The following is a 54,832-nucleotide window of genomic DNA, read 5'->3' as shown; positions in this document are numbered from 1 at the left end:
TCCTTGATCTGATGGAGGCCGGAGTGAAAGCGGGCAAGACCGTTGTGCGCCTGCAAACCGGTGATGTCTCGTTGTACGGTTCCGTACGCGAGCAGGGTGAGGAGCTGACCAAACGCGGGATTGACTGGCAGGTGGTGCCCGGCGTCAGCGCGTTCCTCGGCGCGGCGGCGGAGCTGGGCGTGGAGTACACCGTACCTGAAGTTTCACAGAGCCTGATTATTACGCGCCTGGAAGGCCGCACCCCGGTACCAGAGCGTGAACAGCTGGAGTCTTTTGCCAGCCACCAGACATCAATGGCTATTTATCTTTCCGTCCAGCGCATTCATCGGGTGGCTGAGCGTCTGATTGAAGGCGGCTATCCGGCGACCACGCCCGTGGCGGTGATCTATAAAGCGACCTGGCCGGAAAGCCAGACCGTGCGCGGGACCCTGGCGGATATTGGCGACAAGGTTCGCGATGCGGGCATCCGTAAAACGGCCCTTATTCTGGTCGGTAATTTCCTGGGCTCGGAGTATCACTACTCCAAACTCTATGCGGCGGACTTTAGCCATGAATACCGTAAAGCCTGAGTCAATTGCGCTTTTTTGCCTGACTCCTGGCGGCGTTGTGCTGGCGAAACGTCTGGCAGCCATGCTGCCGGTTACCTGTTTTACCAGTGAAAAGCTGCTGGAGGAGGGGTTTATTCCCTTTGAAAACGGCTTTGCGAATACCGCCCGCGAAGCTTTTACGAATTACTCGGCGCTGATTTTTATCGGTGCGACCGGTATTGCGGTGCGCGTACTGGCCCCGCTGGTCAACGACAAGTTTTGCGATCCGGCGGTGGTGGTCATTGATGAACGTGCCCAGCATGTCATCAGCCTGCTCTCCGGCCACGCGGGCGGTGCCAATGCGTTGGCGCGTTATCTGGCGGGCATGTTGGGCGCTGACCCGGTTATCACTACCGCGACGGATGTGAACGATATGGCGGCACTGGATACGCTGGCATTTCAACTGAATGCCCGGATGAGTGATTTCCGTTCGGCGGTGAAGATCGTGAATCAGATGCTGGTCAGCAATAAGCGGGTTGGTCTGTGGTGGGATGACGAACTGACGCAGGATGTCAGCCATTGCGACCGGCGCGGATTTATCACGGTTACCGATCTCAACCAGCTCCCTGAACTGGATGCGTTGGTGTGCATCACCTTACGTACCAATTTACCTGACCTGCCTGTTCCGCACTGGAAGTTGGTGCCACAGCGGGTTGTGGCCGGAATTGGCTGTCGCCGTGATACGCCGTTCCCTCTACTGGCTGCGCTGCTTGCCCGGCAACTTGAAGCTCAACAGCTTGATCCGTTGGCGCTAAAAGCGATTGGCAGCATCACGCTGAAAAAAGATGAACAGGGACTTATCCAACTGGCTTCGTGCTGCCGCGTTCCTTTCGAAACATTTACCGCTGACGCGCTGCGTGAGCATGAGCACCGTTTTCCGGCCTCATCGTTTGTTCGCAAAACGGTGGGTACAGGAAGCGTTTCCGGTCCTGCAGCCTGGCTGTTGAGCCACGGAAAACTGTTAGGCGAGACCCTGCGAGAACAGGGCGTCACTATCACTTTGGGAGTTTCACACTGATGTTAAGCGTAATTGGAATTGGACCTGGCTCGCAGGCAATGATGACCATGGAAGCCGTTGAAGCACTGCAGGCAGCGGAAATCATCGTTGGCTATAAAACCTACACCCATCTGGTAAAAGCGTTCACGGGTGACAAGCAGGTGATCAAAACCGGAATGTGCAAAGAGATTGAACGCTGCCAGGCGGCGATCGAACTGGCACAGGCGGGTCACAACGTGGCGCTGATCAGTAGCGGTGACGCGGGGATTTACGGTATGGCCGGGCTGGTGCTCGAACTGGTCAGCAAGCAAAAGCTGGATGTTGAGGTCAGGCTAATACCTGGCATGACCGCCAGCATTGCCGCCGCCTCTTTGCTGGGCGCGCCGTTGATGCACGATTTCTGCCACATCAGCTTAAGCGACTTGTTAACGCCGTGGCCGGTTATCGAAAAACGCATCATTGCCGCCGGTGAGGCAGACTTTGTTATCTGTTTCTACAACCCGCGCAGTCGGGGTCGCGAAGGTCATCTGGCGCGCGCATTTGAACTGCTTTCCGCCAGCAAAAGCGCACAAACGCCGGTGGGTATTGTGAAGTCTGCCGGACGTAAAAAGCAGGAAAAATGGTTAACCACGCTCGGTGAAATGGATTTCGAACCGGTTGATATGACCAGCCTTGTGATCGTGGGTAACAAAACAACCTATGTTCAGGACGGCCTGATGATCACGCCACGAGGTTATGTGCTGTGAATTACGGTGATGTGCTGGTCATGGGCGGTACGAGCGATGCGCGCATGCTGTGCCAGCAACTGGATGCGGCAAACGTGGCCTACACCCTGTCAGTTGCAACCCCAACAGGGAAACAACTGGCGGGAGACATCAAAGGCCAGGTGCGCTGCGGGCGTCTGGAGCGCGAACAAATGATTGCCTGGCTACAGGAAAACCGGACGCGCTGGGTGATCGATGCCTCGCATCCGTACGCCGAGGTGGTGAGCCGCAACATCATGAGCGCCTGCGAAGCGGCGGGCGTACTGCTGAGCCGCTACCAGCGCCCTGAGCAGTTGAGTGGTTTAACTCACCCGCACCTGTATACCGTACAAAGCATTCCGCAAGCCTGTGAGGTGGCGCGACGCTTCGGCGATCGTGTGCTGTTGACGACCGGCAGTAAAGATCTGGCCATCTGGCGCGAAGGGTTGCCTGAAAAAACGCTGCTGGCGCGCGTTCTGCCTGTTCCTGAGGTCATTCAGCAATGCGCGGATCTGGGATTTGGTGTCGGTGAAATCTTCGCACTGTGCGGGCCGTTTAGCGCCGAGTTCAACGCTGCGTTTTATCGCCAGTGCCAGGCTGATGTGGTGATCACCAAAGCATCTGGCGCTGAAGGGGGTTATCAGGAAAAGGTTCAACCCTGTCTGGATGCCGGAATCCCCTGCATTGTGATTACACGTCCGGCACCGTTGGTGACGGGAGAAGAGTTACTGGAAAGTCAGGCCGCCTTTGGGGCGCGTTTAACGCGCTGGCTGGCCACTGCTTAAGGAGTTTGAGATGAAAAAGGCGCTTCTGGTGGTCAGCTTTGGCACCAGCTATCACGACACCTGCGAGAAAAATATCGTGGCCTGTGAGCGCGATCTTGCAGCTAGCTGCCCTGACCGCGACCTGTTCCGGGCGTTTACCTCCGGGATGATAATCCGCAAGCTCAAGCAGCGCGACGGCATTGAAATCGACACGCCGCTGCAGGCGCTGCAAAAACTGGCGGAGCAGGGGTATCAGGATGTGGCTATTCAGTCACTGCACATTATCAATGGCGACGAATACGAAAAAATTGTCCGCGAAGTGCAAAGTATGCGTCCGCTGTTTTCACGCCTGACGCTGGGTGTACCGCTGCTGAGCAGCCATGAAGATTACGCACAGTTGATGCTGGCGTTGCAACAGCAGATGCCGGCGCTTGGCGAAAGTGAAAAAGTGGTCTTTATGGGACACGGTGCCAGCCACCATGCTTTTGCCGCCTATGCCTGTCTCGATCATATGATGACGGCGCAGCGCTTTCCCGCGCGGGTTGGGGCGGTGGAAAGCTATCCGGAAGTGGATGTGCTGATTGAAAGTTTATCTCAGGAAGGGGTGACGGCGGTGCATCTGATGCCGCTGATGTTAGTCGCTGGTGACCATGCCATCAACGATATGGCCTCCGACGAAGATGATTCCTGGAAAACGTTGTTCAATGTAGCAGGGATACCGGCTACGCCGTGGCTTAGTGGTCTGGGTGAGAACCCAGCGGTTCGCGCCATGTTCGTGGCACATTTACAGCAGGCGCTTAATGTGGCGCTGGAGGAAGCAGCATGAGCGGAAAACTGTATGCACTGAGCACCGGGCCAGGTGCTTCCGACTTGATTACCGTGCGTGCCGCACGCACGCTGGGTGCGCTGGATATTCTCTATGCGCCTGCCGGGCGTAAAGGCGGCGACAGTCTGGCATTGTCGATTGTACGTGAGTATATCGGTGAACAGACCGAAGTCCGCTGCTGTCATTTTCCTATGAGTGCCGATAGCGCTGAAAAAGAGGCCGTCTGGGATGAAGTTGCTGCCGCGCTGGTTCAGGAAGTCGAGGCCGGTAAGCAGGTGGGGTTTATCACTCTCGGCGATGCGATGCTGTTCAGCACCTGGGTCTTTTTACTTCAGCGTATTGGTTGTCCTGACTGGCTGGAAATCGTTCCTGGCGTCACGTCTTTCGCCGCGATTGCCGCGCGTTCCAAAACGCCGCTCGCTATGGAGCAACAGTCACTGGCGGTGGTCTCCTGTACCGCGCCGGAAGCGGAAATCCAGCAAGCGTTAAAACAGCATGACAGTCTGGTGTTGATGAAAGTGTACGGTCGTTTTGCACGTATCAAAGCGCTGCTACAACAAGAGGGTTTGTTGGACTGTGCATTAATGATGTCTGAAGCCACGCTGCCAGGTGAACAGTGCTGGCGTCATCTCGATGAGGTGAGCGACGATCAGCCGCTGCCTTATTTCTCGACCATTCTGGTCAATAAACAGTGGGAGTATGCACAATGAAGCTTGAACAACAGCTAAAACAGCTGTCTTTCAGCGGGTTGGCTGCGGCGCTATTACTGATGATTGTTCCTGAACAAGCGTTCGCCATGCACATTATGGAAGGTTTCTTGCCGCCGATGTGGGCGCTGGCCTGGTGGCTGCTGTTTTTACCCTGCCTGTGGTACGGGCTGGTACGTCTGCGTCAAATTGTGCAGGAGGATAACCACCAGAAGGTTTTGCTGGCCCTGTGTGGCGCTTTTATTTTTGTGCTGTCGGCGCTGAAAATTCCTTCCGTTACCGGAAGCTGCTCACATCCTACCGGTGTAGGCCTGGCGGTTATCCTGTTTGGACCGGGCGTGGTAGCCATCCTTGGGGCGATTGTCCTGCTGTTCCAGGCTCTGCTGCTGGCACACGGTGGTTTGACTACGCTCGGCGCGAACGGCATGTCGATGGCGGTAATTGGCCCGGTAGTGGGTTACATGGTGTGGAAAATGGCCTGCCGCGCCGGATTGCGTCGTGATGTCTGCGTCTTCCTGTGTGCAATGCTGGCGGATCTCGTCACCTATTTTGTGACTTCTGTACAGTTGGGCGTTGCGTTCCCGGATCCCTCTGCTGGCGCTACCGGCTCAATCATTAAGTTCATGGGGATTTTCTGCCTGACGCAGATCCCAATTGCGATTGCGGAAGGGTTACTTACCGTGCTGATTTACGATCAGCTAACCAAACGCCAGTTGATAACCGCACAAGGGCATTAACGATGAAAAAGACGCTGATTATATTGGGCATGGTAGTGGCGCTGGTGATCCTGCCGTTCTTTATCAACCACGGTGGGGAGTACGGCGGGTCAGATGGTGAGGCGGAAAGCCAGATTCAGGCTATTGCCCCGCATTACGAGCCCTGGTTCCAGCCGTTGTATGAACCCGCAAGCGGTGAAATTGAAAGTCTGCTGTTTACACTCCAGGGATCGCTGGGCGCAGCCGTGATTTTCTATATCCTGGGTTACACCAAGGGTAGGCAACGCCGTGATGACCGGGCTTGACAGGCTTAGCTATCAAAGCCGTTGGGTTCATGTCTCGCCGGTGCGGAAATTTCTGCTCTGGCTGGTGATGATGATTCTGGCGTTTACTCTGCCCCCATTGGGGCAGGGTATTGAGCTTTTACTTATTGCCGCGCTTAGCTGCTGGCTGCTGCGTATTTCCTTCTGGCGCTGGTGCCGTTGGATGGCATTGCCGTTTGGTTTTCTCACGGTTGGCGTGGTGACCATTTTGTTTAGCATCAGCCGCGATCCACAGACGCTGTTGGCCAGCATACCTGTGGGAAGTTACTGGTTGGGGATCAGTGCACCAGGTGTGGTAACCGCCAATGAAACCTTCTGGCGCAGCCTTGCCGCGCTGGCGGCAACTTTCTGGCTGGTGCTGAATCTGCCGTTTCCGCAATTAATTATCTTACTCAAACGCGCGCATGTTCCTCGCCTGCTAACTGAGCAGATCCTGCTGACCTGGCGGTTTATTTTTATCCTGTTAGACGAGGCGCTGGCTATTCATCGCGCACAAACGCTGCGTTTTGGTTATCGTAGCTTGCCGTTGGGCTACCGCTCTCTGGCAATGCTGGTGGGATTGCTGTTTACCCGCGTGTTGATCCGCTACCAGCAAATGACCACCACACTGGATATCAAACTGTATCAGGGTGATTTTCACCTGTAAGGAAAAGTATGCTTGCCACCTCAGCGCTTTGGTTTCGCTATCAGGATGACCCGATCCTCAAAGGGCTAACGCTGGATTTTTCGACGCATGCCGTCACCGGGCTGGTAGGGGCTAATGGCTGCGGGAAATCCACGCTGTTTATGAACCTGAGTGGCTTATTGCGCCCACAGCAAGGCGCGGTGATGTGGCAGGGCAAACCGCTGGATTACAGCAAGCGCGGCCTGCTGGCGCTGCGTCAACAGGTGGCAACGGTATTTCAGGACCCCGATCAGCAAATCTTTTATACCGATATCGACAGCGATATCGCCTTTAGCCTGCGCAATCTTGGGGTGGATGAAGCTGAAATCGCTCGGCGCGTGGAAGATGCGCTTACGCTGGTCGACGCCCAGCATTTTCGCCATCAGCCCATTCAATGTTTAAGCCACGGGCAAAAAAAACGCGTAGCGATTGCCGGGGCGTTGGTGTTGCAGGCGCAGTATCTGCTGCTGGATGAACCTACTGCGGGCCTTGACCCGTCAGGCCGCACGCAGATGATTGAGATAATCAAACGCATCGTTGCGCAAGGAAACCACGTCGTAATTTCCAGCCATGATATCGATCTTATCTATGAAGTCAGCGATGCGGTGTACGTTTTACGCCGGGGCGAAGTACTCACGCACGGCACGCCAGGCGACGTATTCGCCCGTACGGATCTTATTGAACAAGCGGGATTAACTCAGCCCTGGCTGGTGAAGCTGCATACAGAGTTGGGCTTCCCGCTGTGTAAAACAGAGGCTGAATTTTTTAGCTGTATGCGAGAGAACGCACTGAAGGAGGCGTCATGACGCAGGCAATAATGTTGCAGGGAACGGCATCTGATGTGGGTAAAAGCGTATTGGTCGCCGGGCTGTGTCGTATTTTTTATCAGGATGGACTGCATACCGCGCCGTTCAAATCGCAGAACATGGCGCTGAACTCTGGCATTACGCCAGAGGGAAAAGAAATGGGCCGCGCGCAAATTTTTCAGGCCGAAGCCGCAGGCATTACGCCAGATGTGCGTATGAACCCGGTGTTGCTTAAACCGACCAGCGATCGAAAAGCGCAGGTAGTGCTGATGGGTAAAGTGGCAACCGATATGGACGCGGTGAGTTACCACGAGTACAAGCCACGTCTGCGGGAACAGATCCTGTCAGTTTATAACAGCCTGGCGCAGGAGTTCGATGTGCTGGTGCTGGAGGGAGCGGGGAGCCCGGCAGAGATTAACCTGCGCGATCGCGATATCGTCAATATGGGTATGGCCGAGATGGCGCAGTGCCCTGTCGTTTTGGTGGCGGATATCGATCGTGGCGGGGTGTTCGCCTCCATTTACGGCACGCTGGCGCTGTTGCACGATCACGAACGCGCACGGGTAAAAGGGGTGATCATCAACAAGTTTCGCGGTGATGTGACGCTGCTGCACTCCGGTATCGAGCAAATTGAAGCGCTGACCGGCGTTCCTGTGCTGGGCGTGATGCCATGGCTGGATGTTGATCTGGAAGATGAAGATGGCGTTGCGCTGCAAAAGGGCAAGTATTTGCGCACTGACAAACGCGATATCGACATCGCCGTTGTTCAAATACCGCACATTTCTAACTTTACTGATTTCAATGCGCTTGCTGCGCAGCCGGATGTGCGCGTGCGCTATGTTCGCCAGCCTGAAGAGCTGGCGGGGGCCGATCTAGTGATTTTGCCGGGCAGCAAAAATACCCTTGGCGATCTGGTATGGCTGCGTGAAAGCGGGATGGCGAATGGCGTCGTGCAATTACATCGTAATAACGTACCTGTGGTTGGGATTTGTGGCGGCTATCAAATGCTCGGCGACACCATCATTGATGAAGTAGAGTCGGGCCTCGGTACGCTGCCGGGTCTGGGCTTACTCAATACAGTCACCCATTTTGCCCAGCACAAAACCACGACCCTGGTTGAGGGACAAATGTCTTCATCGCTGCCTGACTGGCTGGCGGGCACGGCGGGGTTATCCGTTCGCGGTTATGAAATTCATATGGGCGAAACAGCATTAACCGATGAATGCCAGTCGGTGATGACGTTGCACAAAGACGGCGGCAGCGTTGCTGACGGCGCGGTCACTCCGGATGGTCTGGCGTTCGGCACCTATCTTCACGGTCTTTTCGACAGCGATGATTTCACCCGAGCCTTGGTCAATGGCCTGCGAGAACGTAAAGGGTTAGCTCCGCTGGATTCCACCTTCCATTACGCGCAATATAAATCGCAGCAGTTTGATCTGCTGGCGGATGCGATGCGGCAACACATCGATATTGAAAAAATTTATACCATCATGCAGCAACACCGGGAGCCAGTATGATGATTCTGGTTACTGGCGGCGCGCGAAGCGGTAAGAGTCGGCATGCGGAAGCGCTGATCGCTGATTCCCCAAACGTTTTGTATATTGCGACTTCGCAGATTTTTGATGAGGAGATGGCTGCGCGAATTCAGCATCATCGCGATGGGCGTCCTGCGCACTGGCGGACAGCCGAACGTTGGCAACATCTTGATGAACTGATCACGACAGCGAACGATCCTCAGGAAGCTATTCTGCTGGAATGCATCACCACGATGGTGACCAACTTGCTGTTTGCGCTGGGCGGTGAAAGCGATCCGGACAGCTGGGATTACGCGGCGATGGAGCAGTCTATCGAAGGTGAAATCCGTTCGCTAATCGCAGCCTGTCAGCGCTGCCCGGCAAAGATCGTGTTGGTCACTAACGAAGTGGGAATGGGGATTGTGCCGGAGAACCGTCTGGCGCGGCATTTTCGTGATATTGCAGGACGCGTGAACCAGCGACTGGCGGCGGCAGCTGATGAGGTCTGGCTGGTGGTATCAGGAATTGGAGTCAAAATTAAATGAGTAAGTTGTTCTGGGCAATGCTCTCTTTTATCAGTCGCTTGCCCGTTCCTGCTCGCTGGTCGCAAGGACTGGATTTCGAGCACTATTCCCGCGGTATTGTAATGTTTCCCCTGATTGGCGTCGTGTTGGGAGGGCTGACGGGGCTGGTCTTTATGGCGCTCCAGCCCTGGTGCGGTATTCCGTTGGCGGCCCTTTTTGCGGTGCTGACACTGGCATTGCTGACCGGGGGATTTCATCTGGATGGTCTGGCGGATACCTGTGACGGCATTTTTTCGGCGCGCCGACGCGAGCGGATGCTGGAAATCATGCGCGACAGTCGTCTGGGCACCCACGGTGGACTGGCGTTAATTTTCGTTTTACTGGCGAAGGTACTGGTGGTGAGTGAACTGGCTTTGCGTGGCACGCCAATGCTGGCCGCGCTGGCAGCGGCATGTGTTGCCGGGCGAGGAACGGCGGTGTTGCTGATGTATCGGCATCGCTATGCCCGCGAAGAAGGGCTGGGCAACGTTTTTATTGGCAAAGTCACCGGGCGTCAAACCTGCGTTACGTTGGGATTAGCGGCGATCCTTGCCGCCGTGCTACTTCCTGGCATGCGCGGCGTGGCAGCGCTGGTTGTCACAATAGTGGCGATTTTTATTCTTGGGCAGTTATTAAAACGCACGTTGGGTGGGCAAACCGGCGATACGCTGGGCGCTGCCATTGAACTTGGCGAGTTGATTTTCTTGCTGGCTCTGCTCTGAGTCAGCCCACATACTGGAACCCTTATGCAGACTTTAACCTCTTTACTCCGCACGATCCCATCACCCGACAGTGCCGCGATGCTGCGTGCACAGCAGCATATTGACGGCTTGCTTAAGCCGCCGGGAAGTTTAGGGCGACTCGAATCTCTCGCCGTACAATTGGCCGGGATGCCTGGCCTGAAGGGTGTGCCGCATGTGAATGGCAAAGCGATGCTGGTGATGTGCGCCGATCACGGCGTGTGGGATGAAGGGGTTGCCGTTTCGCCTAAAGTTGTTACGGCTATTCAGGCTGCCAATATGACGCGTGGAACGACCGGCGTCTGCGTCCTGGCCGCTCAGGCGGGGGCGAAGGTTCATGTGATAGATGTTGGGATTGATGCTGAACCTATTCCCGGTGTGGTGAATATGCGTGTGGCACGCGGCTGCGGCAATATAGCCGAAGGTCCGGCAATGAGCCGTTCGCAGGCAGAAGAGCTGTTGCTGGAAGTCATCCGCTATACCCATGAACTGGCAAAAGACGGTGTAACGCTGTTTGGCGTCGGGGAGCTTGGTATGGCAAATACCACACCTGCGGCGGCCATTGTCAGCGTGCTGACCGGCAGTGATGCTGAGGAAGTCGTGGGTATTGGCGCTAACCTTCCTCTTTCCCGGGTGGGGAATAAGGTAGACGTTGTGCGCCGGGCAATTGCCGTCAATCAACCGGATCGCCATGACGGTGTCGATGTGCTGGCTAAGGTTGGCGGGTTTGATCTTGTCGGTATGGCGGGGGTGATGCTTGGGGCGGCCTCCTGTGGTCTGCCTGTGGTGCTGGACGGTTTTCTTTCGTATTCTGCTGCGTTGGCGGCCAGCCAGATTGCACCGCAGATTAAACCCTACTTAATTCCGTCACACTTCTCCGCTGAGAAGGGCGCACGCACCGCGCTGGCGCATCTTGAATTGGATCCTTATCTGAATATGGGGATGCGTTTAGGCGAAGGTAGCGGGGCCGCGTTGGCGATGCCGATTATTGAAGCTGCCTGTGCGATGTACAAAAATATGGGGCAGCTCGCCGCCAGTAACATCGTGCTTCCAGATGGTAAGGAAGCGTAGTTACCGCTCAACCTGAACCTCGCCTGATGGCGAGGTTTTTTTATGCGCAAATATGTCGTAAGCCACTAAAACAGATAATAAAAGCTATACTTTACGGATATCTGTTGCGACGAAGGAAAGGAAAAAGATGCGTCGTGTAAAACTGCTTTGTTCACTCATTATGCTGCTTGCGAGTCAGGGCGCGCAGGCGGTGAGTTATCCGCTGCCGCCAGAGGGGAGTCGCCTGGTGGGTAGCCCATTGACTATCACGGTTCCACCAGGAAACACCAAGCCGCTGGAGGCATTTGCCGCTCAGTACGGACAGGGGTTGAGCAATATGCTTGAAGCCAATCCGGGCGTCGATGTTTTTCTGCCTAAATCGGGTTCAACGCTGGTTGTGCCGCAGCAACTGATACTTCCGGATACCGTGCGCGAGGGGATTGTCATCAACGTCGCCGAGATGCGGCTTTACTATTATCCTGCTGGCAGCAATACGGTTGAGGTTTTACCCATTGGCATTGGTCAGGCGGGTAGAGAAACGCCGCGTAACTGGGTGACGGCGGTCGAACGTAAGCAGGAAGCACCAAGCTGGACGCCGACGCCAAATACCCGACGTGAATACGCCGCTCGCGGGGAAAGCTTGCCGGCTTTTGTTCCTGCCGGACCAGAAAATCCGATGGGCCTGTATGCAATTTATATTGGCAGGCTTTATGCCATTCACGGGACAAATGCCAATTTCGGTATTGGTCTGCGGGTAAGCCAGGGGTGCATCCGTTTGCGGAATGATGACATCAAGTACCTGTTTGATACGGTGCCTGTAGGGACGCGTGTACAATTAATTGACCGACCGGTGAAATACAGCGAAGAGCCGGACGGTAGTCGCTGGGTGGAAGTACATGAGCCGCTGTCACGAAACCGTTCGGAATACGAGTCTGACAGAAAGGTGCCTTTGCCAGTCACTCCCGCTTTGCGCACCTTTATCAGCGGGCATGACGTGGATGTGAGCCGCGGGAGCCAGGCGCTGGAAAGACGTTCCGGTATGCCGGTGAACATCAGCCTGGTACAGAAGCATTATTAATTTTCAGGGCGACCCTGTTTACCTTCAGGTCGGATGGGTCGCTTTTTTAATTTGATACTGCCCCATTTTTACCACGCCAATATGGTCAGCCATTAGCTGGGCTTCGTGTTCACTGTGGGTAACCAACAGCGCCGTTTGCCCGGCGGCGCGCAAAATATCCCGTACCTCGTTGCCAAGACGCTCACGCGTGCGCTTATCCAGGCTGGAGAAGGGTTCATCGAGCAACAGGATTTCCGGATGTGGCGCCAACGCGCGCGCAAGGGCGATACGCTGTTGTTGCCCGCCGGAAAGCTCATGCGGATAGCGGTTGGCATGGCTGTGTAACTCCACCATTTTCAACAACTCAGTCACTCTGGCCTGTTGTTCCTCACGCGGCATGCGACGCAATCCAAAGGCCACATTTTGCTGCGCGGTCAGATGGGGGAATAACGCATATTCCTGGAAGACCATGCCGACATGACGTTTTTCCGGTGGCAGATGAACGCCGGGACCGGCAACACGTCGCTGTGACACATAGATCTCTCCGTTTTGCAGGCGTTCAAATCCGGCAACTGCGCGTAGCACCGTGGTTTTTCCGCAGCCTGAAGCGCCCAGCAGACAGGCAATTTCACCTTTACGTACCGACATTGAAAATCCGCTCAGTACCGATTGCTGGCTGTTGCCATAAGCAACGTGTACATCCTGGAGTCGTAATGCAATTTCTGACATTGTTGCTCTCTTAACCACGGCGAGTCATTTGGTGACGCACCAACAAAATAACCGGTAGCGTGCCAGCTAAAACAATCATTAGCGCGGCGATAGCACCTTCTTCATAGGTTCCACGGGCGGCTTCCGCATACAGCAACGTTGCCAGCGTTTCAAAATTGACCGGGCGCAAAAGCAACGTTGTTGGCAGCTCTTTCATGGCATCAGCAAAAACCAGCAGGGCACTGCTGACTAACGCCGGGCGCAGCAGGGGAAAATGGACTCGTGCAAACGTCCCCGCACCATTCTCACCCAACAGACGAGACGCCTGTTCCAGCGAAGGTGGAATGCGGCCCAGACCAGAATCCAGTGCGCCAATGGCAATCGCCTGGAATCGCATGGCACAACAAATTACCAGCAGGATCCCGGCGGACATCAGCGGCAGGCCGCGAACATCCAGTAAATCTGCCAGCCAGCGGTCGACAGCCATGGCGGGGGGTAAAAAGCCAATCGCCAGAATTGTGCCGGGAACCGCATAGCCTAAAGAGGCCAGACGCATCACGCCGCGACGAAATCCCGGCATGGCGTTGTCTGCGGCGCTATGACGCGCGCTCCAGGCCACCAGCATACTGACGCAAACCACCACTAGCGTAGTTCCCGCTGCCAGCGATAGCGTATTTTGCAATGCTGACAGTAACGAAGAGGAAAGGGGGTTCTCATCACCTATACGTTTGGCGCTTTCCCACATTAAAAACAGTACCGGAGCCAGAAAACCCAGCACAACCGGCAGTGAAATAACGCCACCGAGCAGCCAACCACGCCAGCCCTGCACGCGCGTAGGTTGAATTTCCCGCAGGCTGCGGCTGCTGAATCCTTGTTTTCTGCGACCATAAAATTCCAGCGTCAGAATCAGGAATATAAACATCAGCATCATGCAGGCAATTTGTGCCGCGGCAGATAAATCAGAACGCGAGATCCATGTGGTGTATACGGTAACGGTTAACGTCTGTACCCCGAGAAACTCCGATGCGCCAATATCGTTGAGCGTTTCCAGCAGTGCCAGGCTGATCCCAACGGCCAGTGCCGGACGTGCCATGGGCAAAGCAACTCGAAAAAAGGTTCCGGTTGCGCTGCATCCCAGCGTGCGTGCGGCTTCCAGTAAATGAGCCGGTTGGCTAATAAACATGGCGCGGGTTGTCAGATACACGTATGGGTATAGCACTAATCCGAGCAGGATGATTGCGCCGGAAAGTGAGCGTAAATCAGGCAGTCGGAACTGTCTTGGGCTGTCAAAACCCAATAAAAAACGGATAAACGTTTGCAGAGGGCCAATCGGATGCAGCAGATCGAGCCACGCAAAGGCCACAATGTAGGTCGGCATCGCCAGCGGCAACAGTAACGCCCAGCTAAGAATTTTACGTCCAGGAAAATCCCATGCCGTTACCGCCCATGCGCTGCCTACGCCAATCACGCCGACCATCACCGCGACACCGGCTAATAACAGCACGGTATTTTTTAGTGCGGCAGGCAGTACATACGTCAGGAGATTATCCCAGTGAGATAAATCGGCCTGGGTAGCCTGCCAAATCAGCGCAATGATCGGTGTCAGAACGCCAAGCGCTACGCACAGCGCGCCAAGATGTAGCGGCGTTAATAATGACTGCGGCCCGGAAACCAGGCCGCGTAACGTCGGAAACTGCAGAGGTTTATTGATCGAATCCAACTTTATCTACCAGCAGACTAGCTTGTTTACGATATTTAACGATTTCGGTTAACGGCGTTTTATCGACGTCGATTTCACCAATGGTTGCGCTAATAACCGGATCAAGCGTCACGCCTTTCAGTACCGGGTATTCGAAGTTCGCTTTTGCATACTGCTGCTGGGCAGGTGCGGAAACCAGATATTCCATCAGCTTAACGGCATCGGCTTTATTTGGTGCATAGCGGGCTACAGCTGCGCCACTGATATTGACGTGTGTACCGCCATTTTCAAAGGTGGGTTTAACGACTTTAATCGCATCGCCCCACTGACGTGCATCACTGCCTTCTTTGGCGTTTTTCATATGGCCGACGTAATAGGAGTTGGCGAGACCAATATCGCAAATGCCACCGAGAATATCGCGAGCTACATCGCGGTCGCCACCGGTAGCTTTACGCGCCAGGTTAGCTTTCACACCGCGCAGCCATTCTTCGGTCTTTGCTTCACCGTGATGAGCAATCATTGCGGCGATCAGCGCTGTGTTATACGGGTGCTGTCCGGAACGAATACAAACTTTACCTTTGTACTCAGGGCTGGCGAGTTGTTCGTAATGCCAGTTATCGATTGGCAGTGACTTCTCGGCATACAGCACGCGGGCACGCATCGACAGCGCAAACCACTGATTATCTGCGCCGCGCAGATTAGCCGGAATAGCGGTTTTCAGTGCTTCTGACTCTACTGGCTGAGTTACACCCGCTTCCACTAAATCAATGAGGTTACCGGCATCGACGGTCATCAGCAGGTCGGCAGGTGAATTTTTACCTTCAGCTTTAACGCGCTCAAGCATACCGTCCTTGATATAGACCGTACTGACTTTGATGCCGCTGGTTTTGGTCCAGCTATCAAGCAAAGGCTGGATCAGACCCGGTTCACGGGTGGTATAGAGCGTTAACGTATCCTGAGCGAAAGCCGGTAGGCTAACAGAGAAGACCAGGGCAGAGGCAAGGGTGATACGGTGCAGTCCGGCGCGAGGCAGAGAATTCATCGTTTATATCCCAGAGTAATTGGAACGTACAGTGAACCGAGCGGGGGGCTCGTTCCTTTGGCTCGCGTACAATAAATGATAATCACTAGCACTTACAATAATTGCAAAGTTTAAACGATTTACATTTACATAACTTTAATCAACGTTGTGATGCGGCATGTAACAGCGGTGCAGAGCAGGCAGGGGGCTTATGAGAGGGATTTTATAGCGACCTGAAAAGCAAAAAGCCTGCTTAGTTTCCTAAGCAGGCTTCTTAAATATGGCTCCTCTGACTGGACTCGAACCAGTGACATACGGATTAACAGTCCGCCGTTCTACCGACTGAACTACAGAGGAATCGTGTGAACGAGGCGCATATTACTGACCTCACCATGAGGTGTCAACAGTAAAATTAGCGCGTCATTTCAATTGGTTAATTAATCTTCAAATTCAGCGTTAATGCACATTTGGTGAGCGACAATGGCCACCTTAGCGGGTATCGCGTAACCGCTCCATGGGGTTCTGGCGGTAAAACTGAATGAAACGTTGCCATAATGCCGGAAAACGTGGTGCAAATAATTCAGGGGCACTGAAGAAATACTCCGATAGAACGGCAAAGCATTCGGCAGGATCGGTCGCTGCGTAGGCATCTATACTGCACGCGGTTTCACCGACCAGATCAATTTCATCCTGAATGTTATTCATTGCGGCATGCAGGTCGTGCTCCCAACTGGCAATATCTCGCAGAGGGATCGCCGGAATACCGCTGGCGCGGTCGCCATTACGCATATCAAGCTTATGTGCCACTTCATGGATGATCAGGTTGAAGCCGGAGGCATCAAAAGAATCCTGAATGTCGAGCCAGTTGAGGATTATCGGACCTTGCTGCCAGCTCTGCCCGGACTGTACAACACGTTGATTATGTACCAGCCCAATATCGTCTTCCCATTCATCGTCCACGACAAACGGGGCAGGGTAGATGAGAACTTCATGAAACCCGTCGAGCCACTCGATCCCCAATTCCAGAACAGGCAAACAGAAAAGCAGCGCAATGCGCGAACTTTTTAGTGGATCAAGTTCAAACCCCTGAAGCGCTACCAATCTTTTTTGCTGTAAAAAGCGCTCGGCCAGGGCGATAAGCCTGGCTTGTTCTTGCTCGGTGAGATTCACCAGAAGAGGAATAGCCAGGGCGTCGTCCCACGGCCAGTCGTCACTCCGGGTTGTTTCTTGCTCTTTCCAGGGCCACTTAATCATCGTTTTGCTCGCAAACTCGTCACTTGAACGAAATTGACGGAACGGGGTCTGTTAAAATGCCAAATTACCTGGCATCATGGCAACCGCCAAAACGGAGAGATGCCAGAGCGGCTGAATGGACCGGTCTCGAAAACCGGAGTAGGGGCAACTCTACCGGGGGTTCAAATCCCCCTCTCTCCGCCACTATTCAAACACTTAGCTCAATTCCTTTCAACGACTCATGTCACACTTGGTATAGTGTTGGTATATTCACTTGGTATAAAACTCGCCATCATCATCTTCTGATTTGCCCAAGACTGGAAGATCCAATGTGGGAGAAATTTTCACTTTTCTGTCATAAACCACAACCTGGCTTTCAGTTTTGTGACCTGAGAATAGTTGTTTGTCCTTACTCGAGCCTTCGTAATCAGATATTCCCTTGGCTTTGAGATCATGAAATGTACACGGCAGTTTTCTATCTAGTTTTTTTCCTGCTGCTTCTCTTGCGGTTTCCCACAGATCGTTAAACCCACTTTTCAAGTATTTAGTTTTTTTGCTGCTACAGATAACCGTTTCCCGCCCACCCAGAGTTTTTGCAAGTTCGATGGCGTTATGAAGCCGTTCAGTCCAGACTTTTATTTGTTTAGTCCCGGTCTTTCCCTGTTGGATAAAAATGCCTTCCTCGCTTACTTGCGACCATTTGAGAGAAAGAACATCCGAAACGCGAGCCGCACATAAGTAAGATATCTCCATGCCAACACGGAGAGCTGGTGCCGCCTCTTCATAAATTGCCTGATATTCTTCGTCTGTCACGTACACGTCACGGGCTTTTAAAGAGAACTTGCGTACTCCTTTGCACGGATTTCCTTTCACATACCCTCGTTCATATCCCCATGATAAAACACGCGACATCCCGCCGAGTTCTTGGTTTGCCTGGTTAATACTGCGTTGGCCACGTTTATCCATATAGATCCTGACCATCTCAATTTTTATGTCATCTGCTCGCATATTCCCGAACACTGGAACCAGGTTTTTTTCATACGACCTGTAATCAGTCTGCGTTCGTGGAGCCAGTTCAGCAAAAGCTGGGCTGCTGGTGAATAACTTCCATAATTTAGAAAATGTCATTACGTCTGAGCGCTTGGCTTTTTCTTCCTCATAACGCGCCCATAGCCGGGACATACTCGTCCCGGTAATAGGTGCAAGAGTTACGCTTTGTTTTGTTCCTTTTGGCTTCCACACATAGCTATAACGGTTTTTAGTTACGCGTGGCGGGAGGTGCTTGTCTTTAGGATCTTTTCTTGGTCTGCCCATTGATTGCGTCGTAATTTGGCTCAAGTGCAACATATTCATCGACCTTAGGTAATTCAGAAACTCCGGGATCAATACTTCTGCGCAATACAATTGGGCGGTTCCGCCCATCAGTGGTGAACGGTATGCCGTGACACCGCAGCTGTCGCTGCTGGTGGGTGTAGCGCTGATAGCCAGTAATTTCTGCAATTTCCTGAGGAGACAGTGTAAGTTCGTGCATAGCTCATCTCTCTGATGGCCTGCCTGTAGAAACATACCAGGCAGGATCCGTAAATTGTGAAATTAGAAAATCAGTTTGCAGTCAGGCGTTGCCAGATTGCAGAGACGTATTTGACCTGATGCCGTGCGTCAGAAAGCGCATTGTGCATTTCGCCTTCAAACGGGATGTCGAAGCGTGGATTGATACCGACAGATTTACCCAGCTCGACCATGGTCCTTACGTCCCTGTCATTCCAGAACGGAACAGTGAAGGGGGTATCTGTTAACGCGTATGCGCGGCGAAGAATGACGTTATCAAACGAGCAACCATTACCCCATAACTGAACTGTGTGGCTTCCGTTAGCAGCGTTTTCAGCAATAAAGTCAGCCAGAAGTTCGAGAGTCTCAAGCAGCCCCATGGCTTCATCAACAAGAATGGCAGAGCGGGCTTCAGATGATTGTTTCAACCACCACTGAATCGTCGACGCATCCGGTTTCATGCCAAACGACATCGATGACTCCAGACTGACAACTTGGTAAAACTCGGCACCAGTGTTACCAGTTGAAGGATCAAAAAATACAGCGCCAATAGAGACTATTGGGGCATCAGGACTGTTGCCCATAGTTTCCATATCAACCATCAGGTGAGTATAGAAAGCGTTCAGGGGATTCGTTTCAATATGGTGAACGGGTTCATTATTCAGGGGTGCTGACGCGTCACCAGTTGCATCAGAGCTTTTAACTGGCAAAACTGCTGTTTCGCTCTGAGGCACTTCAGCATTAGCTTGGATTTCGCTGTTGTCAGTTTTTTCCATCTGCACATCGCTGGTGGTTTCCTCGGTATTGGCTTGTTGTAATTTTTCTTCGACGGCGCGCTGGCGTACCTGGTCTACGACAGAAAGCGCGGCTGCCGGCTGGTTACCCATCAGGCCGTCGATGGAGAACACGCCGTTGCCCATGTTGGCGATTTCTGGTTGTTCGACTCCTGCCTTCTGTTCAGCTGTGACTTTCTCGTTAATCTCGTTTTCCCAGCTTTTTTCTGGCACGTGACCGGCTGCCGCCAGGGTTTCTTCAGTTGGGTGCTGGTGGTCGGTTTCAGTCAGGTTCTTATTGATGTAACGGCTCAGCAGTTCCGGGAAATGGTGAGCGTTTTCTTCTGCACTGCGAATAAGCGCGAAAATAGCGGCACGGGAATAATCCAGGATGCCAGCGCGTTTGCGCAGGGCGACGGACCACTCTTTGAACGGGCTTTCGTTTTTAGCAATGATCTCTTTTGCACGACGGAAAACGCCACCCGGAATATCGTAGATGTTGAAATCCATTGGAAGTGTGGCCAGCGCAATATCAATGTCCAGAGTTTCCAGCGTGTGGACAAGTTCCGGGTTACGATCGGTCTTATTGCCACCACCAGCGTTGGTTCCTGCATCAGAGCGCTGAATCTGTGACACACGATTGCCCTTACACCACTCTTTAACCAGCAACCCGCGGTCAATGTGTTCAGTACTGAACCAGGCCTTAAAGAACTGAATTACGGTAGACAGATCCACTCGTTTACCATCAACCGGGAAAATAGTTTTTAGCGCGCTGACAATTTTCCAGATATCGATCTCTGGCGCTTTCTTGAATGGTTCTACATTCTCGGCGGCAAGCAGCAGATTTTGCACGTAGCTGTTATCCACATCCAGCTCAAGTTCCTGAATGGTTTTCTTCTGTTCAGTATCAATATGGTAAGCATATTCATCAGAAATAAACTGAGCTAAAAGGCGCTGGCGTAGCGGGAGAGTCGCAACGGTAATGAGTTCTGGCGTTACAGGTGGAACGGTGGGCTCATCACCCACAATTCGTGCTTTCTTATCGTTAACCCACTCCTGCACGGTTTGAGTCCGCGCTTTCGGTTCCGCAATCCATTCGGTAATAAATTCCTCAAATGAAGCAATGGTATAGACCTGCTCACGGTCGAAGACTTCTTTTATTGCGTTTGCCAGGTTCCACTCGACATGAGCAGAAAGCTCTTTCGCCGCTGGCACATTTGCAACGGCTAGTAATAGGTTTTGTATATAGAGATCATTTTCGTCCAGTTCCATTTGTCCGATCTGGACGTGCCGCGCTTCACTGATTTCCTTCTCTTCACCGTCATTTAACAGGTGCGCAATCAGCCGCTGAGACAGGCGCAGGCGAGATATGGGGCGGAGCAATGCTGGCGCATCGCTGGTGGGTACATTGGCACTGGAGGTTTCAGGTTTTTGCTGGCTGGAAGCCTCCAGATTTTCATTATCCGGCATCTGTTTCAGTTGCCACGTCAGCTGGTCTTCTGCCAGCTCGTAACGATCGCACCATGTGTCATCAAGTGTGCTTTCCTCAGGCAGATCGTCAACAACAAACCAGTTGGTGCGGACAGGTGATTGATAGTCGGCGCCACGACCGACGGCAATATCGTTGTCTTCGAGAATATTGAGGATTTCGCGTTCTGCACGGGAATCTGATTTCGCAGAGAACCAGCAAAACAGGTTTTTTGCCTCAGTTGCTTTCGCTTTGGCTTTAATAAGATACGCATACGTTAACATTGCGTTCGGGCTCCATTGGATTGTAAGATACCCGGCAGCTGATGATCGCCGCCTAAGGTAGTGGTTATTGGTCAAAACTCGTTCCGGAAAGCTTTGGTCGGCTGACCGGGTACTTAACCCGCCTTGCGCGGGTTTTGTGCTTTATGGGGTAGGGGATTTTCCCTGCGCCAACTGTGCGACGGGGACCCACTCCAGAGCATTCAGCACGGGTTCAAATGAATCAGGCGTGTGAGTAACGGCGCGAACGACGTCAGCCACAGTGGGATTTGCTTTGCTAAGATGGTATCCGCCACCAGCGCCACGCTGGCTGGTGACGATTTCACTACTGCGCAGCTTCGAGAAAATCTGCTCGAGGTAAGACACAGACAGCTTTGATTCCTTACTGATTGATGCGATGGAAACAGGGCTGCCGTTGTAAATCCTGTTGAGGATGGCAACTACCTGAACAGAAGCCACCACACGTTTCATTCCAAACTCCATAGTCACTTCCTTACTGATGCTGGCAACAGCCATTGGTCAAACTCGTTATGAACGAACTGCAGTCTGTTGGTCGGCAGACGGGTCGCCCGTTTGGGCGAGCATGTAGCAAATCAGTCGAATGATTACTTCAATGCGATTTAGATGTACGGCCTGACACCGCACTGGTTTTCGTGCGAAATCGATCATGGATTTATCCTTTTGCGTTGCCCTTGTCGCCAGGCTGGCGGAACGTTAAACCTGCTGCGTGTTAATACTTGCCATCTCACCCGGTGATTCATATGCCGCCGGTAGCTACTTCGTGGGCGTCCTGCCTCGATGACGTTTTCGATAAATGAATTAAAGCATTGGTTTATTAATAATGTCAATCATCAATTGATGTCAAGGATAAACATTTGCTTTATCGGTCGTGGAAAATTAAAGGGAAGGATGTTCTGACTAAAGGGCGAAAAAAAACCGGCAAACGCCGGTTTCAATGGATGGGAAAAAACTCTTAGTTCACATCGTTAGCCTTAAAACGGCCACGAAGATATTTTTCAACGTAATCATCAATTTCCTTTAACCGCAGTGCAAAGGTATCAATCATTCGCTCTTGTTCTGCCTCTGGTAGCTGCCTAAACAAGTTAAGCATTTTGCTCTCGTTAGGCTTGAGGCCTGAATCTTCTGATACTTTCTCACCTAACAACCAAGTAACGGACACGTTGGCGGCTTCCGCAATCGCTATGGCGGACTTCTTACTGATAACTCCCTTCTTAAACCACCCATTCACAGCTTGAGGTGTAACTCCTGCAATGCGAGCCATATCAGCTTTGCTGATCCCTCTTTGAGTAATTTCTTCTAAGCGGGCTACCAGTTGGTTATTGAGATCTTCAGTGTTTTTCATACACCCATTGTAAATGTTTGGTTTATAGTCACAATAAATTTAAAGTTTGCATTTAATGTAAACCTATGCTTTATTACTCCCAACTTAAAAAGGAGATAGTCATGACAGCCCTTGATAACGCAATTCGAATAGCTGGCTCAGCCAATAAATTAGCTTGCACGATTGGTGTAAGCGGAATGGCAGTAAGTCAGTGGAAAGCAAAAGGTACTGTTCCTTCGTCACGGGTACTTCAAGTCTTTAGCGCTACAGGGGTTACCCCTCACGAACTTAGACCCGATTTATATCCAAATCCAACGGATGGATTACCTAAGGAGTGACCATGCAAACCATCTCTTTTAAAAATCATACCCCGACGATGGTGGGATTTCAGAAATCAAAAAATCAGTTTTCTCATAGTCGCCGGGATTGGATGAAGTGTAAAAAAATCTGGGCTGCTGTTCGTGAATGGGAATCGACAGTACCTGGACAGGCGCAGGAACGGATCGCTCAGTTGGTGGCTGAAGAGTGGGCCAGAGCAGATGGCCGGGGAATTGCGGTTAATAAGCAGAATTTATTCCGGTATCTGAAAAATGAGGGAGGTTCAGAAAAGTACACGACTTACGTTATGCAACTGTCAGGTTCAATAATTGCCGCTATGCCTGTTCAGATTGCCAGAAAGCACGGGTTAAGTAATGCGAGCACAGAAGCGGAGCTGGTGGCGAGCGCTATCAAGGAGTGCAGTGAGGCACACCAGGCGAAATTAGTTGGCGCGCCGTTACAGAAGCTCGAGAAGGAGATTCGCGAAGCGGCAATCGCATTGTTCAACATGTTACCTGCTGACGCGGCGGGACCACTACTGGCGAGCATAAGCGCCGTAGCGCCGCAATTGTTTTAATCGAGTTTTGACCAATGACCATTTTTACTGCAACTCGCGGGGTGAAGTATGCCTAATCCTTTGGCTAAGGCCATGCCTAAGAGTAAGGCTAATAACGAGCCTTACCGTAAGGTAAAGATCACCATGTGGGATGATCCGAAGTTTCGAGCCTTATCACCACTCCCGCCAAGTGGGCAGAGTCTGTTTATTTACCTGCTTACAGGTCCATTCACGGGGATTATTCCCGGGCTGTATAAGGCGGGAAGGGCGGCTATGGCCGAAGAATTAAACTGGGATGTCGAAGCCTTCGACTTAGCCTTAGGCGAAGCCATAGCGTTAGGTATGGTGGAAGCCGACCTTAAAGCCAGAGTTTTTTGGTTGCCTAATGCGGTGAAACATAACCCGCCAGCATCAGTGAACGTGATCAAATCCTGGGCAAGATCGTTTGAATTACTGCCTGAATGTTCACTGAAAGATAAAGCATACGAAGCTCTCAAAGCAGCCTGTTACGGGGTTTCTGGCGCTATGGGGATGGCTTTTGATAAGGCTTTCTCCTTGCCTAAGGATAAGGCTAAGTCTTTGGCTAAACCTTTGCCATCAGGTATCCAGAAAGCAGTTAGCAGTAAACAGATCTTAACCCCCTCTCTTAACGCGGGCGCGATAAAAAATCCGAATGGGGATCAGGAGCTACCGCCCCCGGCCATGCCCCGATACCTGGACGGTGTTGATGAACCGATCGGGAAGTTCAGCATGGCAGATAGCTGGCTTCCCTCCAGAGATTTCCGACAGCGTGCCGCATCGTGGGGTATCCCCCTGCCTGAACCAGATTACCTTCTGACTGAACTCGCGGAATTCACCGCGTACTGGGGGTCGGAAGGGAAAGTTTTTACGCAAATTCAGTGGGAACAAAAACTTGCCCGACATGTAGCCCGGGTGAGAACGCAGGTAAAACCAGAAACCGGAGGTAACAGTCATGTGGGAGCAGGATCAGAACCAACAGCATCCCGGGCAGTTCAGCAAATTCAGTCAGCCCACGCAGAGTGGCGCCGCAGGAATGGACTTGATGGCGACGGAAACAGCCTGGCGTCTGTGGCAGGTCATGGGGGAGGTGTATTCGAACCGATGGACCCAGAAGAACGGGGCGGAGCCTTCGCCTATCTGGATAGCCCAGATAGGTTCGATGACTGAACAGCAAATTAGACTGGTCTGTCAGCAGTGCATGGAGCGCTGCGCGATGGGAAATACATGGCCGCCTGACCTGGCTGAGTTTGTTTCTCTGGTTTCAGAGAGTGGTGCAAATCCATTTGGGTTGACGTCGGAGCAGGTTATGACGGAGTACCGGTGCTGGCGCAATGAGTCATATCGGTATTCAGGTAGCGATAAATATCCATGGCCTCAACCTGTGCTGTATCACATCTGCATCGAAATGCGCAGAACGGGCGTTGAACGTCAAATGACAGAGGGGGAACTGAAACGACTGGCGGAAAAGTTACTTACGAAGTGGTCGAAGCATGTTGGTAATGGACTAAGTGTCCCACCAATTCGACGTCAACTGGCGGCGCCGCACCATCCGGCGGGGCCAACGCCAGCGCAACTACTGATGGATGAATACAGGCGTCGAAAAGCGGCAGGGTTAACGAATTGAAGAATAAACAAATTGTAAACACGAAATGAAATTCACGTAACTATCATATTTGAATTTTCGAATATGATAGTTGACGGCACTCAACTATTGCAGGAAACTACGGAGAGAATTCAGGAGATTAAAATGGTTGAACTAACTTCTCTACAACTTTTCAAAAATCTCTCAGATGAAACCCGGTTGGGTATCGTGTTATTGCTTAGAGAGATGGGAGAGCTGTGCGTGTGCGATCTCTGCACTGCGCTGGAACAATCTCAGCCCAAGATCTCCCGCCATCTGGCGATGCTTCGGGAAAGTGGATTATTGCTGGATCGCAAGCAGGGGAAATGGGTTCATTACCGCTTATCCCCGCATATTCCTTCCTGGGCTGCTCAGATTATTGAGCAGGCCTGGTTAAGCCAACAGGACGACGTTCAGGCCATCGCCCGTAAGCTGGCTTCAGCCAACTGCTCTGGTAGCGGGAAGGCTGTCTGCATCTAAAAAATTTGCCTGAACATATATGTTTTTTCAAATGTGAGGTATTGAAATGAAAACGTTAACGGTATTTGACCCAGCGATGTGTTGCAGCACCGGAGTCTGCGGTACAGATGTTGATCAGGCTCTGGTCGATTTTTCTGCGGATGTACAATGGCTCAAACAACGTGGTGTACAAATTGAGCGTTTCAATCTCGCACAACAACCGATGAGCTTTGTACAGAACGAGAAGGTCAAAGCGTTTATTGAGGCTTCCGGGGCAGAAGGTTTGCCATTGTTGTTACTGGATGGCGAAACAGTGATGGCTGGGCGTTATCCGAAACGCGCTGAGCTGGCTCGCTGGTTTGGTATTCCACTGGAGAAAGTGGGATTAGCGCCAACAATCTGCTGTGGTGGTAATACTTCTTGTTGTTAAGTATGTCAGGAGGACATATGAACTTCTTACAGAATATCCCCCCTTATCTGTTTTTTACTGGTAAAGGAGGCGTTGGTAAAACCTCTATTTCATGCGCCACGGCGATCCGTCTGGCAGAACAGGGGAAACGGGTGCTGCTGGTCAGTACCGATCCGGCCTCAAACGTAGGTCAGGTGTTTGGACAGACGATTGGCAATACCATTCAGCCAGTAGCTTCTGTTCCAGGATTATCGGCTCTTGAGATTGATCCTCAGGCCGCTGCACAACAGTACCGGGCCAGAATCGTTGACCCTATTAAAGGCATCCTGCCTGATGACGTCGTTTCCAGCATCAACGAACAACTGTCGGGGGCATGCACAACAGAGATTGCGGCTTTTGATGAATTTACCGGATTACTGACAGATGCTTCTCTACTGACCCGGTTTGACCATATCATTTTTGATACCGCACCGACGGGTCATACCATTCGCCTTCTCCAGTTGCCAGGTGCCTGGAGTAGCTTTATTGATAGCAACCCCGAGGGTGCGTCCTGCCTCGGCCCGATGGCCGGTCTGGAAAAACAGCGTGAACAGTATGCCCAGGCTGTTGAAGCATTATCTGATCCAGCACGTACCCGACTGGTTCTGGTTGCTCGTCTGCAAAAATCCACGTTGCAGGAAGTTGCCCGGACTCATCTGGAGCTTGCCGCCATCGGTCTTAAAAATCAGTACCTGGTCATCAACGGCGTTCTGCCCAAAACTGAAGCAGCAAACGATACACTGGCTGCGGCAATATGGGACCGTGAACAGGAGGCGCTGTCCAATCTTCCCTCTGATCTTTCCGGTCTGCCAACTGACACGTTATTCCTCCAGCCGGTCAATATGGTCGGCGTGTCTGCACTCAGCGGACTTCTCTCCACTCAGCCTATAGAGGCGTCATCCTCTGAAGAATACATTCAACAGCGCCCTGACATTCCGTCACTTTCTGCGTTGGTCGATGATATTGCCCGTAATGAGCATGGCCTGATCATGCTGATGGGTAAAGGTGGTGTAGGGAAAACCACGATGGCGGCTACCATTGCTGTCAGACTGGCCGAAATGGGATTTGATGTCCATCTGACAACATCTGATCCTGCAGCGCATCTCAGCACAACCCTCAACGGAAGCCTCAACAATCTGCAGGTCAGCAGGATCGATCCTCTCGAGGAAACTGAACGCTATCGTCAGCATGTTCTTGAGACGAAGGGAAAAGAACTGGACGATGCGGGAAAACGCCTGCTGGAAGAGGACTTACGCTCACCCTGCACCGAGGAAATTGCGGTATTCCAGGCCTTTTCACGGGTGATTCGTGAGGCGGGTAAGCGCTTCGTGGTGATGGATACGGCACCGACCGGACACACGCTCTTGCTGCTTGATGCCACCGGGGCATATCACCGCGAGATTGCCAGAAAAATGGGGGAAAAAGGCCATTTCACCACACCGATGATGCAACTGCAGGACCCGGAGCGAACCAAAGTGTTACTGGTCACGCTACCGGAAACCACGCCGGTACTTGAGGCGGCAAATTTACAGGCCGACCTTGAACGTGCAGGAATTCACCCTTGGGGCTGGATTATCAATAACAGCCTTTCCATCGCGGATACCCGTTCACCGCTGCTCCGCTTGCGAGCGCAGCAGGAACGTCCGCAGATCGAGAGCGTTAAAAATCTACATGCCAGCCGTGTAGCACTTGTACCCGTACTGGCGTCAGAACCAACCGGCATCGATAAACTCAAACAACTCGCGGGTTAGTTATTACCATCATTCGGGGCAGCATTGCTGCCCTTTCAGGAGGTTATATGTTACTGGCAGGAGCCATTTTTATCCTGACCATCATATTGGTTATCTGGCAGCCAAAGGGATTAGGGATTGGCTGGAGCGCCACGCTGGGGGCCGTACTGGCTCTGGCATCGGGTGTGATTCACATTGCTGATATTCCGGTGGTGTGGAATATCGTCTGGAACGCGACGGCAACATTTATCGCCGTTATTATCATCAGTCTGTTGCTTGATGAGTCAGGCTTTTTCGAATGGGCAGCGCTGCACGTTTCTCGCTGGGGGAACGGTCGTGGCCGCCTTCTGTTTACGTATATCGTTCTGCTCGGCGCGGCAGTCGCGGCACTGTTTGCCAACGATGGCGCGGCACTTATTCTGACGCCGATTGTTATCGCTATGCTCCTGGCGCTTGGCTTCAGTAAAAGCACCACACTGGCTTTCGTGATGGCCGCAGGGTTTATTGCCGATACCGCCAGCTTGCCGCTTATCGTATCGAACCTGGTCAATATCGTTTCGGCTGATTTCTTCAAACTGGGATTCACGGAATATGCCTCGGTAATGGTGCCGGTGGATATCGCCGCCATCGTCGCCACTCTGGTGATGCTGCATCTATTTTTCCGCAAAGATATCCCGCCCACTTATGATCTTGCACGACTGAAAGAGCCCGCAAAAGCCATCAAAGATCTGGCAACATTCAGAACAGGTTGGATTGTATTAATTCTTTTGTTAGTGGGCTTTTTTGTACTCGAACCACTGGGTATTCCGGTCAGTGCCATTGCAGCAGTAGGGGCAGCAATCCTGTTTGCTGTGGCAAAAAAAGGTCACGGCATTAACACCGGTAAAGTGCTGCGTGGGGCACCATGGCAGATCGTGATCTTCTCGCTGGGAATGTATCTGGTGGTCTATGGGCTGCGTAACGCAGGGCTGACAGAATATTTGTCTGACGTGCTGAACTTACTCGCAGATAAAGGCCTGTGGGCAGCCACGCTGGGAACGGGATTCCTGACCGCATTCCTCTCTTCTATCATGAATAACATGCCTACCGTATTGATTGGCGCATTGTCGATTGATGGCAGTACCGCGTCGGGCGTTATCAAAGAAGCAATGATTTATGCCAACGTCATTGGCTGCGATCTGGGGCCGAAAATTACCCCTATTGGTAGCCTGGCAACGCTGCTCTGGCTACACGTACTTTCACAGAAGAATATGACCATCACCTGGGGATACTATTTCCGCACCGGGATCGTCATGACTCTGCCTGTGCTGTTTGTAACGCTGGCCGCGCTGGCGCTACGTCTCTCTTTCACTTTGTAATGAGATACTGATATGAGCAACATCACCATTTATCACAACCCAGCCTGCGGCACATCGCGTAACACGCTGGAGATGATCCGCAACAGCGGTAATGAGCCGACCGTTATTCTTTACCTTGAGACTCCACCTTCACGCGATGAGCTGGTCAAACTCATTGCTGATATGGGCATTTCCGTCCGGGCGTTACTACGTAAGAACGTCGAGCCATATGAGGAACTGGGTCTTGCCGAAGATAAATTTACTGACGACCAGTTAATTAACTTTATGTTGCAGCATCCAATCCTGATTAATCGCCCCATCGTTGTAACACCGCTGGGAACCAAACTGTGCCGTCCTTCTGAAGTTGTTCTGGATATCCTTCCTGATGCTCAGAAAGGGGCTTTCGCCAAGGAAGATGGCGAGAAAGTCGTTGATGATGCAGGCAAAAAATTGAAATAAGCGACAGGAGAGCCGCCTGTTATTTAGGCGGCTCCTTTATCAAATAAAAACAATGGATTGCCTCGATTTAAATCTTTGGACTGTTGATGCAACATTCTTCGCGTAGAAAATCAATAATCGACTCTAACTTGTCATATTGAGAAACGCAGATTAAGGATCGGCTTTCGCGATTTTGTTTGACCAGACCAACGGAAACAAGAGCGGATATATGATGACTCAGTGTTGAAGATGGAATCGCAAGTTGTTTTTGTAGATCACCTACAGGTAAACCTTGTTCACCGGCTTTAACAAGGTGTTTGAAAATAAACAAACGTGTCGGATGTCCTAATTCTTTCATAGCTTTAGCTACTTCTTCTAGTTGCATGGTGCCTTCCTCGTCTAGTGATATTTCGATAATACCAGAAATATGTTGATCTAACCTCAATAATTCGATTATTCTAGAAATATAGTTTATAGGAGGTTTCATGAATAGCTGGATTTCTATGTTTACTAACGCGGCAGAGATGTTCTTGTTTCTTGCTGTCGAGTTGTCTGCGCTTTTTTTTCTGATTAGTGCGGGTGTTAGCCTTATCAGGCAAAAAATTCCGGACCAAAAGATTCAAAGAATGTTAGGGGCGAGAAAGGGGAGAGGTTACATACTTGCATCGCTGTTAGGAGCTGTAACACCGTTTTGCAGCTGCTCTACAATTCCCATGTTACGCGGACTGTTATCAGCAAAAGCAGGCTTCGGTCCAACACTTACATTTTTGTTTGTTTCACCTCTGCTTAACCCGATAATCATTGGTCTGATGTGGGTTACTTTTGGTTGGAAAGTTACCCTGCTATACGCTGTTATAGCTGCAACAGTTTCCGTACTGGCAAGTATTTTGTTAGATGTGCTTGGTTTTGACCGACATATTGTCGAAACATCAAAACCGCTGGCTAGCTGTTGTGGTGTTAGCAGTGGAAAAACTCTTGAAACTAAACTACGGAGTGTTTCAGCTTGCTGTTCTGTATCAAATCAACAGGACATAGGGGCTAATAGTTGTTCTAAACCACAAGAAACGTTTAAGAGTTTCTCAGCATTTCGGGGCACAAATTGTGAATTGAGCTGCGAGACAGGTCAAACAAATAAACAATTCTTCCCGAAAAGTGTAGTAAGAGATCCTGGTGCGATACGTCTGGCATTTCAGGATGCCTGGACTCAATTTAAAGATGTATTACCTTATCTGATGTTAGGTATTGTTATAGGGTCGTTTATCTACGGTTTTATACCTGCAGAGTGGATTGCTGCTCATGCCGGGCATGATAATCCGTTTGCGATTCCATTAAGTGCAGTTATTGGAATACCTTTGTATATACGTGCTGAGGCAGTAATTCCGTTGGCATCAGTCTTGATGGATAAAGGCATGGGAACGGGAGCAGTAATGGCTCTGATTATTGGTAGCGCTGGAGCTAGTCTGACGGAAGTAATACTGCTTAAATCAATGTTCAAAACACCCTTGATTGCTGCATTCCTGACCGTTATTTTGGGCATGGCGATTATTATGGGATACCTGACACAGTTGTTATTTTGATTGGGTATGTTAGACAGAACCAGAAAAAGTTGCAGGGGGGGCGAGCGTATGAAAGTTGTGCAATCAATCCCCATCAATACAGTTATCCAAATTTAAGGACGTTGATATCTCCATACTTACTATGGTGTTCAAACAACAAGTCCGCATTGGATTGAACCCGCTTCGGCGGGTTTTTTTGCATCTAATTGATAGGCTAAGGTTAGCAATTTGTGCTCTTAAGTCATTGATCATTTCAATGTATCGGTGTACTGTACAAATATACAGTATTGCAGTGGAGGCTAATATGAAAGTTGAACTCACCATTGATCGTACTAAAGAACTTCCAAAGGGAGCAGTTCCGGCGCTGGAGAAAGAGTTACTTAAAAGGTTGGGTAATCAGTATGAGAACTGCAGCCTGAGCATACGTCGTGCAGGTTCTGATGGCTTAAGTGTTCTTGGTGGTAACAAGGAAGATAAAAAGAAAATTGAGACGATTCTCCAGGATACCTGGGAAAGTGCTGGCGACTGGTTTTATTAATTATTTTGGGTGTTGCTTTTATCCCGTTTGCATGGGGGAGTTTAAGTGAAAGAAAAATTAGAATTGCCCCAAAAAGGCTACGCAGTCATCAGATGTCACGATGGGGTTATCGTTGCCAGACTGCAATCATTTCCCGAGTGTGAGCGCGCACTGATGTACCGTCGCGGTAGCATGGTGTCATTTATGCCTCTTCAGGATGATGAAATTATCGGCACACCTACGTTGTTTACTCAGATGCTGGAAAGGGCTGGTTATCGCGTAACCCAGAATTCTGTTACACTCCCGTCATAGGCCTGAACAACCTATACCTGCTGCGCCACAGGAGAAAAGCCCATGGCGCAAGATCAATTCAAGCAATTCCACATACTGACGTTAACCAACGCCAGCGATTTTCTTTTTGCCGCATCCAGAGGTGCGTTATGAAGAAAAGCTGGTTTCAACATACCCAACTCACCACTGAGCAGGCTGACGAACTGGAAGCCCGCTATCACGCAAAGCAGATTAAGACCGAGCGTAGTCTGGATAATGACTTCATTCACTGGACGATCAGCGCGCTCTTGCCAGAAGTCTCTGATCCTCCGCGTCAGGACAGAACCTGGCAACAACGGATCTGGAGGTGAATGTGAAAGTCTACGATATCACCCCAATGGGCAAGCCCAGAATGACGCGCGCTGACAAATGGAAAAAACGCCCCGAGGTTCTGCGTTACCGGGCTTTCTGTGATGAAGTTCGTCTGCGGGGTGTTGAGCTGCCGGAAAGCGGTTCACATGTCACCTTCATTCTGCCGATGCCAGCGAGCTGGAGCAAAAAGAAACGGGCTGAGTTCAACGGTAAACCACACCAGGCTAAACCTGATTTCGACAACATGATGAAAGCCCTGATGGATGCCATTTACGAAGATGACGCTCACATCTGGGATTCACGCGTCACAAAATTATGGGGAGAGAAGGGACAAATAATTATCGGGGAGATTGCAGAATGAGGGCGCTGCTGAAGCCGGTGGTTGCGCGTGAGCTTGGAATTGTGCTGCTCAAGCCGGGCAGTGAGCTGATGTCATTATTCAGTTGTGAACGTGTGCTGGTGGAAAGCCAGCCAGCAGGTATGGAGCATTTGCCTGCAGGCCGTGTTCCTGACGTTCGCCAGCCGCTTGCGTGTGACGAGTCCCTGCGACCGTTCTTCCTGGATGAAAAAGTTATTAAGGCTGCTGGTGGTTTGAGTGGCCTTGATTACTGGCTTCTGCGTTATGGCGGTAGCTGCTGCCAGTGGCCACACAGCGATTACCATTATCACGAGTTAACCACTCTGCGTCATGAACCCGGATCGGTTCTTCTGTGTGGACATTGTGATAACCATTTGCGTGACCATTACAGCGAACAACTTGCAGAGCTGGCGAGATGTAATGTTATTAGCTGGATTATCAACAGCATCATGGTGGCGCTGAATCAGGTTCCTTCCAGAGAACTGTCGCTGGCGGAGCTATGCTGGTGGGCGGTGCGTATGGGTGTTACTGACGCAATTCCCGAATCAGTAGCCAGTCGGGCGCTTCGTATTCCTTCGAAAAATCATCAGTCAGTCATGCATGAATGCGACATCGAGCCGGGTCTAACCCCCACCAGCATCATTACAGCCAGAGCCAGCACAGTAACCGTGAACATGCCACCAGCGCAGGTGCCTGCGGTTAAGCCCGTAGTTGGTGTTCTGGTCGATCCTGAGTCCCCGCAAACCTATATGAAACGTCCAAAGCGTATCCGTTGGACGGCCCCCCGATATCTGGAATGGATTAAAACACAGCCCTGCGAATGCTGCGGCAAACCATCCGACGACCCACACCATTTAATTGGCTGGGGGCAGGGAGGTATGGCAACGAAGGCACATGATATTTTCGCGATCCCCCTGTGTCGTCAGTGCCATACAGAACTACATAACGACCCGGTGAAGTTTGAGCGAAAGCATGTACCTCAGCCGGTAATGATTATCAGAGTGCTGGATCGGGCTTACGGGCTCGGTGTTCTGGCGTAAGGAGATGAACAGGATGACACCACGTCAACGACGTAATCATTTTGAAGCACTTGGTAAAGCAGCATCTGCGCCGCGTAAAAGCTGGCTGGGGAAATGCATCCTCCTGACGGGGATCCAGTCCGGATGGATTAAATCCCTGCTTACTACATGGGGTGATGGTGTGGGTGGAAAAACAGCACCACGTATGCCGCGAGGACACGCGTGCTGGAATGTACTTAAGGGACGGAACTGGTCAGATAAGGCGTTAGAGCGCTTCACCGCGGCGTTGAACCAGGCTCGAGAAGAGGGATTCCGTGGGCAGCAGGCAATGAACAGGGCGCACAGCATTCTCTGGCCCCAGTCACCTGCCAATGTGATTGATGAAGCCCTGCATAATGATGATGTCGATTTTGTTGAGCAATGCGTACTGCAGGCGCTGGATATTAACGATCCGGTTTATGTTGTTGGTCTTCAGTATTACACCACACGAAAAAAAATCTCAGATATAACCCGGGAACTGCAGGCGATTGCGCCCTGGCTGACACAAGAAAAGGCCAGAGAGCGAGTTAAGTGGTGTTTACAGATTTTCAGAGCAAAGGTGTACCTGTCAGCGAAAACACTATTGGAAAGCGAGGAATAATGCTTTTGCTTTTTTGTGCTGTTTTTTGTATCTGGTATTGAAAACTACCCAGAAAGTTAGATAATCCATTCATGCTTGGCAGAGCTGCGCCACGATGGCAGCGACGAAAAGCGAACAATTTGAATATAACGAGAACCCCGCCAGTGCGGGGTTTTTGCTTTTCGGCGATACGACAGGGGTATTCGCGAGGTGCATTGCACCAGTACCCCTGTCATATCGCCGAGCTGAAATTGTTAACCTGAAAACAAGTTCTCACAATGCTCCAATGCTTTTTCGTTTCTAGCTCAGAGGAAAAATGAGAGGGGGGCAACTGCTAAACGTAGACATCAATATTTTTAGTATTATTCCCTGCAACGTTCGAACTTGATTTGTCACTTACCGTAGGTAATGCACCCGATGCCATTTGGTTTTTTTCTGCTTCTTGTTTTTGTAATTGAGCAATTTTTGCGTACATAGACTCGATTTGCCTTTGAATCATCTCCATCTGCTGTTTAAGCAGTTTTGCCTCATCTTCGGAGGTTACTTCATTTATTTTTGAACCCATGGCGCTGAGTTCTTTTGTCAACTCACCAATTTGTTTTTTCAGGTTTTGAATTTGTTGTGAAACAGAGTTGCCAGTACTTGAAGGTGCTTGTTTTACTGTGCTTTGCAGTATGTCCTGACCCAAAGTGCTAACTGTCATGCTCATGGTGGTTCCTCCGGCCTTACATTTATTACCCATTATCGTCATCTTTCGAAATTACTTTATTAGCAAAGGTTAAGTTGTGGCTTCCTGCACCACAGCATTATTTGTGCTGCTCTATACTATCTGCTGAGTATCGCGGAGGAGTTTATGAAAGAAGGGTATTACTGGATTCAGCATGTCGGAGTTGTACAGGTAGCGTACTACACGAATGACACTGTTGATGATCTGGAATCGGGTAAAACAATCACAGGTGTCTGGCATCTGACCAGAGGCGATGACATTTGCCATAACGGTGAAGCAGAGGTGTTAGAAGGTCCTCTCTCTCCACCATTGTAAACAACCGTACTTACTTCGAGGCTGCCGCATGGCGGCCTTTTTCATTTCAGGCTCACGGGAATCATCCGCTACGTGCTTTGTTGATAAATCCAGCCCGTGAAGCCTGACCCTTTAATCACACACAGCGCCATCCGAAAAATCGGAGGTGAGGCTATGACCAGAATGAGCACCATTTACAGCAGACTTTCATATGGAACAGGAACCACGCTGACCGGCTGCGGTGTATCAGCGAAGGCATATGCCGAAACAGCTAAAACAGCAAAAGAGGTGTCCTGGATGTTGGCCGACAGAATTGCAGGGTTAAGCCTGAGCGACTGGGCAATTATTGTCGGTATCGCATGCACTGTTATCACTTGTGCAGTGAACTGGTATTACAGGAAAAAGGAAAGGGAGGACCGGCTTAATGGCAATGTCACCAAAGCTGAAGAATAAACTGAGCGCAGCGGTCGTTGGGTTAATTCTTGCCGGGGCTTCCGCACCCGTGATTCTCGATCAGTTTCTGGATGAGAAAGAGGGTAACAGCCTGACGGCGTATCGTGACGGCGGCGGAATCTGGACCATTTGCCGTGGCGCCACGATGGTTGATGGTAAGCCAGTAGTTCAGGGCATGAGGCTTTCTGCTGAGAAATGTGCCCAGGTAAACGCCATAGAACGCGACAAGGCGCTGGCGTGGGTTGAGCAAAATATCAAGGTACCACTGACCGAACCACAGAAAGCCGGGATCGCGTCTTTCTGCCCATATAACATCGGCCCCGGAAAATGTTTCCCGTCTACGTTTTATAAGCGAATAAATGCTGGCGACCGTAAAGGTGCCTGTGAAGCCATTCGCTGGTGGATTAAAGACGGTGGCCGCGATTGTCGTCTGACCAAAGGCCAGAAAAATGGCTGCTATGGGCAGGTAGAGCGACGAGATCAGGAAAGCGCGCTGACGTGCTGGGGGATAGACCAGTGAGCCTGCGCTATCAGTTCATTGTTATTTCGTTGCTGGTGGCCGTTGCATTCATCGCGGGTAGTGTATGGAGCAGCCGCGGTTGGGAAAAGAAGTGGGCGGAACGTGACAGCGCAGAATCATCGCAAACAGCGAACGCGCAGACCGCCGCCCGCATGATTGAACAAGGGCGCATTATTGCCCGTGATGAGGCTATAAAAGATGCACAAGCACAAGCCGCTAAATCTGATGCCACTGTTGCTGGCCTGTCTGCCACTGTTAACCAGTTGCGCACCGAAGCAACAAAGCTTGCCGCCCACCTGGGTGCCGCAAAGCACACCGCAGATCTTGCCGCTGCCGTCAGAAGCAAAACAGCCGGAGCCGACGCCGCAGTGCTCGCCGACATGCTCGGACGCCTTGCAGAAGACGCTCGATATTATGCTGCGCGATCTGACGAACGGTACACCGCCGGGATAACGTGCGAACGTATTTACGAGTCGGTGAGGCAGTCAAATAAAGCTGGTATTAAAAGATGAAATCAGGACAGTCATTATGGCAGTCGTTTATTGTACAACTGCCATGATGTACGATATTAAAGCCTCTGGTTATTTCTTTTCGTTACAATCAGGGAGCATCCTCAAAAGAGTATTGTCTTTCTGGATGTAGTGATGAAATAACGCTGCACCAGCATGTGCTGCGATTAAAAAATACCCGATGTTTGCCAGTGTTTCGTGTATATCTTTGATAAGTGACTTTATTTCTCCGTCAGGAGTAACGAAAGGAGCAATGTTAAAACCTAAGAAACTCCAATCCTTTCCACCGTAAGCCATAATTGCAATACCTAGTAATGGTAGAGCCACAAAAGAAATGTAGAGCAGGATATGCATTATTTTAGCAGCCATCATCTGCCATGCTGGCGGGGGCGGAGTGATAGCTGGGTCATGATACTTATGTTTAATAATTAACCGTATTATCATTAAAAACCAGACAAATACCCCGGCATTGTAATGTGTTTCTTTCATAAGAAGGTAGGTATTGCTGCCTTTGGGAAACCATCCGCGCAGCTCCATAGCCGCATAGGTTATCGCTATTAACATCAGGGTTAACCAGTGTAAGCGAATCTGAAGTTTTGAGAATCTGACCATTATTCTTGCCTTAAACGGTGTGTTACATCAACCATATAGGATGAAGCTTAACAAATCCTTATCTTCTCTAAGAGATTAAGAATCTGTTATTTGAGTGATCTCGACTGTCAGGTCTCTTCGTAATGGACTGGCTGATGTTAATTATCAAAAGGTACTCCTGGCGATTTTGAACACCGAGGGGGCGAGGACACGCGGAAAACGGCTGGTTTTTTGCATTTTATCGGCATCATCATCATTCCCTTAACTTGTTGATATTTCAGTCGTGAAATTATTCACGATGTCGAAATGGTTAATTATTGTTCATCATCATGGATAACGAACTGAAAAACCTTCGCCTCAATATCAATCAGCTGGCAGCGGTGACCGATCTTCATCGTCAGACGATTTCCAGCAGACTGAATAACGTTGAGCCTGCTCCGGGCAGTAATTCTCGTCTCAAGCTTTATTCTGTTGTCGATATTCTCCGGGAACTGCTGGGCCGAACCACGGCACCCGAGCTGGTGGATATCGATAAGATGTTACCGCCGGATCGTAAGGCGTGGTTTCAGTCCGAACGCGAGAGGCTTAAATTCCAGCAGGAAACAGGTGAGTTAATCCCGGCATCGACAGTGACCCGAGAATTTTCATCGCTGGCAAAAGCCGTCGTTCAGGTGCTGGAAACGCTGCCGGATATTCTTGAACGTGATTGTGCGATGACGCCTGCAGCTGTCGTTCGGGTGCAAAAAGTCATCGATGACCTGCGGGATCAGATAGCCCTGAAGGTTGAGCAGGCAGATACGCCGGAACAGGAGGACAGTTCGCCAGAAGAGGAGTAAGCCATGCGACAGGCCACGGCGGCGGAGCTAAGAAAAAACACTGCCGGGATCATCAGAGCACCGCGTCGAATGCCTGTAGCCGAAGCCGTACATAAATATATGCGTGTTCCGGTCGGTGTGGGTAACTCCGTTGAGTGGGATCCTAATCTTGCCCCTTATGTTGTGGAGCCGATGAACTGCCTGGCATCACGCGAATATGATGCTGTCATTTTTGTTGGCCCTGCCCGAACGGGTAAAACTATTGGTCTGATTGATGGCTGGGTGGTGTACAACGTTGTCTGTGATCCGTCTGACATGCTCATCATTCAGATGACGGAAGAAAAAGCGCGCGAACACTCAAAAAAACGTCTGGCCCGAACATTTCGTGTCAGCCCGGAGGTGGCATGCCGGCTGAGTCCTTCACGCAATGACAACAACGTGCATGACCGGACTTTCCTTGCCGGGAACTACCTGAAGATAGGCTGGCCGTCTATCAACATCATGTCGTCCTCAGATTTTAAATGTGTGGCGCTGACGGATTACGATCGCTTCCCGGAAGATATCGACGGGGAAGGGGACGGATTTTCTCTTGCTTCAAAACGTACCACCACCTTTATGTCGGCGGGGATGACGCTGGTCGAGAGTTCACCGGGCAGGGAAATCACCAATACGAAGTGGCGGAGAAAGTCACCTCACGAAGCCCCTCCCACGACCGGGATTCTTTCTTTATATAACCGCGGCGATCGTCGTCGCTGGTACTGGCCATGCCCACATTGCGGGGAATACTTTCAACCGGCCATGGAGGCGATGACAGGCTACCGGGAAACGTCTGACCCGGTAAAGGCCAGTGAAGCGGCGCATATTGATTGTCCGCATTGTAGCGGCATGATTACCGCCGACAGGAAGCGGGAACTGAACGGAAAGGGTGTCTGGTTGAGAGAGGGACAGACTATCGACCGTGAAGGCAACATTAGCGGAGAAGCACGACGCTCGCGTATTGCCTCGTTCTGGATGGAAGGACCTGCGGCGGCATACCAGACATGGGCGCAACTGGTTTACAAATTACTGACGGCGGAACAGGACTATGAGGCCACCGGCAGCGAAGAAACGCTCAAGACGGTAATTAATACGGACTGGGGGCTTCCTTATCTTCCCCGTGCAGCCAGTGAGCAGCGACGTGCTGACGTGCTGATGCTGCGGGCAGAAGACTATGACAAACGGCTCGTGCCGCCGAAAGTCCGTTTTCTTCTGGCGTCGGTGGATGTGCAGGGTGGGAAGAAACGCCGTTTTGTCGTCCAGATTATCGGGTACGGTGAAAACGGCGAACGCTGGCTGGTGGACCGCTATAACATCCGCCAGTCCCTGCGTTGTGATGAAAATGGTGAGGCGCAGCAGGTGCATCCCGGATCCTATCCGGAAGACTGGCAACTGCTCATCACGGATGTCCTCGAAAAAACCTATGCGTTGCAGTCAGACCCTTCGCGACGGATGCCCATTCTTGCAATGGCTGTCGACAGCGGCGGGGAAGATGGGGTAACGGATAACGCCTATAAATTCTGGCGCCAGTGTCGTCGTGACGGACTGGGTAAACGGGTTTACCTGATAAAAGGTGACAGCACCCGACGCCAGAAAATCATTACCAAAACGCACCCTGACAACACAGGCCGAAGCGACCGCCGGGCGGATGCGCGTGGTGAGGTTCCGGTATATCTGTTGCAGACAGACCTGCTAAAAGATCAGCTCAGTAACAACCTTGAGCGTGAAACACCCGGTGCCGGGTATATCCATTTTCCTGACTGGCTGGGGGAGTGGTTCTACGAAGAACTGACCTACGAAGAACGCGGTACGGACGGAAAATGGCGCAAGCCCGGAAAAGGCAATAACGAAGCCTTTGACCTTTTCTGTTATGCCCACGCCGTCGCTGTCCTGCGTGGTTATGAAAAAATCCGGGACTGGGAACAGCCCCCGGCATGGGCAGCTGCTCAGGAGAGTAATTCAAACATCATTGACGGGGATCGCCCCAGGGAGATTGCTGTGAAAAAAGCGGTACCTGTACGTTCGTCTCCTGTTTCTGAAACTGAACAGCCCAGCCCACTTTCTGGCGGCTGGCTGGGTGTCAGTGACAACGGAGGCTGGCTGTGACGAAATCAGAAATTCAGCAGATGCTGGTAACTGTGCGCCAGGCTTACCGGGATTCTCTGGATGGTAAAAGCGTGTCATTCACGGGGGTTAATGGCCGGGCAATTACCAACCATGACCCCAAAGCCCTGCGTGACGAGCTTGAATACTGGGAAAGGCGCTGGCGCGCTGTCTCAAACCGCAACGGCTCGTTCAAACTCGCTAACTTTCTGTAAGGCAAATCATGGGATTTTTTGAAAAGGCACTGGGAGCAATATCGCCCGGGTGGGCGGCATCACGCGCACAAAACCGACTCAGACTCAGAGCCTATGAGGCAGCAAATCCGACTCGTCTGCATAAGGGGAAACGTGAATCCCGGTCAGCGGACACCGCTGTATTTGCAGCCGGTACTTCATTACGAGAGCAGGCCCGCTGGCTTGATGAAAACCATGATCTGGTGATTGGTCTTTTTGACAAGATGGAGGATCGGGTTATCGGTGCTCACGGGATCCACGTTGAACCGCAGCCGCTTGATCTTGAGGGTAATCTTCACTCTGAGTTTGCTGGTCAGTTATCCGCGCTCTGGGCGGAATGGTCGGTTCGTCCGGAAGTGACCGGGATGTTTACCCGTCCGGAAGCAGAGCGGCTTTTGTTACGTTCAGCACTGCGTGATGGTGAAGTGTTTACACAGATGGTGCGGGGAAATGTAGCCGGTTTGCAGCATTCAACCCAGGTACCGTTTTCTCTTGAACTGCTGGAGGCGGATTTTGTTCCGTTTAACCTGAACAGTACCTCCGGGCAGCAGATCCGCCAGGGGATTATTGTCAATGCCTGGGGGAGACCGACGGGCTACAGGGTTTATAAGAACCATCCTGCCAGTTTTGCCGGACTCAATGCTGATTTAAAAACTGTTTCGGCTGACAGCATGCTGCACCTGGCTATGCGTAAACGGCTTCACCAGTTAAGGGGGATCAGCCTCATTCATGGCGTGATCACCCGGCTCTCCGATATTAAGGATTATGAAGAGAGTGAGCGCGTGGCGGCACGTATTGCGGCGGCGCTGGGTTTCTATATCAAACGTGGGGATGCTCAGTCTCTTGATACAGAAACCGAGTTTTCAACACCAGGTGGACAGCGCCATTACGATATTGCGCCGGGGATGATTTATGACGAGCTAAAGCCAGGCGAGGATCTGGGGATGGTGGAGTCGAATCGCCCGAATGTTCATCTGTATGAGTTCAGGAACGGTCAGATGCGCGCTGTGGCGGCGGGGACACGTGGCAGTTATTCCAGCATCGCGCGGGATTACAACGGCACCTACAGTTCACAGCGGCAGGAGCTGGTAGAGAGTTTTGAAGGTTATAACGTGCTGCAGCAGTGGTTTGTTGGGCAGCAAAGCCGTCCTGTATACCGAAACTGGCTGGCAATGGCATTGCTCAGCGGCGTTACCATCCCCAATGATGTCGACAAAAAATCCCTTTACAACGCGCTCTATCTTGGGCCAGTCATGCCATGGATTGACCCGGGAAAAGAGGCTGCTGCCTGGAAGGCAATTGTCCGTGGAGGAGCAGGCACAGAAGCCGAATGGACGCGCGCACGTGGTCAGAATCCGCAAGAGGTGAAACGTCAGCGTCTCCGGGAAACCCAATTCAACCGAGAAAACGGGCTGGTGTTTGACTCAGACGCCGCCAACGATAAAGGAGTGCTCCCTGATGCAGCAAATGATAAGCCCGCCCCGTCGCGGGACGATGATTAATCCCCGTGCCAGTGTGGCTGGTATCGATGCCGCAAACGGTCAGTGCTGGTATGAGATTCGCGCACTGGCTGCAGGGCGTGTGGAAATATTTCTCTATGACGTGATCGGCGGCTGGGGGATTACTGCTCAGCAGTTCGTCTCCGACTGTAAGGAGGCCGGGGTGTTTGAGGCCAGCGCCGTCGATCTGCATATCCACAGCCCGGGCGGCGATGTGATGCAGGGATTTGCCATCTTTAACACCTTGTCCCGTCTGAAGGCGAAGCTGGATATCTGGGTGGACGGCGTGGCTGCCAGTATGGCTTCAATGATTGTCTGCCTGCCCGGTGCCACGGTGCATATGCCGGAAAACGCCTGGCTGATGGTACACAAGCCGTGGGGCGGGATCGCCGGGGATTCCGATGACATGCGTGATTACGCTGCCTGGCTTGATCGTAATGAAGCGCTGATGCTCAGTGCCTACATGAACAAGACCGGGCTGGGGCAGGAAGAACTGGAGGCGATGCTGAAAGCTGAAACCTGGCTTAATGGCGCGGAGGCGGTGGAAAAAGGTTTCGCTGACACGCTTGAACCAGAACTGCAGGCCGCGGCCTGTGTGAATCAAAATAAACTGAAGGATTACCAGAATATGCCAGAACAGATTAACAACCTTTTTGGGCCGCGTGCCGAAGCTCCAGTCAGTCAGCCGCAGCCCGCACAAAACCCGGCGCCGCAGGCCGCAAATAACCCACCGGCACAGCAACCCACCCAGCAACCGCTGGCAGGAAATATCGACATTACCGCGCTGGCCGCCCAGCTCCAGCAGCAGATGCAGGCGGCGAATACTGAACGAGTAAGCGCAGTTTCCGCTGTGTTTGATGCGTTTCCTGCTTTCGGCTCGCTGAAAGCAGAATGCATCACGGATATTTCCTGCTCAGCGGAACAGGCCCGCACCAAATTGCTCAATGCGCTGGCGGCAGGGACTACCCCGAGTGCCGGTCCGGGTGCAGTTCACATCCATGCGGGTAACGGGAATATTGTTGGTGATTCCATTCGTGCGGCGGTGATGAACCGTGCGGGTTATGCGCAGGCGGAAAAAGATAACGCCTACAACGGGTATACCCTGCGCGAACTGGCCCGCGCCTCGCTGGTGGATCGTGGTATCGGTATTTCTGGTGTCGGTACCGCACAGGCGATGGTTGGGCTGGCGTTCACCCATAGCAGCAGTGATTTCGGCAATATCCTGATGGATGTGGCGCATAAGGCGGCATTGCTTGGCTGGGATGAGGCCAGCGAAACATTCGAACAGTGGACCCGTAAAGGCACACTGACCGATTTCAAAACCGCACACCGCGTTGGCCTGGAGTCACTGGCATCGCTGCGTAAGGTTCGCGCCGGGGCGGAATATAAATATGTCACCATTAAAGATCGCGGTGAGCCGATTGCACTGGCCACCTATGGTGAGCTTTTCAGCATTGACCGCCAGACTATCATCAACGATGACCTGGATATGCTGACGCGTATCCCGCAGGCAATGGGGCTTGCTGCGCGAGCTACTGTAGGCGATCTGGTCTGGGCTGTACTGACCAGCAACCCGAAAATGTCGGACGGTAAGCCGTTGTTCCACGCCGATCATGGCAACCTTGTTGCAGCCGATCTGAGTATTGAAGGGCTGGATACTGCACGTAAGGCAATGCTGCTGCAAAAATCCGGCGATCGTCGTCTGAATATTCGTCCGGCCTACATGCTGACGCCAGTGGCAATTGAGTCACGGGCAAACCAGCTGATTAAGTCCGCCAGCGTACCTGGCGCAGACGCGAACAGCGGGATCGTTAACCCGATCCAGAACTTTGTGACAGTGGCTTCTGAGGCCCGCCTGGATGACAGCAGCCCGACGGATTTTTACCTGACTGCTGCGCAGGGGCGCGACACCATTGAAGTGGCCTATCTGGACGGTATCGACACGCCGTATCTGGAGCAGCAGCAGGGCTTTACTGTGGACGGTGCCGCATTCAAGGTGCGCATTGATGCGGGTGTGGCCCCGCTTGACTGGCGCGGGCTGGTTAAAGTCACCAAAAAATAACGACCGCCGCCTGGCGGTTTTTTTATCCCTGAAGGCGGCGCTGGTCGCCTTTTCCTTTTATGGAGAAAAAACATGGCGAATAACTATCAGCAGGACGGTACCACACTGGATTATCACAATGCGGGTGTTGATGCCGTTTCATCCGGTGCGCTGGTGGCGGTCGGCGGAATTGCCGGGGTGGCACACAGCGATATTCCTGCTGGCGAGTGGGGAACACTGCATATGGCCGGTGTTTTTGTGCTGCCTAAAGCGGCAGAAGAAATTGCGGCTGGCCAGAAACTGTATCTGGCTGGCGGCAAGCTGACGGTGGCAAAAGGCGATGATGCAACGCCAAACCCGGTTGTTGGTTCCGCCTGGGGAGCAGCTGAGGCGGATGATGCTGATGTTGCCGTCCGCCTGGGGTTCTGATGAGCCGGTTCCGGGAGCGTTTGGCTAAAGCAGATGCCCGGATTAACCGGGCGTTTGCCGAAGAAGTCCCTGCATGCCTGCAAACGGGTGAAGGCCCGCGTCTGGTGACCGTGATTTTTGAATCACCGGATGCGCTGTCGGGTGTACCGGGCGGCGGGGAAATTCAAAACCATTCCCCGGCGTTCAGTGCAATGACTGCGGATATTTCCGGTCTCGAAAAACATGACGGTGTGGTTATCAATACCATCCCTTACCGGGTGACACATATCGGCGCGGATGAAGAAGGGCGGACTCGCGTCACGCTGGCATATGGGGAACCCGGCAAAACACAGCCTCAGATCGATAAATGGAGCTGATATGGCGCGGGAGTCTCGACTGCGGCGGGATTTACCCGTCGATATTGATGTGGATGTTATCTGGCGAATTGCGGACAGTATCGGTGCGACGCAAAAACAGTTCCGTGCAGCATACTCGCGCGCGCTCAGACGTACTGCCGCCACGCTGCGAAAGAAAGCGATGGCGGATCTGAAAGACGGGCTGGCCCCACGCAGTATGGATCTGGTCCGGCGCCGTCTGCTGTCTTTTCGTCTGGACAGGGGATCACAACTGGATAATTTCCGGCTCTGGTTCGGGCTGAATGCCATTAAGGTGAAAGACCTTAAAGGACGAATCAACGGGCGGCTGCGACCGCACCATACCCGGCGTGACCGCAACACGGGGCGTTTTATAAAAGCGCGCCGCCAGGCAGAAAACGCCGGATTTTCCCCGAAAGGTAATCTGCTGAGCGAACGGTCGTTTGAAAACGGGGAGGTGTCCCGTTCAAAACGGGATAATCGCCGGACGGTGGTTATTCGCGATCCCCAGACCCGCCGGACACGCGAAGCAGAAATAGATATCTACGAACCGATGCTGAACTACATCGAGGACAACGCATTTGCGGAAGCGATGGAGATTTTTATGCATCACTTTGAAACCGACATTCGCGGGCGCGTAAAAGCCCGTATTTCTGTCTGAGGTAACGAACGATGGCCGAGCCACTGTTGCTGGGGCGGTATCACGATGCTGTGACTGACGCATTAAAAAAAATCGGATGGGTGCGTGATGCCGGTGCGTATCCGGAAAGAAATGTTCCCCGCTTTTCGGGCCTGACCACGCCCGCGGTGTATTTCTCGATTAACAGCTGGGAACAGGGTGGAGGTAATGAGGGGCAACTGAGCGTTAACTTAACCTGTGATCTCTTCGTGGTGGTGGATGCCGCCGGATCGGGTGTGAGTCAGCCTGAGATTTTTGTCAGAACCGCTGCGGCCGATATTACCCAGTGGATTGACGGGCAGCAGTTTGGTCTGGGCCATATTGAGCCTGCGGTATTCACCACGGCTGAACGTGATGAGTTTGATCCGCGAATGGATGATTATCTGGTCTGGCGTATTTCATTCACCCAGGCGGCTGCATTTGGTACTGACCCCTTTGCACACAATGGCATGCCCCTGCAGCAGGCCTGGCTGGGTGCTGCACCTGATACGGGCCGTAATCACGTGGATGACTATCAGCTTATCCAGGAGGCTCAGCCCGATGAGTGATATAGAAGGCGACCTGCAGCGCAGACTGGCGAACCTTGTCCGGCGCGGTGTTATTCATTCCGTCAGGCACGATCGCATCCCAAAATGCCGGGTGGATTTGGGGGATATCATTACGACCTGGCTGCCGTTGTGCCAGGGGTTTTCAGGAACTAACCGTGCTGATTCAAATCCTTATGCCGTGGGGGATGCGGTTACGGTCCTGTCCGAAGCCGGAGAACTCAACAACGGACGGGTGTTTCCCGGCTGGAACACAGGAAAGCTGCCGGTGCCGGAAGGAAGTGACAGCGAGCACATTACGCGTTACAGCGACGGGACCGAGATCCGTTATGACAGGAACGCGCATGCCCTGACGATTACGCTGGCTGATGGTGGAACTTACAAAATTGTCGGTAAAGGCACGCTGGATGGTCCGGTTGAAATTACCGATACCCTGACAGTTCATGGCAAAACCTGGATTAATGCTGACACGTCGGTTGCAGGGAATATCGGGGCGTCAAAGGAGATAACGGATAAATCCGGCAGCATGAGCAAGATACGTGAAGTCTTTAACAACCACGATCACCGCGGCGACAGCGGCGGGCTCACCGATAAACCTAATCAGAAAATGTGACCTGCTGCGGCAGGTTTTTTTATGCCTGGAGAAAAAACATGTCTCAGTTACATGGCGTTGAAACTATTGAACTCACCTCGGGTACGGTGGCGGTTACCACGATTCAGACCGCCATTATCGGCCTGGTGGGAACAGCACCTGATGCGTCGGGGGGAACAGCCGCATCGGGATCATCCGGTACACCCATTCTCGATAACGTTATCGAGTTCACTGCAACCATTAAGGGGCGGGAAGGCAATGTCATCAATGTCTCTGCGCTGGCCGGACAGCCGGCTGCCGAAAATCCTGCTGCGGTTGTGACGTCAGCAAGCTGGGATCCTGAATCGCTGACACTTAAAATCACGCTGGGTTGTGATGAGCATGGCGTTATCACGGCTAAACCCGGAGACGTTGCTGAGGCTGTCGGTGGTGTTGATGGCGCAAAAGTCAGTGCGAGCGGGCGCGGTGACGGGATTGTCCAGCCCTTCAGCCTGCAATTGGCGGGGGGTGAAGATGAACCCTTTCCACTCAATACGCCGGTGGCGGTCGTCGGCACCACGCTGTTATCCCGCCTGGGTGAAAAAGGTACGCTGAAACAGGCACTGACAGACATTAACGATCAGCGTAATGCGCTGACGGTGGTGGTGCGTGTGGCAGATGAAAACGATGTGGCAAAACGACGCGCTGCGGTACTGAAGGGGATCGGCACCCTGTCTTCAGCGAAATCTGTTACCACGTACCAGCCGCGTATTGTGATAGCGCCGGGATTCAGTGAGGACGATGCGGTTGGTAAGGGGCTGGAAACCGTGGCCGGGAAATTGCGCGCCGTTGCATATGTTGACTGCGCCTCCGGTGCGACGCTGCAGGAAGTGGTACAGCGTCGCCAGTCCTATGGCGCACGAACTGAACTGTTGCGCCCGCGGGTCCAGGCAAGCGATGCAGATGGCCAGCTGGTTTATCGGCCTTACTCTGCGTTTGCTGCCGGGTTACGCGCCCGCATCGACTTTGAAAAAGGCTGGTGGTGGAGCAAGTCGAACCAGGACATCAACAACATCCTCGGTGTTGAGCAGATCGATGAATTTATCCTCGGGGATGAGAACTGCGATGCAAACCTGCTCAACATGCAGAACGTGTCCACCATTATCCGCCGGGCGGGTTTTAAACACTGGGGGAACCGTCTGTGTGCAACCAATCCTCAGTGGCGTTTTGAATCTGTCCGCCGTACTGCTGATGTTATTGAGGACAGCATTCAGGAAACCATGCTGGAGTATGTTGACCGCCCACTGGACCGGGAAAATGCGGATGACATTATCGGCACCATCAATGCCTATATGCGGCAACTGGTCGGTCTTGGCGCCATATTCGGTGGGCGGGCCTGGCTGGATGAAGAACTGAACACCGCGGAAACCATGGCGTCGGGTGTCCTGTACATCAACTATGACTTTGGTCCGAAATCGCCGACTGAACTTATCAGCCTGCGCGTCCGGGTGAATAATAACTATGCGCTTGAGGAGATGCTTGCAGCATGAGCGATAAAAACACACTACGCGTCTGGACCTTCTTCCGGCAGGGGATCCGTATCCAGGGGGCGCATGAATTTACGCCGCCGTCTCTGGCTATTGTTAAAACGGATTTGCGTACCGGCGCACAGGATGCGCCCACCCCGGTTGATGACGGCATGGAAGCACTGACCTGTCAGGTTAAATTTTATGGGATAGATACGGATATGCTGGCCAGCTTTGGTTTTGTCAGCGGCAGCCGTTCACGCTTTACGGCTTATCAGGGCTATCTCGGTAACGGCACTGCGCGCGGTACGGTTGAGGAAATTGAGGGGTTTGTACAGACCGTCACACCAGATGCGCGCAGTAAGGACACGCTTTCCGAAAATGCCGTGACGGTTGATATTGCTGTCAGCTACTACCGTCAGTCACTGGACGGGCGCGAACTGTTCGCCATCGATACAGAGCGTTTCGCCCGCCGGGTAAATGGCGTTGATGTGCTTTCAGGCCTGGCTGCAAAAGTGCGTCTCTGATTTTACTGTTATCCCACCACTGTAACGGCCTGCGGGCCGTTTTTTTATGGAGCACCCTATGAGCTTTCCTGGCGAAACCCGCGTTATAAAACTGTATTCCCCCGTATCGCTTGATAGCGGGGTTGTGATCAATGAAGTCACCATGCGTGAACCGCTGGTTCGCGATCGCATCACTCATGCCAAAGACCGCGGCAACGAAGAAGAGAAAGAAGCCCGCATGATTGCGCTGCTGTGCAATCTCAGTGAACAGGATCTCTGGCTGATGACGGCGGCAGATTACTCACAGCTGACGGATGCCTTTAACGTTTTTATGCTCCCGCCCGCGAAGCGACCGAAGGCGGACTCCTCCGGGCAATAAGATTTCTGGGGCGGCGACTGCATTTTCCGATGACGGAATACCTCGATATGCCGTTCAGCACTTTCTCTGATTTTTTGACCGACGAACTGGAGACGATAAACCATGGGCGGAATAAGCCAGAACCTTAAGGCCGTCATTACCTTTGGCGGAAACCTGGATAATTCATGGAAACGATCTGCAGATGGTCTGCAAAAAAGCCTGAAAGATGTCGGAAAGCAGTCTGAACGACTGACAAAAGACCAGACCAGACTGGCAGCAGAAATCAAACGCGCCAAACTGGCCGGTGAAAGCCTGGGAGATTTGAAGCGCCGCTATACCGATGTTTCCAGGGAAATCCGCAAAACGGAGGCGGAACAGCAGAAACTGAATGTACAGATGCAAAAAGCACAGCGCATTCAGGCGTTCAAGGGTGCCGGTAAAGGTCTGTTCCGGCGAGGTCTGGGGATCGCCGGCCAGGTGGGCGGGATGTTTGGATCCGGGCTGGCTATTGGCGGTGGCGGTGTGGTGGCTTCAGCACTTGGCACACTGATAGCACCAGCCGCCACCAATGCTGAAACGGCAACCCGCACTAATGTCGCAAAAAGTTACGGCGTGGACGTGGCCACGTTTAATGCCTGGGATTCTCTGGCGAAGCAGTACGACATGAATGCGGAAAACATTGGCGATCTCTTTGAAGAGTATCTGCACAAATCCGGGGAGTATAAACAGAACGGTAAGCAGGGCTCACTGCAGGATGCGTTTGAAACGCTCGGTTTCAAAGCGGGGGATTTTGCCGGGCTCAGCGATATGGCGCAGTTCGACAAAATTGTTGAACGGGCGCTCAGCCTTCAGGACGAGTCAAAAGCCTCCTTCGCACTGGATTCTCTTTTTGGCGGGGAAGCGAGCAAACTGCTGATGCTTATCAAGCAGTCTGGCCGGAGCTACCGCGACCTGATGGACGAACAGCGGCGCTACAACCTTGTGACTAAAGAGGGGGCTGATGGGGCGGTTGCGGGTAATCAGGCTATCAATAATCTCCGCACTGTTTTCTCTTCTGCGGTCGCAGAAATTTCCGGGCAACTGGGAAATGAACTGGCGCCGGATATCCGTAACCTGACGAATGATCTTGCCGACTGGTTCAAAGGTGGCGGGATCAAGCGCATTGTGACTTTCCTGCGAAATGACCTTTATCCCGGTGTTCTGTCGTTCGGGCAGGGGGTGGTTTTTGTCGGCAAAATTATTTACGCGCTGGCTAAAAAACTGTCCTGGCTGCTTCCGGATGAACGAAATGACCAGCGCGATGTACTGAAAACACTGGCCGGTAATGGAATGAATATGGCTCGCCTCAGAGCTGAACAGACAGGCCAGGGAGAATGGTTTTCGCAGCAACTGGCAACTCATCCTGACCTGCCAGAACAAGTAAAAGAGTCATGGAACGATACCCGTGGATGGTTCGGTCCTGACAGCGACGATGAGGCGTTTAACAAATCGCTTGATAAATACCTGTCACCGGAAGGCGGCGATTCGCTTTTAAACTGGAATGCGGCGCTACAGCAAAACAAGGACCATGTAGCGCAAACCGTTAAAGAAGACCCGGAAGGCAGTGCCGGAGTCTGGGACAAATATCCAAACGATTCCCTTCTTCCCACCGGGAAGCAGGACCAACATGCTACTGCAACAGACAGATTACCTGCTGAGCCTGTGATTTTGAAAGACGAGAGTACGGGCGGTTACTGGGAAAGCCTGCTTCAGAAAATGGATGTACTGGATAAGCAGCCGCCATCACGGCAGATAACCGATAACCGCAAATTTGAATACCACTTCGAAATTAATGCCGCACCGGGACAGGATGAGAAAGCCATTGCCGATGAAGTGACCACGGTGACGAAAAACAATTCTGCCTTCAATGGTGATAACAGCCTTCTGGATGGGGGACTTGTCTGGTGAGTGAAATTATCCCGATATTTGAAGATTCCGGCCAGCGCGGTGCAGGCGCATTACGGGGTGGGCAGGAAGCCCGTGTGATGATGATGCTGGGGAGTTTCGCCTTTTCGATTGATACAGCGGCTTATCATCAGCTTACCCGTGAGGCCAACTGGCGCTGGAGTGAACAGGAACGCATCGGCAAACAGGACCTTCTTCAGTACACCGGAAAGCCGGGGCGTACTGTCAGGCTTGAAGGGCAGTCCCACGCCTTTTTCCGTAAAGGGGTGGATGGCGTGAATGATTTATTTGATCTTGCCGATCAAGCGAAACCCCAGCAGCTTGTCAGCGGAGAAGGCGATGTGCTGGGGTGGTGGGTGGTGACCGACTTTTCAGACACGACGAGTAAGTTTTTACCGGGTGGTGGTCACCGAAACAAAAACTGGACGATGACGCTAAAACACTATGCCGACGATCTATCAAACCCGTGACGGAGATGTACTGGATGCAATTTGTGCCGTGCATTACGGTACTGAAAATCTTTCAGACTCAGTGACTCAGGTTCTTGAGGCCAATCAGGGGCTGGCGGATCAGGGGGCTATGTATCCTTCCGGCCTGTATATCACACTGCCGGATCTGGTGACGCCCGTAGCGGAATCGCCATTCAGTTTATGGGATTGATATGGCAGATCAGACAGCGATGCCGGAATATGCGCCGGCCTTCAGCATTCAGGCCGAAGGGAAAGATATAACCCGGGTGCTGCAACAATGCCTGAGTGAACTGACCCTGACGGATTATGGTGGGGCAACAGCAAAAGCCGATGAACTGAAAATCAGCCTCATCTCTGAAACACTGGCACTACCTACCAAAGGCGCCCGGCTTCGGGTCGCTCTGGGATTCAATGATCAACTAATCGATAAAGGCTGGTTTGTTGTCAGTGGTGTCTCCAGCAGCGGCCCGCCGAGGCGTATTGAGCTTTATGCGACCGCCGCGCCGATGAACGCCCAGAAACAACCCGGAGATGTGACAAGCCAGAAAACCCGGAGCTGGGATAACCTTCGCCTTGCCGATATTGTCAAAACAGTGGCCACCGATAATGGGCTTATTCCCCGCGTGGCCGACGCGCTGAAAGATATTCGTATCAACCATATTGATCAGGTGGCGGAATCAGATGCCAACCTGCTCGCAAGGCTTGCGCGTGACTACAACGCAGTGAGTAAACCATCTGGAGGTTACTGGCTTTTTTTGCAACAGGGAGCCACGGCAACGGCTTCAGGGAAACAGACTGGCGGGATCACCATCACACCGGATGAAGTATCAAACTGGTCCTACAGTGAAGGTGAGCGGGGGAGTTCGACGGGGAAAGCTACGGGGAGCGGAGGAAAAGCCAAAGAGAAAATCGGTGTGCGTTATTACGACGAGGAGGACGGCACGACAAAGACCTCCTCCGTTGAACATGATGGCCCGGCGATGACCAATCCCTATACCCAGTCGGAGAAAAACACCGCCGAGCAACAGGCAAAATCCAGGAAAACACAGGCGAAGCGTAACGAGCAGAAAATGACGCTCACGGGGCCATGTCGCCCCAAACATGTTCCGCTGACAGCAGAAGCAAGTGTGTCGACTTCCGGTTTTGGCTCCCGTGAGGATCGGGCCTGGGTGGTTGAGTCTCTGGTATTTTCTCTGACGTCAGCGGGATTCAGCTACACCTATAACCTTGTCGTGGATATTCGTAAACCCGCAGCGGCTTCGAAAAAATCAGAAAAGCAGGACAAAAAAGGCCCGTCTTACTTCGGTTAACCCTTACGCCATCCGGCGACTCAGCAACGGAATTTAATCATGAACGGTGTAAACAATCGGACCGGAAAACGCCTGTCCGGCGTCGCCCATTTGCGCCAGTCCGTCAGCGACATTCTGACCACTCCCATCGGGAGCCGGGTTCTTGTCCGTGACTATGGCAGTGATCTGTTTTCGCTGGTGGATAACCCACGGGATGATTTGACCCGACTACAAATAATCGCTGCGTCTGCGACCGCACTGGCCCGGTGGGAGACGCGGCTGAAGGTAACACGTGTGCTTGTTTCCTTTCCTGAAGGGGAGTCCGGCTGTGTGCTGGATATCGAGGGGATCAACAAGGAAACCAATTTACCTGTCAGAACGGGAGACATAACGATTTATGGCAAGCAGCTATGACGTGATCAACCTGTCCGAACTGGACGTACCGGATGCCATTGTGGTGCCGGATGCGAATGAAATATTCACCCGGTGGCTGGCGCGCCTGCGGGAACTAGATAAGCAGTTTGATGCGCTGGTGGAATCCGATCCGACGTTTAAACAGGGGGAGGTGAATGCCTACCAGCTGACGCTGGCGTTCCAGCGGGTTAATGATGCCGTGCGGGCGGTATTTCTCGCGAGTGCAAAAGAGGCAGACCTTGATCAGATAGGTGCCGCATTCAACGTTAAACGGCAGATGATTAAGCCCGGCGATCCGCTTGCCATACCGCCTGTGGAGCCTGAACTGGAAGACGATGCAGCATTTCGCGAACGTATCCAGCTTTCATGGGCGCAACTGAATACAGCAGGCGCGCGTAACGCATACCGCTTTCATGCGAAGTCTGCCGATACGGATGTGCTGGATGCCGATGCCTATGGGCCGGAAACTCATAACCGGCCAGGCTACGTTGATGTTTATGTCCTGTCACGCACGGGGGATGGGACAGCGGGGCAGCCCCTGCTTGATAAGGTTAACAGCACACTGAATGCAGATGAAATCCGCCCGTTAACTGACTATGTGACGGTAAAAAGTGCCACGATTGCAAACTATGCCGTTACGGCGGAGCTGGAAATTCCGGAAGGACCGGACGCCAGTACAGTGCTGAATAATGCCATCGATGTTTTACGGTCATACACCATGCTTTCCCATCGGATTAAAACTGTCATCCCGCTGTCCGCCATTTATGCCGCGCTGCAGCAATCCGGTGTGGTACGGGTAAGGCTGATTTCTCCGGTAGCAGATCTGGAAGCGGAACCGGGTAAAGCGCCGTGGTGTACCGCCATTAATGTCACCCGCAGGGAGGTAAGCAGCAATGACGGCTAAGTTTCGATCTCTGCTTCCTCCTGGCGCATTTAATGAAGAGCGGGCGCAGGAGCAGGCCAGCGCTGAGCAAATCGCCACCCTCGATACCAACATGGTGCGCAAGTCCAAAAATCCTGACACCTGTCCGGCGCATCTTCTCCCCTGGCTGGCCTGGGAGCATGCCGTTGATTTCTGGGATGACGGCTGGACAGAGGCGCAGAAGCGACAGGTGATAAAAGATGCCGCTTATGTTCATCAGCACAGGGGAACGGCCGGGGCGGTACGCCGTTCTCTCGGGTCAGTAAACCTGCCCACGACCGTGGTTGAGTGGTGGGAAGACACCCCGCGCGCTGAACCTTACACCTTCCGGATCGAAGTACAGAGCAGTGAGGGGGTCAGTGACGCTCTCTATCATCAGATTCGCCAGCTTACCGAGCGGGCCAAAAACCTGCGCAGCTATCTGAGCAAAATCGATGTGATGGCGAATGTGGGTATGGACGGGGCTTTTTATATTTCGGGTGCGACAACAGCGCATATCGATGTGGACATTTTTGCCGGGGAATCTCATGGCTGATTACTACTCAATTATCACTAACCGGGGTAAGGAACTGGAGGCGGAGGCGCTGGCCAGTGGTCGCCTGATTGTACTGACTCACTTTGTGGTGGGGGACAGTAATGGCAAGCAGGTCAAACCCGATCCGGCACAAATCCGGTTAATCAATGAAACGTTCCGGGGAGATATCGCTGAGCTGGTGGTATCCCCGGAGCAGTCCACGCAGTTAATGGCGAAAATCGTTCTTCCGATCGGGGTTGGTGGATTCACCGTTCGTGAAGTCGGTTTAATGACTGACGCCGGAGAGCTTTACGCTGTGGCAAACTGCCCATCGATCGATAAGCCGGTTGGTGGTGTCAGCGTTAATATGCAGTTTCGCCTGGCGGTATCAGATACTTCAAATATCACGCTGAATGTTGCAACAGGCGACGGCTTATTCCTGCGCATTGACCAGAACCTGAAAGAGATAAAAGCGCGGGGCGCAGAAGAACAAAAAACATCGCGTGAATCCATTGGTGTCCTCGATGGCACGACACAGCAAAGAGGGCTGGTTCAACTTAACAGCGCGTTGAACAGCACCAGTGAAACGCAGGCTGCCACCCCTGCGGCAGTTAAGATCGTAATGGATAATGCGAATGCGCGACTGGCGAAAGACCGGAACGGCGCTGATATACCGAATGTCGCATTATTTCTACAAAACCTTGGTTTAGTAGAAACCATAA

67 protein-coding genes and 2 tRNA genes (1 of these 69 cut by a window edge) are annotated in these 54,832 nt (G+C 52.2%); 56 read left to right on the top strand and 13 right to left on the bottom strand.

What is annotated here, in order from left to right; translation table 11 throughout:
• The 15 genes from OGY09_RS03950 to ldtA form a co-directional block, all read left to right on the top strand.
• Positions 1-569, top strand: partial view of a cobalt-precorrin-4 methyltransferase gene (locus tag OGY09_RS03950; protein ID WP_003030275.1) — the 3' portion only. It extends 205 nt beyond the left edge of the window; the window shows 569 of its 774 coding nt (coding positions 206-774); its start codon lies beyond the left edge, outside the window; the stop codon is at positions 567-569.
• The gene (cbiG, locus tag OGY09_RS03945) at positions 550-1,605 is read left to right on the top strand and encodes a cobalt-precorrin 5A hydrolase (RefSeq protein WP_003834107.1); all 1,056 of its coding nucleotides are present in this window, start codon (positions 550-552) and stop codon (positions 1,603-1,605) included. The genes OGY09_RS03950 and cbiG overlap by 20 nt, the downstream gene beginning before the upstream one ends.
• Positions 1,605-2,330: a precorrin-3B C(17)-methyltransferase gene (locus tag OGY09_RS03940; RefSeq protein ID WP_032943891.1), complete on the top strand. Its 726-nt coding sequence runs from the start codon at positions 1,605-1,607 to the stop codon at positions 2,328-2,330. Before cbiG ends, OGY09_RS03940 begins: the two co-directional genes overlap by 1 nt.
• Positions 2,327-3,112 carry a cobalt-precorrin-6A reductase gene (locus OGY09_RS03935; RefSeq protein ID WP_048216008.1) on the top strand — a complete coding sequence of 262 codons (786 nt, stop codon included), beginning with the start codon at positions 2,327-2,329 and terminating at the stop codon, positions 3,110-3,112. Before OGY09_RS03940 ends, OGY09_RS03935 begins: the two co-directional genes overlap by 4 nt.
• A 10-nt stretch (positions 3,113-3,122) precedes the next feature.
• Positions 3,123-3,917: a sirohydrochlorin cobaltochelatase gene (gene cbiK / locus OGY09_RS03930; protein WP_220394806.1), complete on the top strand. Its 795-nt coding sequence runs from the start codon at positions 3,123-3,125 to the stop codon at positions 3,915-3,917.
• The gene (locus OGY09_RS03925; protein WP_003834099.1) at positions 3,914-4,627 is read left to right on the top strand and encodes a cobalt-factor II C(20)-methyltransferase; all 714 of its coding nucleotides are present in this window, start codon (positions 3,914-3,916) and stop codon (positions 4,625-4,627) included. The genes cbiK and OGY09_RS03925 overlap by 4 nt, the downstream gene beginning before the upstream one ends.
• Positions 4,624-5,361 carry a cobalt ECF transporter S component CbiM gene (gene cbiM, locus OGY09_RS03920; RefSeq protein WP_003834098.1) on the top strand — a complete coding sequence of 246 codons (738 nt, stop codon included), beginning with the start codon at positions 4,624-4,626 and terminating at the stop codon, positions 5,359-5,361. The genes OGY09_RS03925 and cbiM overlap by 4 nt, the downstream gene beginning before the upstream one ends.
• Positions 5,362-5,363: 2 nt before the next feature.
• The gene (locus tag OGY09_RS03915) at positions 5,364-5,645 is read left to right on the top strand and encodes an energy-coupling factor ABC transporter substrate-binding protein (protein ID WP_003030289.1); all 282 of its coding nucleotides are present in this window, start codon (positions 5,364-5,366) and stop codon (positions 5,643-5,645) included.
• Positions 5,632-6,309, top strand: coding sequence for an energy-coupling factor ABC transporter transmembrane protein (locus OGY09_RS03910; protein ID WP_008785133.1), 678 nt, complete (start codon positions 5,632-5,634; stop codon positions 6,307-6,309). The genes OGY09_RS03915 and OGY09_RS03910 overlap by 14 nt, the downstream gene beginning before the upstream one ends.
• Before the next feature lie 8 nt (positions 6,310-6,317).
• Entirely contained in the window at positions 6,318-7,133 is an 816-nt protein-coding gene (locus OGY09_RS03905; protein WP_003839037.1) for an energy-coupling factor ABC transporter ATP-binding protein, read from the top strand.
• Positions 7,130-8,650, top strand: coding sequence for a cobyric acid synthase (locus OGY09_RS03900; RefSeq protein ID WP_008785132.1), 1,521 nt, complete (start codon positions 7,130-7,132; stop codon positions 8,648-8,650). Before OGY09_RS03905 ends, OGY09_RS03900 begins: the two co-directional genes overlap by 4 nt.
• Complete coding sequence (gene cobU, locus OGY09_RS03895) at positions 8,647-9,192, top strand: bifunctional adenosylcobinamide kinase/adenosylcobinamide-phosphate guanylyltransferase (protein WP_008785131.1); 546 nt, start codon at positions 8,647-8,649, stop codon at positions 9,190-9,192. Before OGY09_RS03900 ends, cobU begins: the two co-directional genes overlap by 4 nt.
• Positions 9,189-9,932 (top strand): adenosylcobinamide-GDP ribazoletransferase, encoded by a 744-nt coding sequence (gene cobS, locus OGY09_RS03890; RefSeq protein WP_003834082.1) that lies wholly within the window; start codon positions 9,189-9,191, stop codon positions 9,930-9,932. The genes cobU and cobS overlap by 4 nt, the downstream gene beginning before the upstream one ends.
• 24 nt (positions 9,933-9,956) lie before the next feature.
• Complete coding sequence (gene cobT, locus OGY09_RS03885; RefSeq protein ID WP_008785130.1) at positions 9,957-11,021, top strand: nicotinate-nucleotide--dimethylbenzimidazole phosphoribosyltransferase; 1,065 nt, start codon at positions 9,957-9,959, stop codon at positions 11,019-11,021.
• A 127-nt stretch (positions 11,022-11,148) separates the two neighbouring features.
• Entirely contained in the window at positions 11,149-12,078 is a 930-nt protein-coding gene (ldtA, locus tag OGY09_RS03880; RefSeq protein WP_275399209.1) for a L,D-transpeptidase, read from the top strand.
• 24 nt (positions 12,079-12,102) lie between these two features.
• Here ldtA and OGY09_RS03875 read toward each other — a convergent pair whose 3' ends face one another.
• The 5 genes from OGY09_RS03875 to mtfA all read right to left on the bottom strand — a co-directional run bounded on the left by OGY09_RS03875 (position 12,103) and on the right by mtfA (position 16,739).
• Positions 12,103-12,786, bottom strand: coding sequence for an ABC transporter ATP-binding protein (locus OGY09_RS03875; protein ID WP_032669186.1), 684 nt, complete (start codon positions 12,784-12,786; stop codon positions 12,103-12,105).
• 10 nt (positions 12,787-12,796) lie between these two features.
• Complete coding sequence (locus OGY09_RS03870) at positions 12,797-14,485, bottom strand: ABC transporter permease (RefSeq protein WP_048235115.1); 1,689 nt, start codon at positions 14,483-14,485, stop codon at positions 12,797-12,799.
• On the bottom strand, positions 14,469-15,506 hold the full coding sequence (locus OGY09_RS03865) for an extracellular solute-binding protein (protein WP_275399208.1): 1,038 nt from the start codon (positions 15,504-15,506) through the stop codon (positions 14,469-14,471). The genes OGY09_RS03870 and OGY09_RS03865 overlap by 17 nt, the downstream gene beginning before the upstream one ends.
• Before the next feature lie 260 nt (positions 15,507-15,766).
• A tRNA-Asn gene (locus OGY09_RS03860) sits at positions 15,767-15,842 on the bottom strand.
• A gap of 132 nt (positions 15,843-15,974) precedes the next feature.
• Positions 15,975-16,739, bottom strand: coding sequence for a DgsA anti-repressor MtfA (mtfA, locus tag OGY09_RS03855; protein WP_048235118.1), 765 nt, complete (start codon positions 16,737-16,739; stop codon positions 15,975-15,977).
• Between the two features lie 93 nt (positions 16,740-16,832).
• Here mtfA and OGY09_RS03850 point away from each other — a divergent pair.
• Positions 16,833-16,922: transfer RNA gene (locus OGY09_RS03850), tRNA-Ser, on the top strand.
• 66 nt (positions 16,923-16,988) lie between these two features.
• Here the strand turns inward: OGY09_RS03850 and OGY09_RS03845 are convergent.
• The 5 genes from OGY09_RS03845 to OGY09_RS03825 form a co-directional block, all read right to left on the bottom strand.
• Positions 16,989-18,032, bottom strand: a complete 1,044-nt coding sequence (locus OGY09_RS03845) for a tyrosine-type recombinase/integrase (RefSeq protein WP_286589964.1) — start codon at positions 18,030-18,032, stop codon at positions 16,989-16,991.
• Positions 18,007-18,249: a DUF4224 domain-containing protein gene (locus OGY09_RS03840; protein WP_071667664.1), complete on the bottom strand. Its 243-nt coding sequence runs from the start codon at positions 18,247-18,249 to the stop codon at positions 18,007-18,009. The genes OGY09_RS03845 and OGY09_RS03840 overlap by 26 nt, the downstream gene beginning before the upstream one ends.
• A gap of 70 nt (positions 18,250-18,319) precedes the next feature.
• Positions 18,320-20,791 carry a 3'-5' exonuclease gene (locus OGY09_RS03835; RefSeq protein WP_286589962.1) on the bottom strand — a complete coding sequence of 824 codons (2,472 nt, stop codon included), beginning with the start codon at positions 20,789-20,791 and terminating at the stop codon, positions 18,320-18,322.
• Positions 20,792-20,932: 141 nt separating this feature from the next.
• Complete coding sequence (locus tag OGY09_RS03830; RefSeq protein WP_226804215.1) at positions 20,933-21,271, bottom strand: RrF2 family transcriptional regulator; 339 nt, start codon at positions 21,269-21,271, stop codon at positions 20,933-20,935.
• Positions 21,272-21,761: 490 nt separating this feature from the next.
• The gene (locus OGY09_RS03825; RefSeq protein WP_057068814.1) at positions 21,762-22,151 is read right to left on the bottom strand and encodes a helix-turn-helix domain-containing protein; all 390 of its coding nucleotides are present in this window, start codon (positions 22,149-22,151) and stop codon (positions 21,762-21,764) included.
• 101 nt (positions 22,152-22,252) lie between these two features.
• Between OGY09_RS03825 and OGY09_RS03820 the strand changes: the two genes are divergently transcribed.
• From OGY09_RS03820 to arsC, 9 genes are all read left to right on the top strand, one after another.
• Positions 22,253-22,468, top strand: coding sequence for a transcriptional regulator (locus OGY09_RS03820; protein WP_071941331.1), 216 nt, complete (start codon positions 22,253-22,255; stop codon positions 22,466-22,468).
• Between the two features lie 2 nt (positions 22,469-22,470).
• A complete protein-coding gene (locus tag OGY09_RS03815) occupies positions 22,471-23,025 on the top strand; it encodes a toxin YdaT family protein (RefSeq protein ID WP_057068813.1) in 555 nt (184 codons plus the stop codon).
• A 252-nt stretch (positions 23,026-23,277) separates the two neighbouring features.
• On the top strand, positions 23,278-24,192 hold the full coding sequence (locus OGY09_RS03810) for a DnaT-like ssDNA-binding domain-containing protein (RefSeq protein ID WP_275158556.1): 915 nt from the start codon (positions 23,278-23,280) through the stop codon (positions 24,190-24,192).
• Positions 24,104-24,649 (top strand): replication protein P, encoded by a 546-nt coding sequence (locus OGY09_RS03805; RefSeq protein ID WP_275158578.1) that lies wholly within the window; start codon positions 24,104-24,106, stop codon positions 24,647-24,649. The genes OGY09_RS03810 and OGY09_RS03805 overlap by 89 nt, the downstream gene beginning before the upstream one ends.
• A gap of 123 nt (positions 24,650-24,772) precedes the next feature.
• The gene (gene arsR / locus OGY09_RS03800; protein WP_044711237.1) at positions 24,773-25,126 is read left to right on the top strand and encodes an As(III)-sensing metalloregulatory transcriptional repressor ArsR; all 354 of its coding nucleotides are present in this window, start codon (positions 24,773-24,775) and stop codon (positions 25,124-25,126) included.
• A 46-nt stretch (positions 25,127-25,172) separates the two neighbouring features.
• On the top strand, positions 25,173-25,535 hold the full coding sequence (gene arsD, locus OGY09_RS03795) for an arsenite efflux transporter metallochaperone ArsD (RefSeq protein WP_044711234.1): 363 nt from the start codon (positions 25,173-25,175) through the stop codon (positions 25,533-25,535).
• Between the two features lie 17 nt (positions 25,536-25,552).
• On the top strand, positions 25,553-27,304 hold the full coding sequence (arsA, locus tag OGY09_RS03790; RefSeq protein WP_057068811.1) for an arsenite efflux transporter ATPase subunit ArsA: 1,752 nt from the start codon (positions 25,553-25,555) through the stop codon (positions 27,302-27,304).
• Between the two features lie 47 nt (positions 27,305-27,351).
• Complete coding sequence (gene arsB, locus OGY09_RS03785) at positions 27,352-28,641, top strand: arsenite efflux transporter membrane subunit ArsB (RefSeq protein WP_060683637.1); 1,290 nt, start codon at positions 27,352-27,354, stop codon at positions 28,639-28,641.
• A 12-nt stretch (positions 28,642-28,653) separates the two neighbouring features.
• Complete coding sequence (gene arsC / locus OGY09_RS03780; RefSeq protein ID WP_038641366.1) at positions 28,654-29,079, top strand: glutaredoxin-dependent arsenate reductase; 426 nt, start codon at positions 28,654-28,656, stop codon at positions 29,077-29,079.
• Positions 29,080-29,146: 67 nt separating this feature from the next.
• On the opposite strand, the gene OGY09_RS03775 is transcribed toward arsC, so the two are convergent.
• Positions 29,147-29,443 carry an ArsR/SmtB family transcription factor gene (locus OGY09_RS03775; RefSeq protein ID WP_038641364.1) on the bottom strand — a complete coding sequence of 99 codons (297 nt, stop codon included), beginning with the start codon at positions 29,441-29,443 and terminating at the stop codon, positions 29,147-29,149.
• A gap of 100 nt (positions 29,444-29,543) precedes the next feature.
• Between OGY09_RS03775 and OGY09_RS03770 the strand changes: the two genes are divergently transcribed.
• From OGY09_RS03770 to OGY09_RS03745, 6 genes are all read left to right on the top strand, one after another.
• A complete protein-coding gene (locus tag OGY09_RS03770) occupies positions 29,544-30,635 on the top strand; it encodes a permease (RefSeq protein ID WP_057068807.1) in 1,092 nt (363 codons plus the stop codon).
• A 283-nt stretch (positions 30,636-30,918) separates the two neighbouring features.
• The gene (locus OGY09_RS03765) at positions 30,919-31,152 is read left to right on the top strand and encodes a DinI-like family protein (protein ID WP_060683639.1); all 234 of its coding nucleotides are present in this window, start codon (positions 30,919-30,921) and stop codon (positions 31,150-31,152) included.
• 419 nt (positions 31,153-31,571) lie between these two features.
• Complete coding sequence (locus tag OGY09_RS03760) at positions 31,572-31,772, top strand: hypothetical protein (RefSeq protein WP_060683640.1); 201 nt, start codon at positions 31,572-31,574, stop codon at positions 31,770-31,772.
• Between the two features lie 2 nt (positions 31,773-31,774).
• Complete coding sequence (locus tag OGY09_RS03755) at positions 31,775-32,134, top strand: RusA family crossover junction endodeoxyribonuclease (protein ID WP_060683641.1); 360 nt, start codon at positions 31,775-31,777, stop codon at positions 32,132-32,134.
• Positions 32,131-33,171 (top strand): DUF968 domain-containing protein, encoded by a 1,041-nt coding sequence (locus tag OGY09_RS03750; RefSeq protein WP_275399230.1) that lies wholly within the window; start codon positions 32,131-32,133, stop codon positions 33,169-33,171. The genes OGY09_RS03755 and OGY09_RS03750 overlap by 4 nt, the downstream gene beginning before the upstream one ends.
• Before the next feature lie 13 nt (positions 33,172-33,184).
• Positions 33,185-33,790: a hypothetical protein gene (locus tag OGY09_RS03745; RefSeq protein WP_275399233.1), complete on the top strand. Its 606-nt coding sequence runs from the start codon at positions 33,185-33,187 to the stop codon at positions 33,788-33,790.
• A gap of 313 nt (positions 33,791-34,103) precedes the next feature.
• Here OGY09_RS03745 and OGY09_RS03740 read toward each other — a convergent pair whose 3' ends face one another.
• The gene (locus OGY09_RS03740) at positions 34,104-34,478 is read right to left on the bottom strand and encodes a FlxA-like family protein (protein ID WP_016152722.1); all 375 of its coding nucleotides are present in this window, start codon (positions 34,476-34,478) and stop codon (positions 34,104-34,106) included.
• 144 nt (positions 34,479-34,622) lie between these two features.
• Here OGY09_RS03740 and OGY09_RS03735 point away from each other — a divergent pair, with 144 nt between their 5' ends.
• From OGY09_RS03735 to OGY09_RS03720, 4 genes are all read left to right on the top strand, one after another.
• Positions 34,623-34,811, top strand: coding sequence for a hypothetical protein (locus OGY09_RS03735; protein WP_057068805.1), 189 nt, complete (start codon positions 34,623-34,625; stop codon positions 34,809-34,811).
• 153 nt (positions 34,812-34,964) lie between these two features.
• Positions 34,965-35,243, top strand: a complete 279-nt coding sequence (locus tag OGY09_RS03730; protein ID WP_003832349.1) for a phage holin — start codon at positions 34,965-34,967, stop codon at positions 35,241-35,243.
• Entirely contained in the window at positions 35,215-35,763 is a 549-nt protein-coding gene (locus tag OGY09_RS03725) for a lysozyme (protein ID WP_057068804.1), read from the top strand. Before OGY09_RS03730 ends, OGY09_RS03725 begins: the two co-directional genes overlap by 29 nt.
• The gene (locus tag OGY09_RS03720; RefSeq protein ID WP_057068801.1) at positions 35,760-36,275 is read left to right on the top strand and encodes a DUF2514 domain-containing protein; all 516 of its coding nucleotides are present in this window, start codon (positions 35,760-35,762) and stop codon (positions 36,273-36,275) included. The genes OGY09_RS03725 and OGY09_RS03720 overlap by 4 nt, the downstream gene beginning before the upstream one ends.
• 69 nt (positions 36,276-36,344) lie before the next feature.
• Here OGY09_RS03720 and OGY09_RS03715 read toward each other — a convergent pair whose 3' ends face one another.
• On the bottom strand, positions 36,345-36,884 hold the full coding sequence (locus tag OGY09_RS03715; protein ID WP_057068799.1) for a cytochrome b: 540 nt from the start codon (positions 36,882-36,884) through the stop codon (positions 36,345-36,347).
• Between the two features lie 308 nt (positions 36,885-37,192).
• Between OGY09_RS03715 and OGY09_RS03710 the strand changes: the two genes are divergently transcribed.
• The 21 genes from OGY09_RS03710 to OGY09_RS03610 form a co-directional block, all read left to right on the top strand.
• Positions 37,193-37,699, top strand: coding sequence for a DUF1441 family protein (locus OGY09_RS03710; RefSeq protein WP_032943862.1), 507 nt, complete (start codon positions 37,193-37,195; stop codon positions 37,697-37,699).
• A gap of 3 nt (positions 37,700-37,702) precedes the next feature.
• A complete protein-coding gene (locus OGY09_RS03705; protein WP_275399229.1) occupies positions 37,703-39,820 on the top strand; it encodes a phage terminase large subunit family protein in 2,118 nt (705 codons plus the stop codon).
• Complete coding sequence (locus tag OGY09_RS03700) at positions 39,817-40,032, top strand: hypothetical protein (RefSeq protein ID WP_044711201.1); 216 nt, start codon at positions 39,817-39,819, stop codon at positions 40,030-40,032. Before OGY09_RS03705 ends, OGY09_RS03700 begins: the two co-directional genes overlap by 4 nt.
• 8 nt (positions 40,033-40,040) lie before the next feature.
• Entirely contained in the window at positions 40,041-41,552 is a 1,512-nt protein-coding gene (locus OGY09_RS03695) for a phage portal protein (protein WP_191228866.1), read from the top strand.
• Positions 41,509-43,611 (top strand): ClpP-like prohead protease/major capsid protein fusion protein, encoded by a 2,103-nt coding sequence (locus OGY09_RS03690; RefSeq protein ID WP_191225941.1) that lies wholly within the window; start codon positions 41,509-41,511, stop codon positions 43,609-43,611. The genes OGY09_RS03695 and OGY09_RS03690 overlap by 44 nt, the downstream gene beginning before the upstream one ends.
• Positions 43,612-43,683: 72 nt before the next feature.
• Positions 43,684-44,019: a capsid cement protein gene (locus OGY09_RS03685; protein WP_040230734.1), complete on the top strand. Its 336-nt coding sequence runs from the start codon at positions 43,684-43,686 to the stop codon at positions 44,017-44,019.
• Positions 44,019-44,375 carry a head-tail joining protein gene (locus tag OGY09_RS03680; RefSeq protein WP_040230736.1) on the top strand — a complete coding sequence of 119 codons (357 nt, stop codon included), beginning with the start codon at positions 44,019-44,021 and terminating at the stop codon, positions 44,373-44,375. Before OGY09_RS03685 ends, OGY09_RS03680 begins: the two co-directional genes overlap by 1 nt.
• 1 nt (position 44,376) lies before the next feature.
• Positions 44,377-45,033, top strand: coding sequence for a hypothetical protein (locus OGY09_RS03675; RefSeq protein WP_053389956.1), 657 nt, complete (start codon positions 44,377-44,379; stop codon positions 45,031-45,033).
• Between the two features lie 11 nt (positions 45,034-45,044).
• Positions 45,045-45,599: a hypothetical protein gene (locus OGY09_RS03670; protein ID WP_044711187.1), complete on the top strand. Its 555-nt coding sequence runs from the start codon at positions 45,045-45,047 to the stop codon at positions 45,597-45,599.
• Positions 45,592-46,209 (top strand): phage baseplate assembly protein V, encoded by a 618-nt coding sequence (locus tag OGY09_RS03665; RefSeq protein ID WP_197385768.1) that lies wholly within the window; start codon positions 45,592-45,594, stop codon positions 46,207-46,209. The genes OGY09_RS03670 and OGY09_RS03665 overlap by 8 nt, the downstream gene beginning before the upstream one ends.
• Before the next feature lie 38 nt (positions 46,210-46,247).
• On the top strand, positions 46,248-47,717 hold the full coding sequence (locus OGY09_RS03660) for a phage tail sheath family protein (RefSeq protein ID WP_275399228.1): 1,470 nt from the start codon (positions 46,248-46,250) through the stop codon (positions 47,715-47,717).
• Positions 47,714-48,220 carry a phage major tail tube protein gene (locus OGY09_RS03655; RefSeq protein ID WP_016150414.1) on the top strand — a complete coding sequence of 169 codons (507 nt, stop codon included), beginning with the start codon at positions 47,714-47,716 and terminating at the stop codon, positions 48,218-48,220. The genes OGY09_RS03660 and OGY09_RS03655 overlap by 4 nt, the downstream gene beginning before the upstream one ends.
• Before the next feature lie 58 nt (positions 48,221-48,278).
• Complete coding sequence (locus OGY09_RS03650; RefSeq protein ID WP_044711180.1) at positions 48,279-48,578, top strand: phage tail assembly protein; 300 nt, start codon at positions 48,279-48,281, stop codon at positions 48,576-48,578.
• 102 nt (positions 48,579-48,680) lie between these two features.
• The gene (locus tag OGY09_RS03645) at positions 48,681-50,504 is read left to right on the top strand and encodes a hypothetical protein (protein ID WP_213168499.1); all 1,824 of its coding nucleotides are present in this window, start codon (positions 48,681-48,683) and stop codon (positions 50,502-50,504) included.
• On the top strand, positions 50,501-50,971 hold the full coding sequence (locus OGY09_RS03640) for a phage tail protein (protein WP_106902759.1): 471 nt from the start codon (positions 50,501-50,503) through the stop codon (positions 50,969-50,971). The genes OGY09_RS03645 and OGY09_RS03640 overlap by 4 nt, the downstream gene beginning before the upstream one ends.
• Complete coding sequence (locus OGY09_RS03635) at positions 50,946-51,161, top strand: tail protein X (RefSeq protein ID WP_016150410.1); 216 nt, start codon at positions 50,946-50,948, stop codon at positions 51,159-51,161. Before OGY09_RS03640 ends, OGY09_RS03635 begins: the two co-directional genes overlap by 26 nt.
• A 1-nt stretch (position 51,162) precedes the next feature.
• The gene (locus tag OGY09_RS03630) at positions 51,163-52,281 is read left to right on the top strand and encodes a contractile injection system protein, VgrG/Pvc8 family (protein ID WP_106902760.1); all 1,119 of its coding nucleotides are present in this window, start codon (positions 51,163-51,165) and stop codon (positions 52,279-52,281) included.
• Positions 52,282-52,320: 39 nt separating this feature from the next.
• Positions 52,321-52,674 carry a GPW/gp25 family protein gene (locus OGY09_RS03625; RefSeq protein WP_032943848.1) on the top strand — a complete coding sequence of 118 codons (354 nt, stop codon included), beginning with the start codon at positions 52,321-52,323 and terminating at the stop codon, positions 52,672-52,674.
• The gene (locus OGY09_RS03620) at positions 52,658-53,578 is read left to right on the top strand and encodes a baseplate assembly protein (RefSeq protein WP_275399227.1); all 921 of its coding nucleotides are present in this window, start codon (positions 52,658-52,660) and stop codon (positions 53,576-53,578) included. Before OGY09_RS03625 ends, OGY09_RS03620 begins: the two co-directional genes overlap by 17 nt.
• On the top strand, positions 53,568-54,131 hold the full coding sequence (locus tag OGY09_RS03615; protein ID WP_275399226.1) for a phage tail protein I: 564 nt from the start codon (positions 53,568-53,570) through the stop codon (positions 54,129-54,131). Before OGY09_RS03620 ends, OGY09_RS03615 begins: the two co-directional genes overlap by 11 nt.
• The coding region (locus OGY09_RS03610; RefSeq protein ID WP_275399225.1) for a phage tail protein at positions 54,124-54,832 on the top strand (709 nt) is incomplete at its 3' end. The genes OGY09_RS03615 and OGY09_RS03610, both read left to right, overlap by 8 nt.

It is taken from the genome of Citrobacter sp. Cpo071, from assembly GCF_030332765.1.
Classification (GTDB): Bacteria; Pseudomonadota; Gammaproteobacteria; order Enterobacterales; family Enterobacteriaceae; genus Citrobacter; species Citrobacter portucalensis.
The sequence above is the reverse complement of the archived record's forward strand: the minus strand, read 5'-3'. Positions and strand labels throughout refer to the sequence as shown.

Coding starts and splice junctions, on each gene's coding strand:
- cbiG (WP_003834107.1), top strand. CDS start 550: ATGAATACCGTAAAGCCTGAGTCAATTGCGCTTTTTTGCCTGACTCCT.
- OGY09_RS03940 (WP_032943891.1), top strand. CDS start 1,605: ATGTTAAGCGTAATTGGAATTGGACCTGGCTCGCAGGCAATGATGACC.
- cbiK (WP_220394806.1), top strand. CDS start 3,123: ATGAAAAAGGCGCTTCTGGTGGTCAGCTTTGGCACCAGCTATCACGAC.
- OGY09_RS03925 (WP_003834099.1), top strand. CDS start 3,914: ATGAGCGGAAAACTGTATGCACTGAGCACCGGGCCAGGTGCTTCCGAC.
- cbiM (WP_003834098.1), top strand. CDS start 4,624: ATGAAGCTTGAACAACAGCTAAAACAGCTGTCTTTCAGCGGGTTGGCT.
- OGY09_RS03915 (WP_003030289.1), top strand. CDS start 5,364: ATGAAAAAGACGCTGATTATATTGGGCATGGTAGTGGCGCTGGTGATC.
- OGY09_RS03910 (WP_008785133.1), top strand. CDS start 5,632: ATGACCGGGCTTGACAGGCTTAGCTATCAAAGCCGTTGGGTTCATGTC.
- OGY09_RS03905 (WP_003839037.1), top strand. CDS start 6,318: ATGCTTGCCACCTCAGCGCTTTGGTTTCGCTATCAGGATGACCCGATC.
- OGY09_RS03900 (WP_008785132.1), top strand. CDS start 7,130: ATGACGCAGGCAATAATGTTGCAGGGAACGGCATCTGATGTGGGTAAA.
- cobU (WP_008785131.1), top strand. CDS start 8,647: ATGATGATTCTGGTTACTGGCGGCGCGCGAAGCGGTAAGAGTCGGCAT.
- cobS (WP_003834082.1), top strand. CDS start 9,189: ATGAGTAAGTTGTTCTGGGCAATGCTCTCTTTTATCAGTCGCTTGCCC.
- cobT (WP_008785130.1), top strand. CDS start 9,957: ATGCAGACTTTAACCTCTTTACTCCGCACGATCCCATCACCCGACAGT.
- ldtA (WP_275399209.1), top strand. CDS start 11,149: ATGCGTCGTGTAAAACTGCTTTGTTCACTCATTATGCTGCTTGCGAGT.
- OGY09_RS03875 (WP_032669186.1), bottom strand. CDS start 12,786: ATGTCAGAAATTGCATTACGACTCCAGGATGTACACGTTGCTTATGGC.
- OGY09_RS03865 (WP_275399208.1), bottom strand. CDS start 15,506: ATGAATTCTCTGCCTCGCGCCGGACTGCACCGTATCACCCTTGCCTCT.
- mtfA (WP_048235118.1), bottom strand. CDS start 16,739: ATGATTAAGTGGCCCTGGAAAGAGCAAGAAACAACCCGGAGTGACGAC.
- OGY09_RS03845 (WP_286589964.1), bottom strand. CDS start 18,032: ATGGGCAGACCAAGAAAAGATCCTAAAGACAAGCACCTCCCGCCACGC.
- OGY09_RS03840 (WP_071667664.1), bottom strand. CDS start 18,249: ATGCACGAACTTACACTGTCTCCTCAGGAAATTGCAGAAATTACTGGC.
- OGY09_RS03835 (WP_286589962.1), bottom strand. CDS start 20,791: ATGTTAACGTATGCGTATCTTATTAAAGCCAAAGCGAAAGCAACTGAG.
- OGY09_RS03830 (WP_226804215.1), bottom strand. CDS start 21,271: ATGGAGTTTGGAATGAAACGTGTGGTGGCTTCTGTTCAGGTAGTTGCC.
- OGY09_RS03825 (WP_057068814.1), bottom strand. CDS start 22,151: ATGAAAAACACTGAAGATCTCAATAACCAACTGGTAGCCCGCTTAGAA.
- OGY09_RS03820 (WP_071941331.1), top strand. CDS start 22,253: ATGACAGCCCTTGATAACGCAATTCGAATAGCTGGCTCAGCCAATAAA.
- OGY09_RS03815 (WP_057068813.1), top strand. CDS start 22,471: ATGCAAACCATCTCTTTTAAAAATCATACCCCGACGATGGTGGGATTT.
- OGY09_RS03810 (WP_275158556.1), top strand. CDS start 23,278: ATGGCCGAAGAATTAAACTGGGATGTCGAAGCCTTCGACTTAGCCTTA.
- OGY09_RS03805 (WP_275158578.1), top strand. CDS start 24,104: ATGGGGGAGGTGTATTCGAACCGATGGACCCAGAAGAACGGGGCGGAG.
- arsR (WP_044711237.1), top strand. CDS start 24,773: ATGGTTGAACTAACTTCTCTACAACTTTTCAAAAATCTCTCAGATGAA.
- arsD (WP_044711234.1), top strand. CDS start 25,173: ATGAAAACGTTAACGGTATTTGACCCAGCGATGTGTTGCAGCACCGGA.
- arsA (WP_057068811.1), top strand. CDS start 25,553: ATGAACTTCTTACAGAATATCCCCCCTTATCTGTTTTTTACTGGTAAA.
- arsB (WP_060683637.1), top strand. CDS start 27,352: ATGTTACTGGCAGGAGCCATTTTTATCCTGACCATCATATTGGTTATC.
- arsC (WP_038641366.1), top strand. CDS start 28,654: ATGAGCAACATCACCATTTATCACAACCCAGCCTGCGGCACATCGCGT.
- OGY09_RS03775 (WP_038641364.1), bottom strand. CDS start 29,443: ATGCAACTAGAAGAAGTAGCTAAAGCTATGAAAGAATTAGGACATCCG.
- OGY09_RS03770 (WP_057068807.1), top strand. CDS start 29,544: ATGAATAGCTGGATTTCTATGTTTACTAACGCGGCAGAGATGTTCTTG.
- OGY09_RS03765 (WP_060683639.1), top strand. CDS start 30,919: ATGAAAGTTGAACTCACCATTGATCGTACTAAAGAACTTCCAAAGGGA.
- OGY09_RS03760 (WP_060683640.1), top strand. CDS start 31,572: ATGAAGAAAAGCTGGTTTCAACATACCCAACTCACCACTGAGCAGGCT.
- OGY09_RS03750 (WP_275399230.1), top strand. CDS start 32,131: ATGAGGGCGCTGCTGAAGCCGGTGGTTGCGCGTGAGCTTGGAATTGTG.
- OGY09_RS03745 (WP_275399233.1), top strand. CDS start 33,185: ATGACACCACGTCAACGACGTAATCATTTTGAAGCACTTGGTAAAGCA.
- OGY09_RS03740 (WP_016152722.1), bottom strand. CDS start 34,478: ATGAGCATGACAGTTAGCACTTTGGGTCAGGACATACTGCAAAGCACA.
- OGY09_RS03735 (WP_057068805.1), top strand. CDS start 34,623: ATGAAAGAAGGGTATTACTGGATTCAGCATGTCGGAGTTGTACAGGTA.
- OGY09_RS03730 (WP_003832349.1), top strand. CDS start 34,965: ATGACCAGAATGAGCACCATTTACAGCAGACTTTCATATGGAACAGGA.
- OGY09_RS03725 (WP_057068804.1), top strand. CDS start 35,215: ATGGCAATGTCACCAAAGCTGAAGAATAAACTGAGCGCAGCGGTCGTT.
- OGY09_RS03715 (WP_057068799.1), bottom strand. CDS start 36,884: ATGGTCAGATTCTCAAAACTTCAGATTCGCTTACACTGGTTAACCCTG.
- OGY09_RS03710 (WP_032943862.1), top strand. CDS start 37,193: ATGGATAACGAACTGAAAAACCTTCGCCTCAATATCAATCAGCTGGCA.
- OGY09_RS03705 (WP_275399229.1), top strand. CDS start 37,703: ATGCGACAGGCCACGGCGGCGGAGCTAAGAAAAAACACTGCCGGGATC.
- OGY09_RS03695 (WP_191228866.1), top strand. CDS start 40,041: ATGGGATTTTTTGAAAAGGCACTGGGAGCAATATCGCCCGGGTGGGCG.
- OGY09_RS03690 (WP_191225941.1), top strand. CDS start 41,509: ATGCAGCAAATGATAAGCCCGCCCCGTCGCGGGACGATGATTAATCCC.
- OGY09_RS03685 (WP_040230734.1), top strand. CDS start 43,684: ATGGCGAATAACTATCAGCAGGACGGTACCACACTGGATTATCACAAT.
- OGY09_RS03680 (WP_040230736.1), top strand. CDS start 44,019: ATGAGCCGGTTCCGGGAGCGTTTGGCTAAAGCAGATGCCCGGATTAAC.
- OGY09_RS03675 (WP_053389956.1), top strand. CDS start 44,377: ATGGCGCGGGAGTCTCGACTGCGGCGGGATTTACCCGTCGATATTGAT.
- OGY09_RS03670 (WP_044711187.1), top strand. CDS start 45,045: ATGGCCGAGCCACTGTTGCTGGGGCGGTATCACGATGCTGTGACTGAC.
- OGY09_RS03665 (WP_197385768.1), top strand. CDS start 45,592: ATGAGTGATATAGAAGGCGACCTGCAGCGCAGACTGGCGAACCTTGTC.
- OGY09_RS03660 (WP_275399228.1), top strand. CDS start 46,248: ATGTCTCAGTTACATGGCGTTGAAACTATTGAACTCACCTCGGGTACG.
- OGY09_RS03655 (WP_016150414.1), top strand. CDS start 47,714: ATGAGCGATAAAAACACACTACGCGTCTGGACCTTCTTCCGGCAGGGG.
- OGY09_RS03650 (WP_044711180.1), top strand. CDS start 48,279: ATGAGCTTTCCTGGCGAAACCCGCGTTATAAAACTGTATTCCCCCGTA.
- OGY09_RS03645 (WP_213168499.1), top strand. CDS start 48,681: ATGGGCGGAATAAGCCAGAACCTTAAGGCCGTCATTACCTTTGGCGGA.
- OGY09_RS03635 (WP_016150410.1), top strand. CDS start 50,946: ATGCCGACGATCTATCAAACCCGTGACGGAGATGTACTGGATGCAATT.
- OGY09_RS03630 (WP_106902760.1), top strand. CDS start 51,163: ATGGCAGATCAGACAGCGATGCCGGAATATGCGCCGGCCTTCAGCATT.
- OGY09_RS03625 (WP_032943848.1), top strand. CDS start 52,321: ATGAACGGTGTAAACAATCGGACCGGAAAACGCCTGTCCGGCGTCGCC.
- OGY09_RS03620 (WP_275399227.1), top strand. CDS start 52,658: ATGGCAAGCAGCTATGACGTGATCAACCTGTCCGAACTGGACGTACCG.
- OGY09_RS03615 (WP_275399226.1), top strand. CDS start 53,568: ATGACGGCTAAGTTTCGATCTCTGCTTCCTCCTGGCGCATTTAATGAA.